Annotated in this window: 56 protein-coding genes (2 of these 56 running past the window's edge); 19 read left to right on the top strand and 37 right to left on the bottom strand. The window is 56.2% G+C overall.

Annotation, left to right across the window (positions count from 1 at the left end; genetic code table 11):
* Together BFG58_RS04870 and BFG58_RS04865 are read right to left on the bottom strand one after the other, a co-directional pair.
* Window positions 1-198, bottom strand: the 5' portion of a protein-coding gene (locus BFG58_RS04870) for an HlyD family secretion protein (protein WP_048030737.1). Its footprint begins 663 nt before the window's first position; 198 of the gene's 861 nt are visible here — the first part of the coding sequence; it begins with the start codon at window positions 196-198; the stop codon falls past the left edge of the window.
* 2 nt (window positions 199-200) lie between these two features.
* The gene (locus BFG58_RS04865) at window positions 201-437 is read right to left on the bottom strand and encodes a DUF1656 domain-containing protein (RefSeq protein WP_024909360.1); all 237 of its coding nucleotides are present in this window, start codon (window positions 435-437) and stop codon (window positions 201-203) included.
* Window positions 438-623: 186 nt separating this feature from the next.
* On the opposite strand from BFG58_RS04865, the gene slyA reads away from it, so the two are divergent.
* Window positions 624-1064, top strand: a complete 441-nt coding sequence (slyA, locus tag BFG58_RS04860) for a transcriptional regulator SlyA (protein ID WP_021241135.1) — start codon at window positions 624-626, stop codon at window positions 1062-1064.
* Between the two features lie 35 nt (window positions 1065-1099).
* Here the strand turns inward: slyA and BFG58_RS04855 are convergent, their stop codons facing one another.
* Window positions 1100-2461 (bottom strand): GGDEF domain-containing protein, encoded by a 1362-nt coding sequence (locus BFG58_RS04855; RefSeq protein WP_063621460.1) that lies wholly within the window; start codon window positions 2459-2461, stop codon window positions 1100-1102.
* Window positions 2462-2657: 196 nt separating this feature from the next.
* On the bottom strand, window positions 2658-3125 hold the full coding sequence (gene slyB, locus BFG58_RS04850; RefSeq protein WP_069719375.1) for an outer membrane lipoprotein SlyB: 468 nt from the start codon (window positions 3123-3125) through the stop codon (window positions 2658-2660).
* A 255-nt stretch (window positions 3126-3380) separates the two neighbouring features.
* Here slyB and anmK point away from each other — a divergent pair, with 255 nt between their 5' ends.
* From anmK to pdxY, 5 genes are all read left to right on the top strand, one after another.
* Complete coding sequence (gene anmK, locus BFG58_RS04845; RefSeq protein ID WP_045910332.1) at window positions 3381-4505, top strand: anhydro-N-acetylmuramic acid kinase; 1125 nt, start codon at window positions 3381-3383, stop codon at window positions 4503-4505.
* A gap of 93 nt (window positions 4506-4598) precedes the next feature.
* Window positions 4599-4922 carry a C-type lysozyme inhibitor gene (gene mliC / locus BFG58_RS04840; protein ID WP_069719374.1) on the top strand — a complete coding sequence of 108 codons (324 nt, stop codon included), beginning with the start codon at window positions 4599-4601 and terminating at the stop codon, window positions 4920-4922.
* A gap of 57 nt (window positions 4923-4979) precedes the next feature.
* Window positions 4980-5636, top strand: a complete 657-nt coding sequence (gene pdxH / locus BFG58_RS04835) for a pyridoxamine 5'-phosphate oxidase (protein ID WP_008500575.1) — start codon at window positions 4980-4982, stop codon at window positions 5634-5636.
* Between the two features lie 125 nt (window positions 5637-5761).
* Complete coding sequence (gene tyrS / locus BFG58_RS04830) at window positions 5762-7036, top strand: tyrosine--tRNA ligase (RefSeq protein ID WP_048030733.1); 1275 nt, start codon at window positions 5762-5764, stop codon at window positions 7034-7036.
* Window positions 7037-7102: 66 nt separating this feature from the next.
* The gene (gene pdxY, locus BFG58_RS04825) at window positions 7103-7963 is read left to right on the top strand and encodes a pyridoxal kinase PdxY (protein ID WP_069719373.1); all 861 of its coding nucleotides are present in this window, start codon (window positions 7103-7105) and stop codon (window positions 7961-7963) included.
* A gap of 90 nt (window positions 7964-8053) precedes the next feature.
* Here the strand turns inward: pdxY and gstA are convergent, their stop codons facing one another.
* The 12 genes from gstA to blr form a co-directional block, all read right to left on the bottom strand.
* Window positions 8054-8659: a glutathione transferase GstA gene (gene gstA / locus BFG58_RS04820; RefSeq protein WP_008500572.1), complete on the bottom strand. Its 606-nt coding sequence runs from the start codon at window positions 8657-8659 to the stop codon at window positions 8054-8056.
* Between the two features lie 105 nt (window positions 8660-8764).
* Entirely contained in the window at window positions 8765-10273 is a 1509-nt protein-coding gene (dtpA, locus tag BFG58_RS04815; protein WP_045910333.1) for a dipeptide/tripeptide permease DtpA, read from the bottom strand.
* A 591-nt stretch (window positions 10274-10864) separates the two neighbouring features.
* On the bottom strand, window positions 10865-11500 hold the full coding sequence (gene nth, locus BFG58_RS04810; RefSeq protein WP_008500570.1) for an endonuclease III: 636 nt from the start codon (window positions 11498-11500) through the stop codon (window positions 10865-10867).
* Window positions 11497-12183, bottom strand: coding sequence for an electron transport complex subunit E (locus BFG58_RS04805; protein WP_069719372.1), 687 nt, complete (start codon window positions 12181-12183; stop codon window positions 11497-11499). The genes nth and BFG58_RS04805 overlap by 4 nt, the downstream gene beginning before the upstream one ends.
* A gap of 2 nt (window positions 12184-12185) precedes the next feature.
* Complete coding sequence (gene rsxG, locus BFG58_RS04800) at window positions 12186-12806, bottom strand: electron transport complex subunit RsxG (RefSeq protein ID WP_045261492.1); 621 nt, start codon at window positions 12804-12806, stop codon at window positions 12186-12188.
* Between the two features lie 10 nt (window positions 12807-12816).
* The gene (gene rsxD / locus BFG58_RS04795) at window positions 12817-13869 is read right to left on the bottom strand and encodes an electron transport complex subunit RsxD (RefSeq protein WP_024909350.1); all 1053 of its coding nucleotides are present in this window, start codon (window positions 13867-13869) and stop codon (window positions 12817-12819) included.
* The gene (gene rsxC, locus BFG58_RS04790; protein ID WP_069719371.1) at window positions 13870-15891 is read right to left on the bottom strand and encodes an electron transport complex subunit RsxC; all 2022 of its coding nucleotides are present in this window, start codon (window positions 15889-15891) and stop codon (window positions 13870-13872) included. It lies immediately after the preceding gene.
* The gene (rsxB, locus tag BFG58_RS04785; RefSeq protein WP_032651615.1) at window positions 15884-16462 is read right to left on the bottom strand and encodes an electron transport complex subunit RsxB; all 579 of its coding nucleotides are present in this window, start codon (window positions 16460-16462) and stop codon (window positions 15884-15886) included. Before rsxB ends, rsxC begins: the two co-directional genes overlap by 8 nt.
* Window positions 16462-17043, bottom strand: a complete 582-nt coding sequence (gene rsxA, locus BFG58_RS04780) for an electron transport complex subunit RsxA (protein WP_008500564.1) — start codon at window positions 17041-17043, stop codon at window positions 16462-16464. Before rsxA ends, rsxB begins: the two co-directional genes overlap by 1 nt.
* 76 nt (window positions 17044-17119) lie before the next feature.
* Entirely contained in the window at window positions 17120-17560 is a 441-nt protein-coding gene (locus tag BFG58_RS04775) for a DUF2569 domain-containing protein (RefSeq protein WP_069719370.1), read from the bottom strand.
* An 86-nt stretch (window positions 17561-17646) separates the two neighbouring features.
* Window positions 17647-17862, bottom strand: a complete 216-nt coding sequence (gene ydgT, locus BFG58_RS04770) for a transcription modulator YdgT (protein ID WP_013096896.1) — start codon at window positions 17860-17862, stop codon at window positions 17647-17649.
* A 231-nt stretch (window positions 17863-18093) separates the two neighbouring features.
* The gene (blr, locus tag BFG58_RS04765; protein ID WP_168112406.1) at window positions 18094-18219 is read right to left on the bottom strand and encodes a division septum protein Blr; all 126 of its coding nucleotides are present in this window, start codon (window positions 18217-18219) and stop codon (window positions 18094-18096) included.
* 243 nt (window positions 18220-18462) lie between these two features.
* Here blr and BFG58_RS04760 point away from each other — a divergent pair, with 243 nt between their 5' ends.
* The gene (locus tag BFG58_RS04760) at window positions 18463-19503 is read left to right on the top strand and encodes an oxidoreductase (protein ID WP_069719369.1); all 1041 of its coding nucleotides are present in this window, start codon (window positions 18463-18465) and stop codon (window positions 19501-19503) included.
* Between the two features lie 54 nt (window positions 19504-19557).
* On the opposite strand, the gene add is transcribed toward BFG58_RS04760, so the two are convergent.
* The 3 genes from add to malX form a co-directional block, all read right to left on the bottom strand.
* Window positions 19558-20559, bottom strand: a complete 1002-nt coding sequence (gene add, locus BFG58_RS04755; RefSeq protein WP_069719368.1) for an adenosine deaminase — start codon at window positions 20557-20559, stop codon at window positions 19558-19560.
* Window positions 20560-20655: 96 nt separating this feature from the next.
* Window positions 20656-21828, bottom strand: coding sequence for a MalY/PatB family protein (locus tag BFG58_RS04750; RefSeq protein ID WP_069719367.1), 1173 nt, complete (start codon window positions 21826-21828; stop codon window positions 20656-20658).
* A 48-nt stretch (window positions 21829-21876) separates the two neighbouring features.
* Window positions 21877-23469 carry a maltose/glucose-specific PTS transporter subunit IIBC gene (malX, locus tag BFG58_RS04745; RefSeq protein WP_024909342.1) on the bottom strand — a complete coding sequence of 531 codons (1593 nt, stop codon included), beginning with the start codon at window positions 23467-23469 and terminating at the stop codon, window positions 21877-21879.
* A 179-nt stretch (window positions 23470-23648) separates the two neighbouring features.
* On the opposite strand from malX, the gene BFG58_RS04740 reads away from it, so the two are divergent.
* Window positions 23649-24677: a Mal regulon transcriptional regulator MalI gene (locus BFG58_RS04740; protein WP_048030725.1), complete on the top strand. Its 1029-nt coding sequence runs from the start codon at window positions 23649-23651 to the stop codon at window positions 24675-24677.
* 97 nt (window positions 24678-24774) lie between these two features.
* Here the strand turns inward: BFG58_RS04740 and BFG58_RS04735 are convergent, their stop codons facing one another.
* Together BFG58_RS04735 and manA are read right to left on the bottom strand one after the other, a co-directional pair.
* Entirely contained in the window at window positions 24775-26307 is a 1533-nt protein-coding gene (locus BFG58_RS04735) for a YdgA family protein (protein ID WP_069719366.1), read from the bottom strand.
* 214 nt (window positions 26308-26521) lie between these two features.
* The gene (manA, locus tag BFG58_RS04730; RefSeq protein ID WP_063621470.1) at window positions 26522-27706 is read right to left on the bottom strand and encodes a mannose-6-phosphate isomerase; all 1185 of its coding nucleotides are present in this window, start codon (window positions 27704-27706) and stop codon (window positions 26522-26524) included.
* Window positions 27707-27905: 199 nt separating this feature from the next.
* Between manA and fumA the strand changes: the two genes are divergently transcribed.
* On the top strand, window positions 27906-29552 hold the full coding sequence (fumA, locus tag BFG58_RS04725; RefSeq protein WP_069719365.1) for a class I fumarate hydratase FumA: 1647 nt from the start codon (window positions 27906-27908) through the stop codon (window positions 29550-29552).
* Between the two features lie 182 nt (window positions 29553-29734).
* Window positions 29735-31129, top strand: a complete 1395-nt coding sequence (gene fumC, locus BFG58_RS04720) for a class II fumarate hydratase (protein ID WP_069719364.1) — start codon at window positions 29735-29737, stop codon at window positions 31127-31129.
* On the opposite strand, the gene tus is transcribed toward fumC, so the two are convergent.
* The 4 genes from tus to rstA form a co-directional block, all read right to left on the bottom strand.
* Window positions 31130-32059: a DNA replication terminus site-binding protein gene (gene tus, locus BFG58_RS04715; RefSeq protein ID WP_069719363.1), complete on the bottom strand. Its 930-nt coding sequence runs from the start codon at window positions 32057-32059 to the stop codon at window positions 31130-31132. It lies immediately after the preceding gene.
* 74 nt (window positions 32060-32133) lie between these two features.
* Complete coding sequence (rstB, locus tag BFG58_RS04710) at window positions 32134-33432, bottom strand: two-component system sensor histidine kinase RstB (RefSeq protein ID WP_045910344.1); 1299 nt, start codon at window positions 33430-33432, stop codon at window positions 32134-32136.
* A gap of 75 nt (window positions 33433-33507) precedes the next feature.
* Window positions 33508-33768, bottom strand: coding sequence for a hypothetical protein (locus tag BFG58_RS04705; protein WP_045415030.1), 261 nt, complete (start codon window positions 33766-33768; stop codon window positions 33508-33510).
* Window positions 33769-34012: 244 nt separating this feature from the next.
* On the bottom strand, window positions 34013-34729 hold the full coding sequence (gene rstA, locus BFG58_RS04700; protein WP_021241154.1) for a two-component system response regulator RstA: 717 nt from the start codon (window positions 34727-34729) through the stop codon (window positions 34013-34015).
* A 128-nt stretch (window positions 34730-34857) separates the two neighbouring features.
* Between rstA and BFG58_RS04695 the strand changes: the two genes are divergently transcribed.
* Window positions 34858-35193 (top strand): GlpM family protein, encoded by a 336-nt coding sequence (locus tag BFG58_RS04695; RefSeq protein ID WP_045910346.1) that lies wholly within the window; start codon window positions 34858-34860, stop codon window positions 35191-35193.
* Here BFG58_RS04695 and folM read toward each other — a convergent pair.
* From folM to ydgH, 3 genes are all read right to left on the bottom strand, one after another.
* Window positions 35190-35912, bottom strand: coding sequence for a dihydromonapterin reductase (gene folM / locus BFG58_RS04690; protein WP_045910347.1), 723 nt, complete (start codon window positions 35910-35912; stop codon window positions 35190-35192). The genes BFG58_RS04695 and folM overlap by 4 nt on opposite strands.
* Window positions 35913-35951: 39 nt before the next feature.
* Window positions 35952-37334: an amino acid permease gene (locus tag BFG58_RS04685; protein WP_045910348.1), complete on the bottom strand. Its 1383-nt coding sequence runs from the start codon at window positions 37332-37334 to the stop codon at window positions 35952-35954.
* A 184-nt stretch (window positions 37335-37518) separates the two neighbouring features.
* Complete coding sequence (gene ydgH / locus BFG58_RS04680; RefSeq protein ID WP_048030717.1) at window positions 37519-38463, bottom strand: DUF1471 family protein YdgH; 945 nt, start codon at window positions 38461-38463, stop codon at window positions 37519-37521.
* Window positions 38464-38998: 535 nt separating this feature from the next.
* Between ydgH and pntA the strand changes: the two genes are divergently transcribed.
* Together pntA and pntB are read left to right on the top strand one after the other, a co-directional pair.
* Window positions 38999-40528, top strand: a complete 1530-nt coding sequence (pntA, locus tag BFG58_RS04675) for a Re/Si-specific NAD(P)(+) transhydrogenase subunit alpha (protein WP_008500544.1) — start codon at window positions 38999-39001, stop codon at window positions 40526-40528.
* A gap of 10 nt (window positions 40529-40538) precedes the next feature.
* Complete coding sequence (pntB, locus tag BFG58_RS04670) at window positions 40539-41927, top strand: Re/Si-specific NAD(P)(+) transhydrogenase subunit beta (protein WP_021241158.1); 1389 nt, start codon at window positions 40539-40541, stop codon at window positions 41925-41927.
* Window positions 41928-42047: 120 nt separating this feature from the next.
* Here the strand turns inward: pntB and uspE are convergent, their stop codons facing one another.
* The 7 genes from uspE to BFG58_RS04635 all read right to left on the bottom strand — a co-directional run bounded on the left by uspE (window position 42048) and on the right by BFG58_RS04635 (window position 49228).
* On the bottom strand, window positions 42048-42998 hold the full coding sequence (gene uspE / locus BFG58_RS04665) for a universal stress protein UspE (protein ID WP_032640084.1): 951 nt from the start codon (window positions 42996-42998) through the stop codon (window positions 42048-42050).
* Window positions 42999-43107: 109 nt separating this feature from the next.
* A complete protein-coding gene (locus BFG58_RS04660) occupies window positions 43108-43290 on the bottom strand; it encodes a hypothetical protein (protein WP_223540366.1) in 183 nt (60 codons plus the stop codon).
* A 147-nt stretch (window positions 43291-43437) separates the two neighbouring features.
* Window positions 43438-44190, bottom strand: a complete 753-nt coding sequence (gene fnr / locus BFG58_RS04655; protein ID WP_006174991.1) for a fumarate/nitrate reduction transcriptional regulator Fnr — start codon at window positions 44188-44190, stop codon at window positions 43438-43440.
* Window positions 44191-44373: 183 nt separating this feature from the next.
* A complete protein-coding gene (gene ogt, locus BFG58_RS04650) occupies window positions 44374-44889 on the bottom strand; it encodes a methylated-DNA--[protein]-cysteine S-methyltransferase (protein WP_048222832.1) in 516 nt (171 codons plus the stop codon).
* A 10-nt stretch (window positions 44890-44899) separates the two neighbouring features.
* Window positions 44900-46426 carry a p-aminobenzoyl-glutamate transporter gene (abgT, locus tag BFG58_RS04645; protein ID WP_045910351.1) on the bottom strand — a complete coding sequence of 509 codons (1527 nt, stop codon included), beginning with the start codon at window positions 46424-46426 and terminating at the stop codon, window positions 44900-44902.
* Window positions 46427-46472: 46 nt separating this feature from the next.
* Window positions 46473-47918 (bottom strand): M20 family metallopeptidase, encoded by a 1446-nt coding sequence (locus tag BFG58_RS04640; RefSeq protein ID WP_069719362.1) that lies wholly within the window; start codon window positions 47916-47918, stop codon window positions 46473-46475.
* Window positions 47918-49228, bottom strand: a complete 1311-nt coding sequence (locus tag BFG58_RS04635) for a M20 family metallo-hydrolase (protein ID WP_069719361.1) — start codon at window positions 49226-49228, stop codon at window positions 47918-47920. The genes BFG58_RS04640 and BFG58_RS04635 overlap by 1 nt, the downstream gene beginning before the upstream one ends.
* 175 nt (window positions 49229-49403) lie before the next feature.
* On the opposite strand from BFG58_RS04635, the gene BFG58_RS04630 reads away from it, so the two are divergent.
* Window positions 49404-50315: a LysR family transcriptional regulator gene (locus tag BFG58_RS04630; protein ID WP_023292606.1), complete on the top strand. Its 912-nt coding sequence runs from the start codon at window positions 49404-49406 to the stop codon at window positions 50313-50315.
* Between the two features lie 356 nt (window positions 50316-50671).
* Window positions 50672-51235, top strand: a complete 564-nt coding sequence (gene smrA, locus BFG58_RS04625) for a DNA endonuclease SmrA (RefSeq protein ID WP_045910355.1) — start codon at window positions 50672-50674, stop codon at window positions 51233-51235.
* Between the two features lie 27 nt (window positions 51236-51262).
* On the opposite strand, the gene BFG58_RS04620 is transcribed toward smrA, so the two are convergent.
* The gene (locus tag BFG58_RS04620) at window positions 51263-52924 is read right to left on the bottom strand and encodes a methyl-accepting chemotaxis protein (RefSeq protein ID WP_069719360.1); all 1662 of its coding nucleotides are present in this window, start codon (window positions 52922-52924) and stop codon (window positions 51263-51265) included.
* A 143-nt stretch (window positions 52925-53067) separates the two neighbouring features.
* Between BFG58_RS04620 and BFG58_RS04615 the strand changes: the two genes are divergently transcribed.
* From BFG58_RS04615 to umuC, 3 genes are all read left to right on the top strand, one after another.
* A complete protein-coding gene (locus tag BFG58_RS04615) occupies window positions 53068-53934 on the top strand; it encodes an aldo/keto reductase family oxidoreductase (RefSeq protein ID WP_069719359.1) in 867 nt (288 codons plus the stop codon).
* 159 nt (window positions 53935-54093) lie between these two features.
* Window positions 54094-54528 (top strand): translesion error-prone DNA polymerase V autoproteolytic subunit, encoded by a 435-nt coding sequence (umuD, locus tag BFG58_RS04610; protein WP_069719358.1) that lies wholly within the window; start codon window positions 54094-54096, stop codon window positions 54526-54528.
* Window positions 54512-55774: a translesion error-prone DNA polymerase V subunit UmuC gene (gene umuC / locus BFG58_RS04605; RefSeq protein ID WP_045910358.1), complete on the top strand. Its 1263-nt coding sequence runs from the start codon at window positions 54512-54514 to the stop codon at window positions 55772-55774. The genes umuD and umuC overlap by 17 nt, the downstream gene beginning before the upstream one ends.
* 7 nt (window positions 55775-55781) lie before the next feature.
* On the opposite strand, the gene BFG58_RS04600 is transcribed toward umuC, so the two are convergent.
* Window positions 55782-56678, bottom strand: coding sequence for a LysR family transcriptional regulator (locus BFG58_RS04600; RefSeq protein WP_069719357.1), 897 nt, complete (start codon window positions 56676-56678; stop codon window positions 55782-55784).
* 97 nt (window positions 56679-56775) lie between these two features.
* On the opposite strand from BFG58_RS04600, the gene BFG58_RS04595 reads away from it, so the two are divergent.
* Window positions 56776-56795 carry the 5' portion of an SDR family oxidoreductase gene (locus BFG58_RS04595; RefSeq protein ID WP_069719356.1) on the top strand. Its footprint extends 1036 nt past the window's final position, so the window shows 20 of its 1056 coding nt (coding positions 1-20); its start codon is at window positions 56776-56778; the stop codon falls past the right edge of the window.

Below are 56795 nucleotides of genomic sequence, written 5' to 3'. Positions count from 1 at the left end.
AACGTACTGGTTATCCTTAACGAGCAGCGTCGTGATGCTTCCCGACACCTGCGGGGTGATGCTGACCTGTTCAGCGCGAATTTTGCCGTCACGGGTCCAGGGGGACTGCATATAAAAATTCCACATCCACCAGCCTGCAACCAGCGCGAGGGCGAGAACAAAGAGGGTGGAAAAGTACTTCAGCGTTTTCAGAGGCATAGTCACCACACCATCAAGACAGCAAGGCCCAGACATACGGAGAGGGCAAACAGGGAAAGATCCATCAGCATGGGATGCCAGATTTCGCCGGAGTACATCCAGTCGCGAAGCAGACGATGCGCGATGAGCCAGAGAATAAAGCCCACCAGCACGGCTTTAAACAGGGGAGGAAAGTAGACTGACGCACCGAAGATCAGATCCTGAAGGGGTAACCCCTCTGAGCGATGAAAAAACGTCACGGGCAGAAATCCTTTGCAGTGAACAGAATGCCGCGTTGGCTTGTCTTAGTATGATGAAGCATCACAATTCAGTGTAAGTCATACTTTTAAGTTCGATGAATGCAGTATTGCATTTGTTTTGGCAATACAAATGCTGCACACTATTCTAAAATCAGTATAATAACTTAGCAAGCTAATTATAAGGAGATGAAATTGGAATCGCCATTAGGTTCTGATCTGGCAAGGTTGGTACGCGTCTGGCGTGCTCTGATTGACCATCGCCTGAAACCTCTGGAATTAACACAGACGCATTGGGTCACGCTGCACAACATTCATCAGCTTCCGCCCGATCAGTCGCAAATTCAGCTGGCAAAAGCGATAGGCATTGAGCAACCGTCGCTGGTGCGCACGCTTGATCAGCTGGAAGAGAAGGGGTTGATCTCCCGACAAACCTGCGCCAGCGATCGTCGTGCTAAGCGGATTAAACTCACTGAGAAAGCGGCGCCTATCATCACCGAAATGGAAGCCGTCATCACCAAAACGCGCGGTGAAATCCTCTCAGGCGTTTCACCGGCGGAGCTGGAAATGCTCATCAGCCTCATTGCTCGCCTTGAGCAAAATATCCATGAGCTGCAGTCTCGCGACTGATAAACACGAAGGCCTTGCACCAGCAAGGCCTTTTTTTACTTAAAGACGACCACACGATTACGACCCGTCTCCTTCGCTTCATACATCGCCTTGTCGGCACTTTCCACGCACGCTTCTGCGGTTATCGTTGATGACGTTGCCGTAAACACCCCCATACTGATGGTGATGGGCTCCGGCAACTGACCGCCGCTGCTGGTTTTATCAAAGCTGCTTAGCTTCAGACGTATGCGTTCGGCCACCTGGTACGCGGAGTCTGACGACGTGTTGGCCAGCATCAGCACAAACTCCTCGCCGCCGATACGGGCCGCGATGTCCTGCGGGCGCACGGAATCCATCAGCAGGTTGGCGACAAACTGCAGGACTTTATCGCCCTGGAGATGCCCGTAGGTGTCGTTAATGCGCTTGAAGCGATCGAGATCGCTGACAATGACGGAAACGGGGCGGTTGGGTCTGGCGATATCCAGCGCCTGGTTTAACGATTCATAAAAATAGCTGCGGTTATAAAGGCGCGTGAGCGGATCGCGAATCGAGTTCTGATAGGACTGCTGATATTTTACGTGCGAGTCGCGATACAGTCTGAAGACATCGTAAAGCAGAACAAAAATAATCAGCAGCGTGGCGACAGTTTCAAATAACCGGGCGCGATACCAGGAGATATCTTCGGCATGTCCACCCGCTAACAGCATTGAAAGCGTGACGATATAGCAAACACACAGAAAATTTCCACCTACCCAGAATAAATTGCGCACGCGCGTGACAAACATCAGCGCTACTAATGTTATCACCCAGAAAACAATTAAAGAGATATTAATGCAATGGCTCCAGAGGACCATAAACTGCCGGGTTTCATTATCAACCAGGTCAATCGATAACAAGGGCGAGTGGCTGGAATATATCCAGGCCAGTCCCACTGCACAGGCGGTAAAAAGAGACGCCCCGCTCACAATTGAGATATGCGCCAGCCGTGAAAGAGGGTATTTGCGCATGGGATAGAGTATTGCCGCCACGATGAACAGCACCGCCATTAAAAAGTGGCGGAACATATAGTAGATCATCGCATCGTTGTAGTTCACGACGTTGAACTGATAGAGATCCAGCCAGGCGGGGAAGCTGGTCAGCGTTCCGACCATCAGCAATGCGGACCCGGCAAAGGCAAAGGCGATTGCGACCAGATACAGTCGTCTTTTGTCACACCCGTATTTCATCGCCATAAAACAGGCAATAAACAGGTGAAACACCAGAAGAAAAATGGTGAGCGTAGGGAATAAAAGCGGTGAAAAGGACGGAACCCATTCAACGAGTTTTAAAAACAGCGCGTGCAATATCCCGATAACAACAAGGCAACCGAGACAGAACGCGATATAACGGCTCGTTAGAGCACGACGATTCGCAAGCATAGAATTTTTACAAATTATAATGAATAAAGAGAAGGTGATTGCGAAGAGTCTAATCAATTAGTGCAATAAATACTTTGCGCAGAAACAATATAAGGAGTGATTAATAATGGATGGGGTGAATGTATTTTGTAATTATATTTGTGAGAGTGATATATTTTGTAAATGGATGTGGCCCGAAGACCACATCCACTTTTAATTAACGTGGAGAAACGGTCACCTGGCTTCCGTTGCTCGCCAGTACAACGCGCTGGCCTGCAGAGAAGCGGGTGCTGCCCTGTTTCTGAACAACCATGATCGAGCTGCCGTCGTCTTTACGAATTTCCAGCTCTACGCCCTGAGTTTTGTTCATCGCACCCTGAACGCCCTGGCCGGCTACGCCACCCGCAACGGCACCTGCGGCTGTCGCCAGAGAGCGTCCCGTACCACCCCCGACAGTATTACCCAGGAAACCACCCAGAACGGCACCGCCGATTGCGCCCATCACGTTGTTTTCATCACCACCCTGAATCTGTACAGGGCGTGCGTTAACAACGGTACCGTAAGTCACGTTCTGAACCTGTTTCGCTTCAGAAGCGCTGTAAACGTCGCCAGAAAGTGAACTGTCATTCACACAGCCAGCCAGAGTTAAACCAATCAGCGAAACGCCCAGTACACGTAAAATCATTTGAATCTCCTGTTCACCAAAAACGCCCGATTGGGGGCATCCGTTATGGCTAAATTATATGGCATAAGGAGCCATAGTTCATATCTTTGCACTAACAATAGGAAAATTGTACTTGAATTTGACTTAACGAGACATAAACAGGATCCGCCCGCGCTACCCGTCTGACATTGTTAAAAAATATTATTGCCGGATGGCAAAGCGGCGCCGTTTATGGTTGAGTGGATATCCTTAGCCCACGCAACGTAAGGAAAGCGCATGAAATCGGGTCGCTACATTGGTGTGATGTCAGGCACCAGTCTGGATGGGGTAGATGTCGTTCTGGCCGCCATTGATGAAAACATGGTGGCACAGCAGGCGAGCCTGACCTGGCCAATCCCCATTTCACTGAAAGAGGATATTCTCAGTATCTGTCAGGGGCAGCAGCTGACACTTTCCCAGCTTGGACAGCTGGATGTCCGCCTCGGGGCGCTGTTTGCGGATGCGGTGCAGGCTTTGATGCAAAAAGAACATCTTCGCCCGCAGGATGTGGTCGCCATCGGGTGTCACGGACAAACGGTCTGGCATGAGCCCATCGGAGAGGCTCCGCATACTCTGCAAATCGGCGATAACAACCAGATTGTGGCGAAGACGGGCGTCACGGTGGTCGGCGATTTCCGTCGTCGCGATATTGCCCTTGGCGGACAGGGCGCACCGCTGGTGCCCGCGTTTCATCAGGCGCTACTGGCGCACCCTTCAGAACGGCGTATGGTGCTCAACATTGGTGGGATCGCCAATCTGTCGATGCTTATCCCTGGGCAGCCGGTCCGCGGCTACGATACCGGCCCGGGCAATATGTTAATGGATGCCTGGATCTGGCGACAGTGCGGTCAACCGTATGATAAAAACGCGGAGTGGGCGAGCGAGGGTAAGGTGATTATCCCGCTGTTGCAGTCCATGCTGAGCGATCCTTATTTTGCTTTACCGGCACCGAAAAGCACGGGGCGTGAATACTTCAACTTTGGCTGGCTTGAGCGCCAGCTGGCGTCATTCCCGGCACTCGCGCCGCAGGATGTTCAGGCGACGCTTGCCGAGCTTACGGCCGTGTCGATTTCCGAACAGGTGCTCCTCAGCGGCGGATGTGAACGCCTGCTGGTGTGCGGCGGGGGAAGCCGTAACCCGCTGGTGATGGCGCGTCTTGCCGGGCTGCTGCCGGGCACCGAAGTGTCGACGACCGATGAGGCTGGCATCAGCGGTGATGATATGGAGGCGCTGGCCTTCGCCTGGCTTGCCTGGCGCACCATTGCCGGGCTGCCGGGCAATTTACCGTCGGTAACCGGCGCGCGCGAGGCGAGCGTCCTTGGGGCGATTTTCCCGGCAAATCCGCGTCATAATCAGAGTTAACTGAAATTCAGCGCGGCGCGTCGTCGTTAAAATGGAACAAAACAGGGGGGCAGCCATGCCCTCCAGGACCAGGAAAGTCTTCGGAATACGCCCATGAAAAAACTTCTTCTTATTGCCGTCCCTTTGTTGCTGTCAGGATGCAGCGTCTACAACCAGCTCCTTGAGCGCATGCAGACCGATACGCTTGAGTATCGCTGCGACGAAAAACCGCTGACCGTGAAGCTGAACAATCCACGCCAGGAAGCCAGTTTTGTTTATGACAATAAACTGCTGACGCTGAAGCAGGGCATTTCAGCCTCGGGCGCGCGTTACACCGACGGTATCTATGTCTTCTGGTCGAAAGGCGACAGCGCCACGGTCTACAAACGTGACCGTATTGTGCTGAACAATTGCCAGCTCGAAAATCCGAAGCGTTGAGATTTTTACAGGGGCGGCGCACAATAGCGCCACCCACTCTCAATGTCAGCTAACGCCATGTCAGATAACGACGAACTGCAGCAAATTGCGCATCTGCGCCGTGAATACACCAAAGGCGGCCTGCGTCGCCAGGATCTTCCCGCTGAACCCCTCGTGCTTTTTGAACGCTGGCTGAAACAGGCCTGCGAAGCGAAACTGGCCGACCCCACGGCCATGGTCGTCGCGACGGTGGATGAAAACGGTCAACCGTATCAGCGCATCGTATTGCTCAAGCATTATGACGAGAAAGGACTGGTGTTCTACACCAACCTCGGCAGCCGCAAAGCACACCATCTGGAAAACAATCCGCGTATCAGCCTGCTGTTCCCCTGGCACATGCTGGAACGTCAGGTCATGGTGACCGGCAAAGCGGAACGTCTCTCGACGCTGGAAGTGGTGAAGTATTTCCACAGCCGCCCGCGTGACAGCCAGATTGGCGCCTGGGTATCAAAACAGTCCAGCCGCATTTCCGCCCGCGGGGTGCTGGAAAGTAAATTCCTCGAGCTGAAGCAGAAGTTCCAGCAGGGTGAAATCCCGCTGCCGAGCTTCTGGGGTGGTTTCCGCATCCCGATTGAGCAAATCGAGTTCTGGCAGGGGGGCGAACATCGCCTGCACGACCGCTTTTTATACCAGCGCGAGAATGGCGGCTGGAAAATCGACAGACTGGCGCCGTAATCCCCGAAATTTGTTGATTTAAGCGCTAGCGCACACCGCGCTTGCGCTTTATTCTATGGTCCTTTCGCATCAGGCGAAAAGTCGTGTACCGGCAAAGGTGCAGTCGTTTATACATGGAGAATTTGATGGCAAGCAGTAACTTGATTAAACAATTGCAAGAGCGGGGCCTCGTGGCCCAGGTGACGGACGAGGAAGCGTTAGCAGAGCGACTGGCGCAAGGCCCGATCGCGCTCTATTGCGGCTTCGATCCCACCGCTGACAGCTTGCATTTGGGGCATCTTGTTCCATTGTTATGCCTGAAACGCTTCCAGATGGCGGGCCATAAGCCTGTTGCCCTGGTGGGCGGCGCGACCGGTCTGATTGGTGACCCAAGCTTTAAAGCCGCTGAGCGTAAACTGAACACCGAAGATACCGTGCAGGAGTGGGTCGATAAGATCCGCAAACAGGTTGCACCGTTCCTCGACTTCAACTGTGGCGATAACGCCGCGATTGCCGCGAACAACTACGACTGGTTTGGCAGCATGAACGTGCTGACCTTCCTGCGTGACATCGGCAAGCACTTCTCTGTTAACCAGATGATTAACAAAGAGGCCGTGAAGCAGCGTCTGAACCGTGACGACCAGGGTATCTCCTTTACCGAGTTCTCCTACAACCTGCTGCAGGGGTATGACTTTGCCTGCCTGAACAAACTGCACGGTGTTTCCCTGCAGATTGGCGGTTCTGACCAGTGGGGTAACATCACCTCCGGTATCGACCTGACCCGTCGCCTGCACCAGAATCAGGTGTTTGGTCTGACCGTTCCGCTGATTACCAAAGCAGACGGCACCAAATTCGGCAAGACGGAAGGCGGTGCGGTATGGCTCGATCCGAAGAAAACCAGCCCGTACAAATTCTACCAGTTCTGGATCAACACGGCGGACGCCGATGTTTACCGCTTCCTGAAGTTCTTCACCTTTATGGACATTGAAGCCATCAACGCGCTGGAAGAAGAAGACAAGAACAGCGGTAAAGCGCCGCGCGCGCAGTACGTGCTGGCGGATGAAGTGACCAAACTGGTTCACGGTGAAGAAGGTCTGGCCGCGGCAAAACGCATTACCGCTAGCCTGTTTAACGGCACCCTGAGCGATCTGAGCGAAGCGGACTTCGAACAGCTGGCGCAGGACGGCGTGCCAATGGTTGAGATGGAGAAAGGGGCTGACCTGATGCAGGCGCTGGTGGACTCTGAACTCCAGCCTTCCCGCGGTCAGGCGCGTAAAACCATCGCGTCCAACGCCATCACCATCAACGGTGAAAAGCAGGCCGACCCGGAATACACTTTTGTTGACGGCGACCGTCTGTATGGCCGCTACACCCTGCTGCGTCGCGGTAAGAAAAACTACTGCCTTGTCTGCTGGAAATAAGTCACAGTCTTCAGGGGCGTGGGAAACCACGCCCCTTTTGTTTTTTAAGGGTTGGGTAAGCATAAAATGAAGAACATCCTCGCCATTCAGTCCCACGTTGTTTTTGGACATGCTGGCAACAGCGCAGCGGAATTCCCGATGCGCCGCCTCGGCGTCAACGTCTGGCCCCTCAATACCGTTCAGTTTTCCAACCACACGCAGTACGGCAAATGGACCGGCTGCGTAATGCCGCCTTCACACCTCACCGAGGTGGTGCAGGGCATTGACGATATCGGCCAGCTCAAGCGCTGTGACGCCGTACTGAGCGGTTATCTTGGTTCAGCGGAGCAGGGGGAACATATCCTCGGCATCGTGCGTCAGGTAAAGGCCGCTAACCCGTCGGCAAAATACTTCTGCGACCCCGTTATGGGCCATCCGGAGAAAGGCTGTATCGTGGCGCCAGGAGTGGCAGAATTCCACGTTCGCCATGCGCTGCCCGCCAGCGATATCATTGCGCCAAACCTGGTTGAACTGGAAATTCTCTGCGAGCATCCGGTTTACAGCGTAGAAGAGGCCGTAAGCGCGTCTCGCGAGCTGATCGCGCAGGGGCCTGAGGTTGTGCTGGTAAAACACCTCGCGCGCGCAGGGCTAAGTCAGGATCGCTTTGAGATGCTGCTGGTGACGAAAGAGGATGCCTGGCACATCAGCCGTCCGCTGGTGGATTTTGGCCTGCGCCAGCCGGTGGGCGTGGGGGATGTGACCAGCGGCCTGCTGCTGGTGAAATTGCTGCAAGGGGCAACGCTGCGCGATGCGCTGGAGCATGTTACTGCGGCAGTATACGAAATTATGATGGCGACGAAAGAGATGCAGGAATATGAGCTGCAAGTGGTCGCAGCACAGGATCGAATCGCGAAGCCGGAGCACTATTTCAGCGCAACCCAGCTTTAAACACCGCCCGGCGGCGCTGCGCTTGCACGGGCCTACGGAATTCGTAGGCCGGGTAAGCGTCAGCGCCACCCGGCAACACAGTCTGCTCGGTTAATTCAACCCTTCCGCTTTCAGCGCCGCAGCCACCGCAGGACGCTCTGCTACACGCTTCATATACGATGCAATGTGGTCTAACCCTTCCAGATTCAGCTTAACCGCGCGCGCCCAGCGCAGCACGGTGAACAGGTACGCATCAGCGATCGTGAAGCGAGAGCCGCCAATCCACTGTTCGTCTTTCAGCGATTCGTTAACGTACTGCAGCTTTTTCTCCAGCAGGGCGCGCAGGGTAGGCTTAAACTCTTCCGGCGTATCCGGGCGGAACAGGGGGGTAAAGCCTTTGTGCAGCTCGGTGGCAATGTAGTTCAGCCACTCCAGCGTTTTATAGCGAGAAATGGTACTGACCGGGGCCAGTAGCTGGCGATCGGGCACGCTATCGGCCAGGAACTGCATAATCGCCACGCCTTCGGTCAGCAGAGTACCGTCATCCAGCAGGAGCGCCGGAACTTGTCCTTTCGGGTTAATGGCAAGAAAATCATCGCCGTTTTCCAGACGTTTTTTCATCAGATCAACGCCATCCAGCGTGAAATCTTTGCCGCTCTCGCGCAGGGTGATATGGGAAGCAAGAGAGCACGCGCCCGGTTTGTAGAACAGTTTCATCGGTAACTCCTTTTCGCTGAGGTTTCAGCTATGTTAGTGCGCAAACGGATAAAAAAAAAGCCGCTAATCAATTAGCGGCTTCTGGTCAGTCGTTTCTCACGGATATCACGCGGTAGCGGTTTTGGTCGCCTTAGCGGTCTTGTCGTCGTCCTGAGTCATTCGATTCAGTTTCGGTGCAGTCAGCAGCATCAGAGCGGCAATAACGGCAGTCGCGATACCAATCTGCATGAACACGGTACCGTAGACGTTCAGAGAAACCAGTGGATCAGTGACGTTTTCCGGTACGGCCATCAGGTTCGCAATCTTGCCTGCGATAATGGCTGCACCCGCAGTCGTCAGGAACCAGCTACCCATAATGAAGCCCATCAGACGCTGTGGCACCAGCTGTGCAACCATCGCCAGACCCAGACCGGAGATCATCAGTTCGCCGATAGACTGCAGCGCGTAGCTCAGGATCAGCCAGTTAACGGATACGATACCGGCGTCGGTAGCAAATTTGGTACCCAGCGGCAGCACCAGGAACGCGCCGGAGCAAAGCACCATACCGATAGCGAACTTGTGCGGCATTGGCAGACGGTCGCCCATCTTGTTATAGATAGCGGCCAGAATTGGGCTACCAATCATGATCCAGAACGGGTTCAGCGCCTGATACTGCTCCGGTTCGAACGCAATACCCAGGATGGAGTGCTCAACGTTACGAATGGCGAAGAAGTTCAGAGAGGTTGGCATCTGGCTGTACAGTACGAAGAAGATAATCGCTTCCAGCATCAGAATGAACGCCACGATCATCTTACGGCGGGCAGCACCCTGCATGGCGAATGCTTCTTTCGCAAAGATGACCACGATACCCAGCGCAACCACGCCCAGAACGGCACGTGCGATGCCCTGGTTGTGCAGCAGCCAGGTAGCGATGGCCGCCAGAGCAACAACGCCCACAATGGTCGCCAGCAGTTTGCCCATATGCACAGGCTCGAAGTCCGGTTTTGAACCGTAGTTTTTAACCCAGCTGCGGCAGAACAGGAAGTTCACCACGGTGATCAGCATACCGACGAAGCTCAGCGCAAACGCCACGCTCCAGCCGAATTTTGCTGCAAGCCATGGGGTGGCCAGCATTGAGAAGAACGAACCGATGTTGATGGACATATAGTACATGGTAAATGCACCGTCCAGACGCGGATCGTCTTTGCTGTAGCAGGTAGAGAGCAGGGAGGACGGGTTCGCTTTGAACAGACCGTTACCGACGGCAATCGTCGCCATACCCATATACACGACAGCGGCATCGTGCCCTGACCATGCAACCAGACCATAGCCAATTGCCAGGACAATGGCGCCCAGCATGATGACACGTTTAGTGCCAAGGACTTTATCGCCCAGCCAGCCGCCAATCGCGACCAGACCGTACACCAGAGCACTGAAGGAGGAGAACAGCGTGATGGAATCGGCTTCGGACATACCCAGCTGTTTCACCAGGTAAACTGCCATGATCCCTTGCAGGCCGTAATAACCAAAACGCTCCCATAACTCGATAGAGAAGATGAGATAGAACGCTTTTGGTTGTTTAAAAGCGTTAAGACTCACGCTTTCATCTGTTGGTTTATTGTTTGCAGTAGACACATATACCTCTTTTTTTACATCCCATATTAACGGGGGTGTTCATAGCGTGATGGCCGTAGTCCATACGCCTTATAGTTATATTGGGAGGAGAAACGGCGGGTAATGTTCACTATCCTGCCCCATCTGGCAATACGTTTGTAATAATCTGTTACATATATCTGGGGTGGTATAATCGTCGGTTCATACAAATGTTATTCAGCGTTAAATTTTATACGATGTGTAAAGGTAGTTTTTTCGACTGGCAGAGACCCGTCAGGACCGGTGTTTGGCGATATGTTCTGCTATTTGCCGTCTCTGGCAGTGATATAGCCCAAATTCTGAAAAATAGCTGGTCTTATCGTCGGTAAAAAAAGAAGAGTGTCTTGTCAGACAAAGGCTTTAGCTCGATTTTGACAACAAAAAAACAACATGAAGTTATCAGGGTGATCGCGATCACAGATGTATAGAAATTTTCGGCTATGAAAAAAGTATTAACCTGTTTGAGCGTTAAAGCACCGAACAAGTGACAGCCTGGGGGAGACGAAAGGCGAACAAATAACGGCCAAAAGAAGCGTGCACCATCACCCTTCTTTTGGTGTGGGGTTTTGTGGTTCAGGGATATACTTTTTCTTTGTATTCGCAGAGATCTTCAATAATGCAGGAGCCGCAGCGAGGCTTACGGGCAATACACGTGTAACGACCGTGCAGAATCAGCCAGTGATGGCAATCAACCTTAAATTCAGCCGGAACCACTTTGAGCAGCTTCTCTTCGACCTGCTCGACATTTTTCCCCGGCGCAAAGTTGGTTCGGTTAGACACGCGAAATATATGCGTATCGACGGCGATAGTAGGCCAGCCAAACGCGGTATTGAGCACCACGTTCGCGGTTTTACGACCTACGCCCGGTAAGGCTTCCAGCGCAGCACGGTCTTCCGGCACTTCGCCTCCGTGCTGTTCCAGCAGGATCCGGCAGGTCTTAATGACGTTCTCGGCTTTGCTGTTAAACAGGCCGATGGTTTTGATATACGACTTCACGCCTTCCACGCCAAGCTCCAGCATGGCCTTCGGCGTATTGGCGACCGGATAGAGCAGGGCGGTGGCTTTATTGACGCTCACGTCGGTCGCCTGTGCAGAGAGCAACACCGCGATCAGCAGCTCAAACGGGGAGGTAAAATTCAGCTCCGTCGTCGGGTGCGGGTTCTCGTCCCGCAGACGGGTCAGGATCGCAATGCGCTTTTCTTTATTCATGAGGCCCTCTCGGGTGTCCCTTCCAGAACGCTGCGCTCAGCCGCGCGGCGCTTACGTTTCTCATCAATCAGGTATTTTATCGCCAGCATCATGCCAAGGCCAATAAACGCACCGGGCGGCAGCATCGCCAGCAGGAATGGCGTATCGGTGTGGAACACTTCAATGCGCAGCGCTTTGGCCCAGCCGCCCAGCAGCGCATCTGCGCCGTCAAACAGCGTACCGTTGCCGAGGATTTCGCGCAGGGATCCCAGCACGAACATGGCGCACGTGGCGCCCATGCCAATGGAAAATCCATCCAGCGCCGACATGGCTGGACTGTTTTTCACCGCGAAGGCTTCCGCACGCCCGACCACGATACAGTTGGTGACGATAAGAGGAATGAAGATCCCGAGCGACTGGTACAGACCGAACGCGTAGGCGTTAATCAGCATCTGAACAATACTGACCACCGACGCAATGATCATGACGTAAATCGGAATACGAATTTCCGACGGCGTCCAGCGGCGCAGGGCAGAGATGGAGAGGTTGGTCAGGGTCAATACCAGCGTGGTTGCCAGACCCAGACCGAGCGCGTTGGTGGCGGTGGATGTCACCGCCAGCAGTGGGCACATGCCCAGAAGCTGAACCAGCGCGGAGTTGTTTTTCCACAACCCCTGGACAATGACCTCTTTAACCTGGCTCATGATTACTCCTCACAGGCCGGAAGATTGTTGATTTGCGCGGGCAGCGTTTCAGCATACAGCCCGGCTCGTTTTACGGCATTCACCACCGCACGTGGGGTGATGGTCGCACCGGTGAACTGGTCAAACTCGCCGCCATCTTTCTTCACCGCAAACGCGGTGTCATCTTCACCATGGATCACTTTACCGGCAAAGTGCAAAATCCAGTCGCTCAGACGGGTTTCAATTTTATCGCCAAGACCCGGCGTTTCATGGTGTTCCGTCACGCGGGTGCCCAGTATGGTGCCGGAGAAATCGCTGCCCACAAGCAGCTGAATGGCACCGGAATAGCCGTCAGGCGCCGTCGCTTCCATCACTGCGCCGACCGGCTTATCCCCTTTGCGGGCAATAAATAGGCGGTGCGGGCCTTTTCCAAGCTGCGGCGCGTCTACCACAAAGCAGCTTTTTTGCAGGTCGTTATCGTAGAAGTCGGACGGGATCACCTGATCGAACAGCGCCTTTTGCTGCTTCGAGGCCTGCTCTTCGATGGTCGTTTTGGTCAGCGCATTAACCAGCGCCGTCAGCCCTGTCAGGACCGCGGCGAAGACAGCCAGCGTGACGCCGTGTTTCTGCATCGTTTTTAACATGGCGAAACCCTTAGCGATGACCGTACACGCGTGGACGCGTGTAATAGTCGATGAGCGGAACGGTAATGTTGGCGAGCAGGACGGCAAAAGCCACGCCGTCCGGGTAGCCGCCAAAGCTGCGAATGAGCCAGACCAGCAGGCCTGCCAGCGCGCCGAAGATCAGGCGTCCGCGGTTAGTCGTTGAGGCCGTCACCGGATCCGTCAGGATAAAGAAGGCACCCAGCATGGTCGCGCCGGAGAGCAGGTGCATCTGCGGGCTGGCCAGTGATTCAGGAGAGAATACCCAGCCCAGCGTGGCGCAGACCGCCAGCGTCACGAGGAAGCTGACCGGAATATGCCAGCGGATGGCTTTCTGCTGCAGCAGGAACAGGCCGCCCAGCAGATACGCCAGGTTGACCCACTGCCAGCCTGCACCCGCCAGCACGCCGCTGTAGATCGCCGATTTCATGATCTGCTCGACGCTGTGCCCGGCATGCAGGGACGTTTTAAAGGTATCAAGCGGCGTCGCCTGGCTGATACCGTCCACGCCCATACGCAGCGCGTTCATATCGGCACCGAGTGCCGTATGGCCGGTAAAGATCACATGCAGAGCATCCATGAAGCCCGGAACCGTGGCCGCAATCTCGTGCGGTGGCAGCCAGCTGGTCATCTGTACCGGGAAGGAGATCAGCAGCACCACGTAGCCAATCATCGCCGGGTTAAACGGGTTATGGCCCAGTCCACCATACAGCTGTTTGGCAATGATCACCGCAAACACGGTGCCGAGGATCACCATCCACCAAGGGGCAAACGGCGGGATACTGATAGCCAACAGCAGGCCGGTCAGCAACGCGGAGTTATCGGCAAGAATGCGGGAGACCGCTGCCTTGCGCAGCTTAAGCACAAGCGCTTCCGCCGCTAAGGCGCTGGCACAGCCCAGGATTATCTGGAACAGGGTTCCCCAGCCGAAAAACCAGCACTGAACGGCAATGCCCGGCAGCGCCGCCAGGCAGACCAGCATCATGATGCGCGATGTCTGGCGCTGATTGTGGGTGTAAGGGGAGCTTGCGATTCTGAAAACCATTTAATCCTCGTTAACTGCTTGCTGTGCGGCTTTCTTCGCCTGAACGCGCGCAATGGCGGCGGCGACGGCGGCTTTGCGCGGGTCATCGTTGGCGGCCTGCGGTTGTTCATCCTGCTGCGCCGCTTTGCGCGCTTTAGCGCGGGCAATCGCCGCTTCGACGGCGGCTTTACGTGGGTCGACCGGCGCTTCGGGTTCTGCGGTTTGCGTCTGCTGTGCCGCCTTGCGCGCTTTGGCACGGGCAATCGCCGCCTCAACGGCCGCTTTGCGAGGGTCGACAGCGTCCTGCTCGACCACCACATTCTGTTCACCGGCTTTGCGTGCTTTGGCGCGGGCTATTGCCGCTTCAACGGCGGCTTTGCGTGGGTCAACCTCAGCATCCGCCTGGGTCGTTTGCGCTTTTTCTGCCTGACGGGCGCGGGCCTGAGCTTTACGCGCTTCACGCGCAGCAATCGCTTCGCTGTTGTCCGGCTTCTCGCCGGCCGGGATCACCACAGGCTGCGCCGCAGTGGCTTTTTTCTCGCGAACGCGCGCCAGTGCGGCGTTAATCGCATCCTGATCTTTCTCGCCAGGCTGAACGGCGGCCTGCTTATGGCGCTCCTGACGGGCAATTTTTTCGCGTTCCAGTCGTGCCTGACGTGCTTCAAAGCGCGCTTTGGCTTCTGCTGCGCGTTTTTCTTCCATGGAGATGGCATAAATTTCCGCCTTCTCCTGGCGGAAATACTGCACCAGAGGAATGTTGCTAGGGCAGACCCAGGCGCAGGCGCCGCATTCGATACAGTCGGCCAGGTTATGGGCTTTCGCCTTGTCGTGCAGTTGGCCTTTGCTGTACCAGTACAGCTGCTGCGGAAGTAGATCCGCCGGGCAGGCGTCGGCACAGGCGCTGCAGCGAATACAGCCTTTTTCTTCCTGCTCTTCACCCATCTCGGTCGGGGAAGGGGCGAGCAGGCAGTTGGTGATTTTGACTACCGGCACATCGAGCCACGGCAGGGTAAAGCCCATCAGCGGACCGCCCATGATCACCATCTGGTCGCTTGACGGGCAAAACTCAGCCTGCTCCAGCAGGTGACGCACCGGCGTACCCAGACGCGCCCAGACGTTGCCCGGACGAGAGACCGCTTCCCCGGTCAGCGTTACCACGCGCTCGGTCAGCGGCTCGCCGTCGATTACCGCGCGCTTCACGGCGTACGCGGTGCCGACGTTCTGCATCAGCACGCCGATATCCGAAGAGCGTCCGCCGTGCGGCACCTGCTTACCGGTGAGAATTTGCGTCAGCTGTTTAGCACCACCAGAGGGGTACTTGGTCGGGATAACGCGCAGGCTAATATCGTGACTGCCCGCCAGCACGGCGCGCAGCATTGAGATGGCCTGCGGTTTATTGTCTTCGATACCGATCAGCACTTCCCGCGGCTGCAGAATGTGCGCGAGGATGCGGATGCCTTCCACCACCTGGGCGGCGCAGTCCTGCATCAGACGATCGTCGGCGGTGATGTACGGTTCGCATTCGGCGGCGTTAATAATCAGCGTCTGAATATTATCGCCACCGCCGCGCAGTTTGACGCCGGTCGGGAAGCCTGCGCCGCCGAGGCCGGCAACGCCGAACTGATGAATGCGCTCGATGAGCGCTTCGCGACTATGGGAGCGGTAGTCGCTCCAGCCGTCACGGTCGATCCAGCGGTCTTCGCCGTCGGCTTCAATTATCACGCTCAGCTCTGAGAGCGCTGATGGATGGGCCACCGTATGGGGCGCGATGGCGACCACCTTACCGGAGGTGGGGGCGTGCACCGGCAGCATACGTCCGCGACCAAAGGTCAGCGGCTGACCGCGAAGGACGGTATCGCCTTCTTTCACGCACAGCTCACCCTCCGCGCCGATATGCTGCTTGAGCGGCATAACGAAACGGGTCGCCAGCGGAATTTGACGCAGCGGCGTGCCGTTAGACTGGGTTTTCATCTCCGGTGGGTGAATCCCCCCGTCAAAGTCCCAAATCTTCTCTTTTCTGAAAGCAGAAAATAACTTAAGCATGTTGTTCCACAGGAATATTGCGAACCGGAATGGTTTGAAGATCCCACTTCCAGCTTTCGGTAGTCGTTTCAACCGGGCGCAGCTCGATACATTGCGTCGGGCAGGGTGCTACGCAGAGATTACAGCCGGTGCACAGGTCCGCCACCACGGTGTGCATGGCGCGCGTTGCGCCAACAATGGCATCGACCGGGCAGGCCTGAATACATTTGGTGCAGCCGATGCAGTTCGCTTCGTCGATCACGGCCAGCGCGCGGACTGGCTCCTGCACATCCGCATCGCCGTCAACTGGCTGCGGATCAACGTTTAGCAGGGCCGCAATTTTCAACATCACCGCTTCGCCACCGGGCGCACAGCGGTTAATTTTCTCACCCTGAACCCCTACCGCTTCGGCATAGGGGCGGCAGCCCGGGTAGCCACACTGCCCGCACTGGCTTTGTGGCAGAAGCTCATCAATTTTCTCTACAACGGGATCGTCCTCTACCGCGAAACGGCGGGAGGCGTAACCCAGGATAAGGCCAAACACCAACCCCAGGACGCTGATAGAGGCGATGGCAATCCAGATAGCATTCATTACAACTTCACCAGACCACTAAAGCCCATAAAGGCCAGAGACATTAAACCTGCGGTCACCAGCGCAATCGCGTTACCGCGGAAGGGCGCAGGGATATCCGCTGCTGCCAGGCGCTCGCGAATAGAGGCAAACAGCACCATGACCAGCGAGAAACCGACGGCCGCAGAAAAACCATACAGCGCCGACTGCATAAAGTTATGGCCAAGGTTGATGTTTAGCAGCGCCACGCCGAGAACGGCGCAGTTGGTGGTGATCAGCGGCAGGAAGATACCCAGCAGGCGATAGAGCGCCGGGCTGGTTTTGCGCACCACCATTTCGGTAAATTGCACCACCACCGCGATAACCAGAATAAAGGCCAGCGTACGGAGATAGGTTAACCCCAGCGGAATGAGGATCCAGGTATCAATCCACCACGCGCAGATGGATGCCAGCGTCATGACGAAGGTCGTCGCCAGCCCCATGCCCATTGCCGTTTCCAGCTTTTTGGAAACGCCCATAAATGGACACAGGCCAAGGAACTTCACCAGAACGAAGTTGTTAACCAGCACGGTGCCGACAAAGAGCAGTAAGTAATCGGTCATTATTTAGCCTGAAATAAAAAAGCCGCCTATTATCGGACAAACACACGCAGGCGACAACAGGTTATCTGTAGGGTTATTACGGGTTCACGAAGGTGTTTTTCACCCGTGTCGAACGCTTGAAGTAGGGCACCATCAGCGCCGCGGCCAGCAACGGGAAAAGCAGTTGACGAACGGCCAGCGCGTCTGAAACGGGCGAAAAAGCAAATGCCTTCACCGCCAGCAGGACCGAAACCAGCAGCCAGATAATGTAGTGCTTAGGCACATTCTTACGGCGCTTAAAGAAGGCAATGGTCAGCCACAGCGTGTAGTACCACATCCCGATCGCGAAAACGAACGACACAAACCACAAAGCAATATTAAGCACGCTTTGCGACATCAGGGTCTGGATGGCGTGGGGGGTAATCAGTGCGGTGGTATAAAGCAGCAGCGCAAGTGATGCGCTTAATAAGGCAACCAGCAGCCATGCCAGTGGGGCGATTAACCAGCCTCCAATGCGTTCTCCAGGCGTTGCGGTCATGAACTCTCCCATAATCTGCGCGAAATGTTGTACAGCCAGTTGGCAGGGCGGAGAGTATATAACATTTCGCGCGGATGGCTACTTTCTTATAAAACGTAACGCCATACGGACTTAGGCACTTCGCCGACGTTGAACAAACGACCACCGGAGACCAGCTCCGCACGGCGATGGTCAGCGGCGCGATACATATTAATGATGTCCTGATTATCCGACAGGGTGTAGTTCAGATGGTCAAACAGTTTTTCCAGGCTCTCAAGCGAATTGATCTTGCGAAATTTTAATAAATAGTCCTGAACTGTCATATTAATAAGTTTCCATATAAAAGTGAGTAATACCAGTTAAGGTAATTCGTTCGAATAATAAACGGATTAATAAAGACGTAAACAGCCCACTCAGGTAACGCGACGAAATTAGGAGTTTTCTTTGCTGAAATTCAGGCATCAGACGATGCCTGGAAGAGAAGGTTAACCGTGTTCACCAGGGCTGGCAATAAGTAACTGACATATTATGTCACTCTTTATTGCAGTAACCGGTTACTTAGGTTGAGCGACGGTGACAGGCTCCGGCGGCTGGTAGTTATCGATATGGCTGGCAACGCCCAGCAAAATGACCGAAACCCCAAGGACAATCCATCCCGCTAATTCAATGATTCGATTAATAATTGACGTCATGATACGTAATTGTACTTTATCCATAAAGACAGGGCGCAAATGTTACAGCGACGTTTCCCTGACGGCAAGGGCTTTGGGAACGGTTCCCTTAAACAAAATCAGTAGGTTAATACTATGTAACAAAAACAATCCGTATAACCTGCTATTTTACGTCATAGGGCACATTATTAATCCGTGGTAATGCCAGGCTAGCCAGTGTGAAATAAGAACGTCATAACAGAGGATGGCACTATGAGTGATAATATCCGCGTTGGGCTTATCGGTTACGGGTACGCGAGCAAAACGTTTCATGCGCCTCTGATAGCCGGGACGCCGGGCATGGCGCTGGCGGCGGTATCCAGCAGCGACGCTACAAAAGTCCATGCCGACTGGCCTTCCGTGCCGGTTGTCTCAGAGCCGAAACATCTTTTCAACGATCCCAATATTGATTTAATCGTTATCCCCACGCCGAACGATACCCACTTCCCGCTGGCAAAGGCCGCGCTGGAAGCCGGGAAACATGTGGTTGTCGATAAACCCTTCACCGTGACACTGTCACAGGCGCGCGAGCTGGATGCGCTGGCAAAGAGTCTGGGCAGGCTGCTGTCGGTGTTTCATAACCGCCGCTGGGACAGCGATTTTCTGACGGTAAAACGGCTTCTCAGTGAAGGCGCGTTAGGGGAGATCCTCTTTTTTGAATCCCACTTTGACCGTTTTCGCCCGCAGGTACGAAACCGCTGGCGCGAGCAGGCCGGCCCTGGCAGCGGCATCTGGTATGATTTAGCCCCGCATCTGCTGGATCAGGCCGTCAATCTTTTTGGCCTGCCGGTGAGCATGACGGTCGATCTGGCCCAGCTCAGACCCGGGGCACAGACAACCGATTACTTCCACGCGGTGCTCAGTTACCCGCAGCGGCGGATTGTGCTGCACGGTACGATGGTCGCGGCTGCAGAATCTGCCCGCTATATTATTCACGGCACGCGCGGGAGCTACGTGAAGTTTGGTCTCGACCCGCAGGAAGACAGGCTGAAAAACGGTGAGCGTCTGCCGCAGGAAGACTGGGGCTATGATATGCGCGACGGCGTCGTCACGCGGGTGGAAGGCGAGGAGCTGGTCGAAGAGACCTTGCTGACGATACCGGGTAACTATCCGGCGTATTATGCCGCTATCCGCGATGCGCTAAACGGCACGGGGGAGAACCCGGTTCCGGCCAGCCAGGCGATACAGATTATGGAGCTGATTGAGCTGGGCATCGAATCTGCCAAACATCGCGCCACGCTCTGTCTGGCATAAGTTTTGACGTTGTTGTAGGCCGGGTAAGGCGTAGCCGCCACCCGGCAAAAGGGTTTACGCGGTTGCCACCTTATCCCGCAGAGCCTGCTTCTCCGCAGGCGTCAGGAAGGCGATCTCCAGCCCGTTAATCTGCGCCTGACGGATCTGCTCGCGGCTCAACCCCGCCTGCGGAGCTGCGATGTTGTACTCGTGGATGATATCCACGCCCTGAACCGCCGGATCGTCCGTATTCAGAGAGGCCAGCACGCCGTGTTCAAGGAACGTTTTCAGCGGGTGCTGCGACAGCGATGCTACGGTGCTGGTCTGAATGTTAGACGTCAGGCATGACTCAATACCGATACTCTGCTCCGCCAGGAAATCCATCAGCGCGCGATCTTCGACTGCCTTCACGCCGTGACCAATACGCTCTGCGCCCAGCTCGCGGATGGCCTGCCAGATGCTTTCCGGGCCAGCCGCTTCACCCGCATGTACGGTAATGTGCCAGCCGGCATCGCGCGCGCGGTTGAAGTGGGAGAGGAACAGGCTACCCGGGAAGCCCAGTTCGTCACCGGCGAGGTCGACGGCGGTGATGGCATCACGATGGGCCAGCAGCGCCTCCAGCTCCTGCAGGCAGGCGGCTTCACCGAACGTACGGCTCATGATGCCGATCAGGCGGGCCTGAACGTCGAAGGTTTTACACCCTTCGCGGACGCCTTCAATGACGGCTTCCACCACGCCTGCAACGGGCAGGTTGTGGGTCATCGCCATATAGCCCGGCGAGAAGCGCAGCTCGACGTAGTGCAGGCCGTTGCGGGCGGCATCTTCGATGTTCTCAAACGCCACGCGGCGGCAGGCATCCAGCGACGCCAGCATCTTCACGCCCCAGTCGAGTTTGCTCAGGAAGCTCACCAGGTCCGGTTCATTAGAGGTCACCTGTACGTGAGGGATCAAGGACTCAAGGGTCTGAGCAGGAAGCGTTAAATTGAACTGGCGGCCAAGATCGAGGATGGTTTGGGCACGAATGTTACCGTCAAGGTGACGATGAATATCAGTTAAAGGCAGGCGTGTATCAATCATGGTCGCACTCTTTTCTGGTTAAAGTGCGCCATATTATAAAAACAAAACGGGGTAAAAAGCTATTTGCGCAAGGGAATATTCCGTTGCGCAAGTTAATTACAGGAGCGTGTTAATCCCGGCGATGAGGCGTTGAACCCCTTGCTCCAGCTTGCTGCGGGGGCAGCCCGCATTTAAGCGCACGAAGCCATTTCCCTCTTTCCCGTAGGTATATCCCGGCATGATGGCAACTTTTTGCTGCTCGATCAGCACTTTTTGCAGCGCCCGATCGTCAATGTTCAGCGGGCGCAGATCGATCCAGGCCAGATAGGTCGCGTCCGGTGCCTGCCAGTTCAGTTTCGGAAAAGCGCGGTTTACTTCCTGCGCAATATACGACAAATTCCCTTCGAGATAACCTCGCAGTGCATCCAGCCACGGCTCCCCCTGCTGGTAGGCGGCGATATGCGCCGTCAGCGCCAGCACGGAAGGGGAAGAGAGCCCGTCCCGTCCTTTTAGCGCGCTGAGATAGCCGTTACGACTCTCTTCATCGCCGATCAGGCCGTAAGCCCCGGTCAGCGCCGGAATGTTAAAGCTTTTCGAGCCGGAGGTCAGAAGCGCCCATTTGCCCCGCGCTACGGCGTTCCACGGCGTGTGACGATGTTCTCCCCAAACCATGTCCATATGGATTTCATCGCTGATAACCGCCACGTCATAGCGTGCGCACAGTTCCGCCATGTGCGTCAGCTCATCCCGCGTCCAGACCTTGCCGGTCGGGTTCTGCGGGCTGCACAGCAGTAAAATTTTGTTTTCCGGTTTCGCCAGCGCCGCTTCGAGGGCTGCCATATTGCCCTGCCAGCCTGTAGCCTGCTTTTCCATCTCAACCGCCACAACACGACGCGCGTTACCCTCAATGGCTTTATAAAACGCATCGTATGCCGGGGTGTGCACCACCACGCCGTCGCCGGGGGTTGACCAGAGGCGTATCAGTTCAGAGACCATATAGATGACGGATGGACCATAAACCACGTTTTCAGTATCAATCCGGCTGTTAAAACGCTGCTGGAACCAGTGCGCAACGGCGGCGAGAAACTCGTCGTTTTTCCAGCGGCTATAGCCAAATACGCCGTGATGAATGCGCTGCTGCAGCGCGTCGATTATGCAGGGGGCGGTGGCGAAATCCATATCCGAGATGGTGAAGGGCAGCAGATCGTCCGCGCCAAAACGGTCGGCGACGTAGTCCCACTGCGTACACCAGGTGCCGTGTCGATCCACGACGGTGGAGAAATCAAACATGCTTAAATCCTTAACGTAAAACCCCCTCATGGTGAGGGGGCGGAGGCATCAGGCTTCTACTGTTCGCATCAGGGTTGCCAGTTCATCTTTCACTGACTGTACCTGCGGGCCGATAACCACCTGCAAATTGTGCTGATTTAACTGTACCACGCCGATAGCCCGGTTGGCTTTCAGGGCGTTGGTATCTACTTTTGACATATCCGCCACCGACAAACGCAGGCGGGTAATGCAGTTATCCAGTGAGGTAATGTTCTCCGCACCGCCCAGCGCCGCCAGAATGGCAGGGGTGTTGTAGCCGGATTTACCCACGGTACCGGCAACCGCCTGTTCCACGCTGGTGGCCGTATCGGTATCGCGGCCTGGCGTTTTCAGGTTAAAGCGGGTGATGGCGAAGCGGAAGATCCCGTAGTACACCACGAACCAGATTGCCGCCACGACCGGGACCAGATACCACTTGGTGGAGAGGCCGTGCAGGATCCCGAAGACCACGAAGTCAATCACGTTGCCGTCGGTGTTGCCGATGGTGACGCCCAGCACCGCCATCACGGTAAAGCCCAGACCGGTCAGCACAGCGTGAATCAGATACAGCACCGGCGCAACGAACAGGAACAGGAACTCGATAGGCTCGGTGGTCCCACCCACGACGCAGGCGATCACGCCGGAAATCAGCAGGCCTTTAATTTTATGACGGTTTTCCGGACGCGCGCAGTGGTACATCGCCAGTGCGGCACCCGGCAGGCCGCCGAGGAAGGCAGGCATTTTACCCTGAGACAGGAAGCGGGTGGCGCTTTCGGAGAAGCCGTGTGTCGTCGGGCAGCTCAGCTGCGCCTGGAAGATGGTCAGCGCACCGCTCACGTCGTGACCGCACACCTCCATCGTCCCGCCCGCTTCGGTGAAGCGAATCAGGGCCACCAGGATATGCTGCAGGCCAAACGGCAGCAGCAGACGCTCGCCGGTACCGAAGATCATCGGACCGAAATCTCCCGCGCCATTGATGATGCGGCCAATGCCGTTGATGCCCATCGCGAAGACCGGCCAGATCAGCGGAATGATCAGACCAAACAGGCCCATCACCACCAGGGTGATAATCGGCACAAAGCGGGTACCGCCGAAGAAGGCCAGGGCATCCGGCAGACGGATATTGTGGAAGCGCTCGTGCAGCATCCAGATAATCACCCCGGCGATCACCGCCCCGAGGATCCCGGTATCAATAGACTGGATACCAATCACGCTCTGAATGTTGTTAGCTTTCAGCACGGCAGCGTCGGTGGTCGGCAGAATGCCTTTCGCGGTCAGCCAGAAGTTAACCGCCAGGTTCATCACCGCGTAACCCACAAAACCGGCAAACGCCGCGACGCCTTTGTTCTCGCGGGCCAGGCCCAGCGGGATAGCAATACAGAACATCACGGGCAGGAAACTAAACGCGAAGGAGCCGACTTTACTCATCCAGATAAAGATCGCCTGCAGCACGGGGGTGCCGAGGAACGGGATCAGCGTGATGACGTCTTTACTGCTGAGGGAGCTGCCGATACCCAGCATGATCCCGCAGAACGAGAGGAGTGCCACGGGCAGCATAAAGGTTTTACCCAGTTGCTGGAAAAATTCCCACAGCGATATTTTTTGTGCTGCTTTCGCCGTCATAAAACGACTCCTTTATTGTTAAAATCAGTTTGTCTGCTTCAATGCTGCGAGAAGATAAAACGTTTTATCAAAGTTTAGTGCGCGCTAAATCACATTCTCAGGCTTTGACTGGTAGTATAAAGATAACGTATTGATAAAACGTTTTACCGATCTCATTTTTCAGGGAGTCACTCCAGGACATGGCTGTAGCGAAGAAAGTCACCATCAACGATGTCGCGCTGGCGGCGGGGGTTTCCGTCAGCACCGTTTCTCTGGTACTGAGCGGAAAAGGGCGCATCTCTCCCGCGACCGGTCAGCGGGTGAACGAGGCGGTTGAACAGTTGGGCTTTGTGCGTAACCGCCAGGCGTCGGCGCTGCGCGGTGGGCAAAGCGGGGTGATTGGCCTGATTGTTCGTGACCTGACGTCACCGTTCTATGCGGAGTTAACTGCCGGGTTAACCGAAGCGCTTGAAGCGCAGGGGCGGATGGTCTTTCTGCTGCACGGCGGGCGCGAGGCCGATCAGCTGCTTTCCCGGCTCGATATGCTGCTGAACCAGGGGGTGGACGGGGTGATCGTCGCCGGAGCATCGGGCGTGGGCAGTGAACTGTGCGAGCGCGCCGCCGAAAAAGGCGTGCCGCTGGTGTTTGCATCGCGCGCCAGCTACCTCGACGAAGCCGATACGTTGCGCCCGGATAACATGCAGGCCGCGCAAATGCTGACCGAGCATCTTATTCGTCGTGGGCATCAGCGCATTGCCTGGCTGGGCGGTAAAAGCTCGTCCCTTACCCGCGCCGAGCGGGTCGGCGGCTATTGTGCGACGCTGATTAAATACGGACTGCCGTTCCACAGCGAGTGGGTCGTGGAGTGTGAATCCAGCCAGAAGATGGCGGCGGAAGCGATAGGCGCGCTGCTGCGAAGCAGCCCGACCATCAGCGCCGTGATTTGCTATAACGATATGATTGCTATGGGCGCCTGGTTTGGCCTGATCCGCGCCGGGCGTCAGAGCGGCGAGGGCGGGGTGGAAACCTTCTTCGGCCACCAGGTGGCGCTGGGGGCGTTCGCCGACGTCGGGGAAAACGCCCTCGACGACCTGCCGATCGTCTGGGCCACCACCCCAGCGCGGGAGATGGGTTACACCCTGGCGGACAGAATCATGCAGCGTATCGACAATGCGGATGTGCAGGCCGGGCACCAGATTGTGGCGGCGCGGTTAGTGACGGTGAAATAATATCGCCCGTCGGCGCTGCGCTGGCCCGGAATCGTAGGCCGGGTAAGCGTCAGCGCCACCCGGCAATAAAAAACCCCTCATGCGAGGGGTTTGACGTTTACTGTTGCGGTGCCGCCGGTTCGGCTGGCGCAGCCGGTTCAGCCGGTTCCGGCATCCCCAGAGCAGGCATACCAAACATGCCTACGAAGTCTTCCAGCGGCATTTTGTCGCCGTTGAGCGTGACCTGGCCGTTGGCGTACTGCAGGCTGGTGGAAATCGTGTTGTTGTCCACCTTCGTGATGCGGAACATCTGGCCCATTGCCGCCAGACCTTTCACCTGCTGGTTCGCCAGCTTGCCGGCATCTTCATCGCCGTAGCCTTCCAGTTTCGCAATCTGGGTCATAAACTCGGTCGCCATATCCATCGGGATGGTCAGCTTGCTGTCGAGCGACTTCACGCTGCGATCCACTTCCTGCGCCAGCGTCTGCGGTTCACCCGTTGCAGTGGCCGGATCTTTCAGGAACAGAGACAGGTTGAAGCTGGTTTCGCCTTTGCTGTTTTTCCAGCTCAGCGGCGCAACGGTGATCACCGGCTCGCCTTTCAGCAGGATCGGCAGGTTGTTGAACAGTACCGCCATCGCCTGCTGCTGGTACACTTCCGGATTCTGCTGCAGTGCGGTATCGGTCAGCAGCGCCTGGCTCTCTTTGCTGTATTTCTGGCTGAATTCGTGCCACGCCTGGCCGTCGATATTGCCGATCTTCAGCGACAGTTTGCCGGTGCCCAGATCCTGATTCTGTACTTTCAGGCTCTTCAGCGTGTAATCCAGCTGGGTATTGATGCTCTTGGCGTCTTTGGACACGTCGGATTTTCCGTTTACGTCCATGCCTTCCAGCACGGCCATCTCTTTCCCTTCAACCGCAATGGCAACTTTATCGAGAGACAGTTTCTGATCGCCGATACGCTCTTTGAAATCGGTCATGCGGCTGTTGCCGTCGGCTTTCAGGTTGTTGAAGGTGAGCTGAACTTTTTGATTGTATTCGTTCACGGCATTGACCAGGCCGCTTTCCGCTTCACCCGTCAGGGAGAACACGTTTCCGTCGCGGTCCGCGTCAAGTTTGAAGTGACCGCCGCTAAAAGCAACTTTCTCATTCTCTTTCTCGTAGTTCAGCGCTTTCAGGGCAATATCAGAACTCGTGTCACCGGCATAGCTGATGCGGGTGTCGATCTCGAAAGGTGAGGTATTTTTGGCCAGATCGAACAGCGGTTTGGTGACGTCGTTATTCACCAGGACCGTGTGAACGGACGCCATCGACGGGATCAGATTAAAGGACTTCAGCTGCGCCAGCGGGAATGGACCGTGGCTTACCACTTCATCCAGCACCACGCTCTGGCCCGGTTTCAGCCAGCCGTTTTCCGTACCGGCAACCGGCTTCACCACAACCTGCATACGGCTGGTAAACACACCGCGTTCATAGTTCTGGTAGCTCAGCTCAAGGCCCGCTTCCGGCGCGCTGCGCTTAATCTCTCCGTTAGCCTGCGCCACCATCTCAGCCAGACGGCCTTCCAGCTGTTTCCCGGTAAACCAGGAGGCACCCGTCCAGACCACGCCTAACGCTACAATCACTCCTACCGCTACGACCGATTTTTTCATTGCGACTATCCCTAAAATGAAACCAGGCGGTAAAAACCGCCTGGAGATATTAAGCCTGCAACTAGCTTAGCAAGAGTTGTTAAAAAAATCAGTAAGTCCCTAATACCCGTCATACTTCAAGTTGCCTGTGCGTTGGCTTTCCTCGCTCACCCCAGTCACGTACTTATGTACGCTCCTGGGGATTCGCTGCGTCGCCGCCTTCATGCAACTCGAATTATTTAGGGTATAGCTTATTGAAAACGCGCGCCAGACGACCGGTGCCGCTTACGCTAACCGGAGACTCATTGGCAGCAACGAATGCTGACTCACCGGGCTTAAGCACCAGACGCTGTTCGCCTTTGCGCAGCGTCGCTTCGCCCTCGACGCAGAACAGGATCGCCGCACTCTCCTGAGCCACAGACGTTTCGGCGCTGCTCAGGTCGTGCAGGGAGAAGGCAAAATCGTCCACCGGAATCGGGAAATCCAGCTCTGCGCCGTTTTTCACCGGCTGAGTCAGCAGCTCTGCGGCAGGTTTCGCCACAAACTTCACGTTGGCAACCAGCTCGGGGATGTCTATGTATTTTGGCGTCAGGCCCGCGCGCAGCACGTTATCGGAGTTGGCCATCACCTCCAGCGCCACGCCCTGAAGGTAGGCGTGCGGGGTTTCAGCGAACAGGAACATTGCTTCACCCGGATTCAGCTTCACCACGTTCAGCAGCAGAGGGGAGAACAGGCCGCTGTCGTCCGGATAGAATTCGGAAATCAGACGGATGGTCTCCCACGGTTCACCTTGCTGGCTGTCCAGGGCGGCTTTCAATACCGCCAGCGCGTGGGACTTCTCTTCACCCTGCATATTCAGCAGGCTGGCAAACAGCTGGCTCAGCGCGTCGGCGTTCGGGTTTTCAAGGAAATGCGCGATAGCGTTATGGGCACCCGCGACCGGCTGCAGCAGGGAGATAATTTCTGAAAACTCGCGGAACGCATTCATCGCCAGGAAAGGCGTCAGCGCGAACACCAGTTCCGGCTTGTGGTTAGGATCTTTGTAGTTACGCTCGGCGGCGTCTAACGGAATACCCGCCGCGTTCTCTTTCGCAAAGCCGATTTCAGACGCTTGCTTGTTCGGGTGAACCTGGATGGAGAGCGGCTGGTCTGCGCACAGCACTTTAAACAGGAACGGCAGTTCGCCAAAGCGCTGAGCCACCTTGTCGCCCAGCAGCGCGGCTTTATCGGCCTCTATTACGTCACGCAGGCTGCGTACCTGACCGCTGGCGTCTTCAATTTTTGAGCTGCTCTTCGGGTGCGCCCCCATCCACAGTTCTGCCATCGGCAGGTTGTTCGGGTTCGCGATACCGTAGAGATCCGTTAACGCAGTTTTACTTCCCCAGGCGTAGTTCTGCACTGAGTTAATGAGTTTTTGCATTATCAAGCCCTGATTCAATGATGGAATTAACTCCGGGTATTAAAGCAATAAACCACATGGAAGTAACCTGTGGATGTAAAAAGTCGTACTAGTCTCAGTTTTTGTTAAAAAATTGTGTAGGATAAGCTGACTCGCTTTTAAGCCGGGCAGCGGAACATCTGCCCTGAATAAACAGACCGAAGCAGTAAGTGAGAGAACAATGTCGAATAAACCCTTCCATTATCAGGATCCTTTTCCCCTCAGTAAGGATCAGACCGAGTATTACCTGTTAACCCGCGATCACGTCTCCGTCTCTGAGTTTGAAGGACAAGAGATCCTCAAGGTGGATCCGCAGGCGCTGACGCTGCTGGCGCAGCACGCTTTCCACGACGCCTCGTTTATGCTCCGTCCTGCCCATCAGCAGCAGGTGGCCGATATTCTGAGTGACCCGGAAGCCAGCGAAAACGATAAGTACGTTGCCCTGCAGTTCCTGCGTAACTCCGATATCGCGGCGAAAGGCATTCTGCCAACCTGTCAGGATACCGGTACGGCGATCATCGTCGGTAAAAAAGGCCAGCGCGTCTGGACCGGCGGCGGTGATGAAGCGGCGCTGGCGCACGGTGTTTATAACACCTACACCGAAGACAACCTGCGCTATTCGCAAAACGCCGCGCTGGACATGTACAAAGAGGTCAACACCGGCACCAACCTGCCAGCACAGATTGACCTCTACAGCGTCGACGGTGATGAGTACAAATTCCTCTGTATCGCTAAAGGCGGCGGTTCGGCCAACAAAACCTATCTCTATCAGGAAACCAAAGCGCTGCTTACCCCGGGCAAGCTGAAGAATTACCTGGTTGAGAAGATGCGCACCCTCGGCACCGCGGCGTGCCCGCCGTACCATATCGCGTTTGTGATTGGCGGTACCTCGGCGGAAAGCACGCTGAAAACTGTGAAGCTGGCCTCAACCAAATACTACGACGGCCTGCCTACCGAAGGTAACGAACATGGTCAGGCGTTCCGCGACGTGCAGCTTGAGCAGGAGCTGCTGGAAGAAGCGCGTAACCTGGGCCTCGGCGCGCAGTTTGGCGGCAAATACTTCGCTCACGACGTGCGCGTGATCCGTCTTCCGCGTCACGGCGCTTCCTGCCCGGTCGGGATGGGCGTCTCCTGCTCTGCGGATCGCAACATCAAAGCGAAGATCAACCGCGAAGGCGTGTGGATCGAAAAACTGGAAAACAACCCGGGTAAATACATTCCGGAAGCGCTGCGTAAAGCGGGCGAGGGGGAAGCGGTTCGCGTTGACCTGAACCGTCCGATGAAAGAGATTCTGGCGCAGCTGTCTCAGTATCCGGTTTCGACCCGTCTCTCCCTCAACGGCACGATTATCGTGGGCCGCGACATCGCGCACGCGAAGCTGAAAGAGCGCCTGGACAACGGCGAAGGGCTGCCGCAGTACATTAAAGATCACCCGATCTACTACGCGGGCCCGGCGAAAACGCCTGAAGGCTACGCCTCTGGCTCGTTAGGCCCGACCACGGCAGGCCGTATGGACTCGTACGTCGACCAGTTGCAGGCCAACGGTGGCAGCATGATCATGCTCGCGAAAGGCAACCGCAGCCAGCAGGTGACGGACGCCTGCCACAAGCACGGTGGCTTCTACCTCGGCAGCATCGGCGGCCCGGCTGCGGTTCTGGCGCAGGGCAGCATCAAGAGCCTGGAGTGCTTGGAATACCCGGAACTGGGTATGGAAGCGATCTGGAAAATTGAAGTGGAAGATTTCCCGGCGTTTATCCTCGTGGATGACAAAGGCAACGACTTCTTCAAGCAGATCCAGTCCTCTCAGTGTTCGGCGTGTGTGAAGTAATTCTGTAAATTGCCGGGTGGCGCTGACGCTTACCCGGCCTGGATTCTCGTAGGTCGGGTAAGGCGCAGCCGCCACCCGACACCAAAAAGAGCGCACAAAGCGCCATAACGTTTCTCAGAAGTCATCAATACTTATCCCTTAAGCATGTGAGCAATCCCGACAGTGTTATCAAGGAGAAAGTAATGACAACGGTACGCCATGAGAAAGACTCGATGGGCGCCATCGACGTCCCGGCCGACAAGCTATGGGGCGCGCAAACCCAGCGTTCGCTGGAGCATTTCCGTATCTCGACTGAAAAAATGCCCGTCTCGCTGATTCAGGCGCTGGCCCTCACCAAACGTGCGGCCGCAAAAGTGAACCAGGATTTAGGCCTGCTGGCGGCAGACAAGGCCACCGCCATCATAAATGCCGCCGACGAAGTGCTGGCGGGCAAGCATCCCGACGAATTCCCTCTCGCCATCTGGCAGACCGGTTCCGGCACCCAAAGCAACATGAACATGAACGAAGTGCTGGCGAACCGGGCAAGCGAACTGCTGGGCGGCGTGCGCGGCATGGAGCGTAAGGTTCATCCGAACGATGACGTCAACAAGAGCCAGAGTTCTAACGACGTCTTCCCCACGGCCATGCACGTGGCGGCGGTGATTGCGATTCGCGAACAGCTTATCCCACAGCTTAACGTCCTGAAATCTACGCTCAACGAGAAGGCGCAGGCCTTCCGCGACATCGTCAAAATCGGCCGTACACACCTGCAGGATGCCACGCCGCTGACGCTCGGCCAGGAGATTTCCGGCTGGGTGGCGATGCTGGAACACAACCTGAAGCACATTGAGAACAGCCTGCCGCACCTGGCGGAGCTGGCGCTCGGCGGCACGGCGGTGGGCACCGGGTTAAACACCCATCCGGAGTATCCGGTGCGCGTGGCGGAGGAGCTTGCAAATATCACCGGGCAGCCGTTCGTCACGGCGCCCAACAAGTTCGAAGCGCTGGCGACCTGCGATGCGCTGGTCCACACCCACGGCGCGCTGAAAGGGCTGGCGGCCTCGCTGATGAAAATCGCCAACGACGTGCGCTGGCTGGCCTCGGGCCCGCGCTGCGGCATCGGTGAAATCAGCATTCCGGAAAACGAGCCGGGCAGCTCCATCATGCCGGGTAAAGTCAACCCGACCCAGTGCGAAGCCATGACCATGCTCTGCTGTCAGGTACTGGGCAACGACGTGGCCGTTAACCTGGGCGGTGCATCCGGCAACTTCGAGCTGAACGTCTATCGTCCGATGGTGATCCACAACGTTCTGCAATCGATTCGTCTACTGGCAGACGGCATGGAGAGCTTTAACGAACACTGCGCGGTGGGGATCGAGCCAAACCGCGAGCGCATCAGCCAGCTGTTAAATGAGTCGCTGATGCTGGTGACCGCGCTCAATACCCACATTGGCTACGACAAAGCCGCCGAGATCGCCAAAAAAGCGCATAAGGAGGGGCTGACGCTGAAAGCCTCCGCCCTGGCGCTGGGCTATCTGACGGAGGCGGAGTTCGATGCCTGGGTGCGCCCTGAAGCGATGGTCGGCAGCCTGAAATAATCAACGCGCCACGTACAGGTGCAGCCGCGGAATAATCAGCTGCAGCGGCTGCGCCTGAGGTCGGTAACGGTGCTGGACATTTTCTGCATCGTAATTCAGCAACTCACCAATATCCGGCACGATAGCCCCCTGATCGGCATCATAGAGCGCAATCAGCGGCGTTGGACAGGCATACTGCACCTGTTTTTGCTGGCCGGAATACCAGACGCGGGCGATAGGCTGAACCTTCACCGGGCGCTTAATTTTGAGGCGCGTATCCGCCGGTAGCGAGGCGATGCTGTGGTACTCCTGCTCCAGGCGCTCAATCCACTGCTCACGTGACCACGGTGCGACGGTGCGTGGCGCCTTCAGACTTTTTTCCAGCTGCGCCAGGATCTCATCCCGGGTGAAGTTTTTAATGATGTGCTTATTCGCCCAGCCGAAGCGCAGCGTGGCGGGATGGCGCAGTACCGTCAGCGTACGATAGGCATTCAGCGTAATTAACCCCGGAAGCTGACGGTGTACCCATTCAAACCGGGCGGCAGGGGCCAGGCCCGACTCCTCGGTAACGATCTTCTCAAATGCCGCTTTCAGGCTGTTGATATGGGCAATCTGGCTTTCCAGCGCCTCGCGCGCGGCGGCATCGGTTTGCAGGCAGATCACGCCCGGAAGCCGCACGGCCGCCTTGCTGCTGCGCTGTTCAGACTGCTGCTGGATAAAAAGATGGCGATAGTGTTTCATCGCCAGTTCCAGCGCGGCCTTGCCGATGTGCTGCTTCACGTCGATGGTGTCCAGCGGATCGTGCTCGGCCCCTTTGGCCACCTCGGGCAGGGTAAAGACGCGCGCGGCCAGCAGGCGGCAGGTCTGCAAACGTTCTGTCAGGGTCAGCAGCTCGTGTTCTATTTCCCGAAACGTGCTGTTCAGCCGTTCAATAAGATCGTAGGTCGCCATAAGCCCCTCTCATTAGTTACAACATACTTATCATATAGCACAGCACGCCGGGTCAGGCCAGCGTGCGGTTGAGGTCAGGCAGGAACGGGAAGGGCGATGTTATGGTACACCGGCCAGCTAAAGCAGAAGCGCGCGCCGCCAAGCTCGCTCTCCTCGCAATGCACCGTGCCGCCCATGGCCTGCGCGATAGAGTAGACAATGGCCAGCCCCAGACCACAGCCTCCGGTGGCGCGATCGCGGCTGGGATCGAGGCGGACAAACGGTTCAAACACGGTTTCGCGCGCCTCCGGCGCAATCCCCGGCCCGTCATCCTCTACCGTCAGGCTGGCCTGATTACCCTGCAAATCCAGCCCAATCTGTAGCGTACTTTCGCTGTAGCGCATGGCGTTGTTCATCAGATTGTCCAGCACGCGTTCCATCAGGCGCATATCGAGTGCGCCGTAGTCACCCGGCGTAACGCGTGTCAACAGCGTACGCTGCGGGTTCACGCTCTGAACGTCGTCAATGTGGGTTTGCAGCCACGCGGGCAGATCCGGCGTGCTGAGGTTCAGTTCGTTTTGCGGGCGATCGAGGCGCGCGTAGGTCAGCAGCTCCTCAATCAGCGCCTCAAGCTGGCCAATGTCGCGGTTAAGCGCCTGAGACTCTGCTTCCGTCAGATTCTCACTCATCTCCAGACGATAGCGCAGGCGCACCAGCGGCGTGCGCAGCTCGTGCGCAATCCCGTCGATGAGCTGTTTCTTACTGGCGATAAGGGCATTGATGTTATCGGCCATCTGGTTAAAGGCCACGCCCAAACGTTCAAAGCTGGAACCGCTGTCGAAGTGAATGCGCTCGGTAAAGTGTCCCTCACCAAAACGCTGCGCGGCGGACTCCAGCTTCAGCATGTCCTGCCAGTGCGGGCGCATCCAGATAAAAACCGGAAACGCCAGCGAAATGGCGATAAAGGCCATCAGCGCCATGTCCAGCAGGCGCATCTGATGCAGATAATAGAGATAGGGCACCGGCCCGACGGCCAGCACGTAATGGCTGCGTGGAATACGCTGGATAAAGGTGTATTTCTCATCCAGCGCGACGATATCCCCGTCGCGCAGACGCTGCATGGCGGGCGGGTCCAGATCGAAATCTTTCAACGGCTCGATGCGTAAATCGAATGACAGATTGAGATCCAGCTCTTTCAGGGTTTTCGCCCAGTCGTGTGGCGGGATCTCTCTCAGCTCGCTGCGCATCAAATACAGCGAGCTTTTCATCAGGTCGTCCAGAGACTGCCTGCCCGCACGTTCGGCAGTAAATTTATAGACCAGGCCGACCAGCATGGTCATCACCAGGAAGCAGACAAACAGTAAAAGATAAAACTGCACAAACAGCTTTTTCATTGGATCTCACCGAAAAAACGCTATATGCAGAATATACATGAAAACCCTTCGGGTTTTTCACGTCAGTCGAGCGTGTTACATGGCTTTCGCGCTGTTTTTTACCTTGGCGATGAGTTTTTCCGTCACGGCCAGGCCTTCTGCAATATGCGTATCAATCACATCCGTTCCGTATTCGCTGATGAGGTCCAGCAGTATTTCGTAAGACTGAATGAGTTCCAGCAGGTCAAAGAGCGCTTTTTGATCGGTGCGTGAGGGGGAGGCGTGGTTCAGGGTTGCCTGATTAACAATCCACTCAAGATTGGTTTTTATCGCTTCTACCTGACCGTAGCTATACATAATTCATAAGCTTAAATCCTCATTTCAAGATTTATGGGAGAGATGTCGTGAAAGCTTCACGGCGAAAATGAGTAAAACAATCGCAAGAGCGGGGCGAGCTGAAGAAAGGAGAGTCGAGAAGGTAATTATGGAATAGTTCGCGTGCTTAGCAAGTTAATTGTTGCGCAAACGTAAAAATAAACGTCCGAAAAGAAGGCATCGTCGCGCAATGCCTTCATTTCGCGCAGGTTATCTTATCCGGCGCTCAGGTTTCCCACGCATGTGGGGCAAACAGATAGCCCTTGTTACGCACGGTTTTAATGCGGTAGGGCTCGGTGGCGTTATCCTGCAGTTTTTTGCGCAGACGCGAAATCGCCACGTCAACGCTGCGGTCCATTCCGTCGTAGCTTACGCCACGCAGGTTTTTCAGCAGCGCGTCACGGTCCATGATCTGCCCGGCATGCGTTGCCAGCTCCCACAGCAGGTCAAAATCTGCGGTGGAAAGGGCGATAAGCTCGCCAGAGAGCAGCACCTGACGGTTAATCGGATCAATAGACAGCGTACCGAAGCGCATCGCTTTGTGCGGCGTCAGAGACGGCGCCGGTGCTTCGCGTTCGATGCTGGCGTGCTGGCGTAAATGGAGGCGCAGGCGAGCGAGCAGGACGGCAGGCGGTGTGGTTTTCAGAATATAATCATTGGCACCCATCTCCAGCGATAAAATATGGTTCATATCGCTGTCCAGTGAGGTGAGCAGGACGATAGGGCCCTCCCAACGGGCGCGCAGGTCCCGGCAGAGCGTCATGCCGTCTTTGCCTGGCAACATAATATCCAGCAATACCAGATCCGGGTTTTCACGGACGACCACCTCTTCGGCACGATCGCCGCGAGGTTCAACAATGACGTCCATATCATGTTTACCCAGATAGGCGGCGATCAGCTGCCCGACTTCGGGTTCGTCTTCAACATAAACAATCTTATTCATACAGCGTCTGTTTTCGTGAAAAAAGCCAACATACACCGCGAAACCTTAACCTTCCATTAATCTTTCAAAATTAACGCCGGTTCCGTTATTCTGGCTGATATTGTGAGTTGATTATTATAGGGAAAACGATGGGGCTGGTGATCAAAGCCGGGCTGGGCGCGCTGGTGGTGTTGCTGATTGGCATGCTGGCGAAAACGAAAAACTACTATATTGCCGGGCTGATCCCTCTCTTCCCGACCTTTGCACTCATTGCCCACTATATCGTGGCGTCTGAACGCGGTACGGAAGCGTTACGCACGACCATCGTGTTTGGCATGTGGTCAATCATTCCGTATTTTCTCTACCTGCTTTCGCTGTGGTATTTCACCGGTTTTCTGCGTCTCCCACTGGCGCTGAGCGGGGCGGTGGTCTGCTGGGGGCTCAGCGCCTGGCTGTTAATTTTCTTCTGGAGCCGCTTTCACTAACGCAGCGGTCGGCCGCCGTCCACGGCAAAGGTTCTGCCGGTGACGTAGCAACTGGTGAGCAGGTAATCCACGAGGTCGATGACCTCTTTCTCGCCCGGGGCAATTTTCATGAGCGACTTATTCAGCGCCTGCTGGCGATACTCCGCATCATCGTTTTCGTTGAATAAAATCATCGCCGGGGCGATGGCGTTCACCTTCACCTCGGGGGCGAGCTTGCGGGCAAACGAGCGGGTCATGTTATCCAGCGCGGCTTTACTGGCCGCGTAGGCGATGTGCTTGTCGCTGCCGCGCTCCACCACATAATCAGTGAAGTGAATGATGTCGCCCGCAGCATGCCCGTGGCCGCGAAGCAGATCCTGCAGAGCATGGTTCAGCAGATAAGGCGTATTAACATGGATCTGCAACATGGCGGCAAGCGTTTCGCTGAGCGAGGTACCGGATTTCTCGGCCTGCCATGCGCTGGCGTTATGGATCACGGCGCGCAGCCCCGCAGTGGTGGATTTCACCTTTTCCGCAAAGGCCAGAATGCCTTCATCGGTTGAAAAATCAGCCTGAATGCAGACCGCCCCGGCTTTGCGTAACCCTTCAATCGACGGGTATTCCGTACGGTAGCTCACAATGACCGGATGGCGAAGGTTGAGAAAGTGATGGGCGAGAGCGAGGCCGATACGGCGGCCTCCACCGGTGATCAGTATGGGGCGAAGCGGTGCATTTCCCATCGTATTCTCCTTTACAGTTCAACAATGGGAAAGGCGATGCTATCCCACTAACATCCAGGTTGCCGGCACGGCAGCAACCAGTAAGAGTCCAATTAATGCCATTTCGCGGCGTTTCAGCGCGTTCTCCAGCTGATGCGTGCGGCGGGCGTAGATGAACACCAGCAGACCCGGTGCGTACAGCACCACCGACAGCAGCAGATGCATAGGTCCGGAAGCATACAACAACCACAGGCCGTAAATACAGGCTCCGACACCCACGACATAATGCGCGGGGCGAGTGGCAATTTTTAACAAATACGCACCCACTAAGAAATAGGGTACCAGAATCATCTCCGAGGCGATGGTCAGCAGCGTGTTATAGTCTGAACCTGTGAGCCAGATCAGCACCAGGCAGATCTGAACGCTGATGTTGGTCAGCCAGAGTGAGGCAGACGGCGCGCTATTTTTGTTTTGACGCGCAAACAGCCGTGGGAACGCCTTGTGCGTAGAGGCCAGGAAGGGCACTTCAGCCGCCATGATGGTCCAGCTCAGGTAGGCTCCGCAGACGGAGATAATAAGACCCGCCGCAATCACCACGTCACCCCAGGGGCCGAGCATTTTCACCATCAGGCCTGCCATTGACGGGTTACGCATTTCAGCCAGTTCAGGACGCGCTACCACGCCCAGCGACAGCAGCGTTACCAGCAGATAGACCCCGAGCGCAGCCAGTACGGCCAGCAGCGTGGCGCGGCCTACATCGCGTTTATTTCGGGCCCGGGCAGAAACCACAACCGCGCCTTCAACGCCGATGAATACCCACAGGGTAATCAGCATCGTGTTTTTCACCTGCTCCCAGACGGGGACGCCCAGCGCAACGCCGCTGAAATCGAGTTTAAACACGTCGAGACGGAACGCAATAAAGGCCAGAACGATAAACAGGCCGAGCGGAACCAGCTTCGCGAGCGTCGCCACCAGGTTAATGCTGGCGGCCGTTTGTACGCCACGCAGCACCAGCCAGTGGACGAACCACAGCAGCACCGAGGCACCCACGATAGACTGCCAGGTATTCCCGTCGCCAAAGAGGCGCAATTCAGGCGTATCGGTAAAGAAACTGAGCGCCGAGAAGACAATCACCAGATAGGAGACGTTGGCGATAACCGCACACAGCCAGTATCCCCATGCGGAACAGAAGCCAATCAGCTCGCCGAAGCCTTCACGGGCATAGGTGAAAATGCCGCCGTCCAGGTCCGGGCGAATGCGGGTCAGCAGCAGCATGGCGAAGGCCAGCAGCAATATTCCGACTCCCGTAATGCCCCAGCCAATGATGAGCGCAGACGGGCTGGCGACGGCCGCCATATTTTGCGGCAAACTGAATACGCCCGCACCCAGCATTGAGCTTAAAACGAGTGCAGTCAGAGCACTCAGGCCAAGTTTCTTTTCCATTGGCTTCCTGTTATGAAAGGTCAAAATCCAGAATAATTATTTCGCTCAGGCGCATAAAAATGGTGGATCACACTAAGGCGCGGGATTTTACGGAGTGTAACGAAAGCATGCAATGACGTGTGGCAGAAATTCAAAAAAAGTAACAAAAAAGGCGGCATTGCGCCGCCTTTCTTAAACGATTTTGTTACTTGTACAGATCGGCGCTGATGGTCACGTTGTTACCACGTTCCTGCCACTGGCGGGTGATGTGGTAGAACTTCGCCCCTTTCTTCGCCGCACGCTTCGCGACCTGGTAAGAGACTTCCGTCATGTTGCCGTAGTTGCCGGTAAATTTGATGCTGTCGAACGGCACCATCTGCGCGGCAGTGGCGTTGTTCAGCTCTTCAACTTTGGTACCGTCTGGCAGCGTAACCGAATAACGGCCACCTTTCGTGGACTGCGTTTCAAAGAAACGGCCCACTTCAGCGCTTGGCGCAGCCGTCGTTGCGACGCCTGGGATTTCCACTTTCTTCGCTTCTTCGCCGCCTTTCGCTATCGCCGCGCGACCGGCTTCTGAGTTCGCCGGAATCGCATCCGGGCTCTGCAGAACACGTTTCTTCGCATCTTCTTTATAGATGAACGCGGTAATACGCTGGTTGCCGCCCTGGTTAGCATCGACCTGACGCACGATGTAGAACGAGTAGGCCCCTTTCTCTTTCGCGGCTTTGGTGATGGCATCGTTCACTTCAGGCTGGCTGCGGTAGAAGCCCTGAACGGTGACGGTGTCGTACGGTTCCAGCGCAATTGCCTGATCTTTCGGCAGTTCAACAACACCGTTGATCACGCGGTTTTTCGGTGCGTCAGCTTTTGGCGCGTTGTCTTTATACAGCGCAATAGTCACGCGCTGGTTACCGCTGTTGCCGTTATCAGACTGGTCAACAACATAAAACGATGCTGCCCCGTTTTTATCAGCGGCCTTTGATGCAGCGGCGACGGCGTCGCCAATAGAATTATAACGACCCACAATGACCTTATGGTCAAAAGGTTTTAACGCTGCCGCTTGCTCCGGCGTTAACTCTGTTGCGGCATTCGCAGACAGGGCGGTCGCGGAGAGAAGTGCGGACGCCAGGAGTGTGTTCTTAAGCTTCATAAAAATGATCCTTCGCCTTGCGCAAACCATGTACTGGTATTGTTGTTAATTTGAGACGGTCCCGATTATGGCATTTAAAACCCGTCGCTGTCTGCGCCATTTTTCACAGCCAGTGCTCACTGAATCACCTTATTCGATAACATTTAGTGATATGTTGAAAAAACACGCGTTTGACAAGTAAAACTGATAAAGCTTATGACTTTTACAAGTTAATTTAATGTTAATAAGTTGTTCTCTTATGGCGCTATATCATGTTTTTACCGCTTCGCTTGCGCGAATTATCGGTTCTGGCGATGAATTTAAGGTAAATATCACTGTCAGTGACGCCGATCGCTTATTTTTCACAGATAAAGTAAGAAATAGTGTTTTCTGGCGGTAGATCACGGCCGGTATTTTCAGTAGGTTATAGACAGTTTGTTACTGTTTTATTTTCCGGGGTGAATTGTGTCTCATTGCTTGTGTGATGGCGAAAAATGATACAAACCGCGGGCATTTATCGATAAACCATCATCAAAAACCGATGGAAGGGAAAACTATGCGTATTGGGGTACCAAAAGAACGGTTAGCCAATGAAACCCGCGTAGCGGCAACACCGAAAACGGTGGAGCAACTGCTTAAGCTGGGTTTTACCGTCGCGGTTGAAAGCGGCGCAGGCAAACTGGCGAGTTTCGATGACGAGGCCTTTATCCAGGCTGGCGCGGAAGTGGTGGACGGTGCCGACGTATGGCAGTCGCCTGTAATTCTGAAGGTCAACGCACCGGAAGAGAGTGAGATAGCGCTGCTGAATCCGGGCACCACGCTGGTGAGCTTTATCTGGCCTGCGCAAAATCCTGAGCTGATGGAAAAACTGGCCGCGCGCGGCGTCACCGTCATGGCGATGGACTCCGTGCCGCGTATTTCGCGCGCCCAGTCGCTGGACGCCTTAAGTTCGATGGCAAACATTGCGGGCTACCGCGCCATCGTTGAAGCGGCCCACGAATTTGGACGCTTCTTTACCGGTCAGATCACCGCGGCGGGTAAAGTCCCTCCGGCGAAGGTGATGGTGATTGGCGCGGGCGTGGCGGGACTTGCCGCCATCGGTGCGGCAAACAGCCTGGGCGCTATCGTGCGCGCTTTCGATACCCGTCCTGAAGTGAAGGAGCAGGTCCAGAGTATGGGCGCCGAATTCCTTGAGCTGGACTTCAAGGAAGAAGCGGGCAGCGGTGATGGTTACGCGAAGGTGATGTCGGAAGCCTTTATCAAAGCCGAAATGGAACTTTTCGCCGCCCAGGCGAAAGATGTCGACATCATTGTCACCACCGCGCTTATCCCGGGTAAACCGGCGCCGAAGCTGATTACCCGTGAGATGGTTGACTCCATGAAGCCGGGCAGCGTGATTGTCGACCTGGCCGCGCAAAACGGCGGCAACTGTGAATATACCGTAGCGAATCAGGTGACCACGACCGCGAACGGCGTGAAGGTGATCGGCTATACCGATCTGCCGGGTCGCCTGCCGACGCAATCGTCTCAGCTGTACGGCACCAACCTCGTCAACCTGCTGAAGCTGCTTTGCAAAGAGAAAGACGGCAACATCACCGTCGATTTTGACGACGTGGTGGTGCGCGGTGTGACCGTGGTGCGTGAAGGTGAAATTACCTGGCCTGCGCCGCCAATTCAGGTTTCGGCCCAGCCTCAGGCAGCGCCTAAAGCGGCGCCTGAGCCAAAAGAACCTGCCAAACCGGCTTCCCCGTGGCGCAAATACGCGATCATGGCGCTGGTGATTATTCTCTTCGGCTGGCTGGCTGACGTCGCGCCGAAAGAGTTCCTCGGCCACTTTACCGTCTTCGCGCTCTCCTGCGTTGTGGGCTACTACGTGGTGTGGAACGTCTCCCATGCGCTGCATACGCCGCTGATGTCGGTAACCAACGCCATCTCCGGGATCATCGTGGTGGGGGCGTTACTGCAGATTGGCCACGGCGGCTGGATCAGCTTCCTGAGCTTTATCGCGGTGCTGATCGCCAGTATCAATATTTTCGGTGGTTTCACCGTGACTCAGCGCATGCTGAAAATGTTTCGTAAAGGCTAAGGGGTAGCATATGTCTGGAGGATTAGTGACAGCCGCATACATTGTTGCTGCAATCCTGTTTATTTTCAGTCTGGCGGGGCTTTCCAAACACGAAACGTCTCAGCAGGGGAATAACTTTGGTATCGCCGGGATGGCGATTGCGCTGATTGCCACCATCTTCGGGCCGGATACTGGCAACGTAGCGTGGATCCTGGTGGCGATGATCATCGGCGGTGCGATTGGTATTCGCCTGGCGAAACGCGTTGAAATGACCGAGATGCCGGAGCTGGTGGCGATTCTGCACAGCTTTGTGGGTCTGGCCGCGGTGCTGGTGGGCTTCAACAGCTACCTGTACCACACGCCGGGTCTGGAACCGATTCTGGTGAATATTCACCTGACGGAAGTGTTCCTCGGTATCTTCATCGGTGCGGTCACCTTCACCGGTTCCATTGTCGCGTTTGGCAAGCTGCGCGGGAAGATTTCCTCTAAGCCGCTGATGCTGCCAAACCGCCATAAGCTGAACCTGGCGGCGCTGGTGGTGTCGTTTGTGCTGCTGGTGGTCTTCGTGCGTACCGAAAGCGTCGGTCTGCAGGTGCTGGCGTTGCTGGTGATGACTATCATCGCGCTGGCCTTCGGCTGGCATCTGGTGGCGTCCATCGGTGGTGCGGATATGCCAGTGGTGGTCTCCATGCTGAACTCCTACTCCGGTTGGGCGGCGGCGGCGGCGGGCTTTATGCTGAGCAACGACCTGCTGATCGTTACCGGTGCGCTGGTGGGTTCTTCGGGTGCGATCCTGTCTTACATCATGTGTAAGGCGATGAACCGCTCGTTCATCAGCGTCATTGCCGGTGGCTTTGGTTCTGACGGCTCGTCTACCGGTTCCGATGAGGAAGTGGGTGAGCACCGTGAGATCAGCGCGGAAGATACCGCCGAGATGCTGAAGAACTCGCACTCGGTCATTATCACCCCGGGCTACGGCATGGCGGTGGCGCAGGCGCAGTATCCGGTGGCGGAAATCACCGAGAAGCTGCGAGCGCGCGGCATCAAGGTGCGCTTTGGTATTCACCCGGTGGCGGGGCGTCTGCCAGGCCACATGAACGTGCTGCTGGCGGAGGCGAAAGTGCCTTACGACATCGTGCTGGAGATGGACGAGATCAACGATGATTTCGCCGACACCGACACCGTGCTGGTCATTGGCGCTAACGACACCGTTAACCCGGCGGCGCAGGACGATCCGCGTAGCCCAATCGCCGGGATGCCGGTTCTGGAAGTGTGGAAGGCGCAGAACGTGATCGTGTTTAAACGTTCAATGAATACCGGCTATGCCGGGGTGCAGAACCCGCTGTTCTTTAAAGAGAACACTCACATGCTGTTTGGCGATGCCAAAGCCAGCGTGGATGCGATTCTGAAAGCGCTGTAAGTTGCGTTGAAACGAAAAAACCGCCGAATCCGGCGGTTTTTTTATTGCCGGGTGGCGCTCACGCTTACCCGGCCTACGGTTTTGTAGGCCCGGCAAGCTTGCGCCGCAGGGCGTTAGGGGTCAATCGTCTTCCGGATCGTCGAGCTCAACCGGCGTCTGGTACTCATCCGGCTTGATAACCAGCAGGTCGCAGCGCAGATGGTCGATCACCTGCTCGGCGGTATTGCCGAGGAAGGCGGCAGAAATACCGGTACGGCCAATGGTACCCAGCACCACAATCCCCGCCTGCAGGTGTTCAGCCAGGTCTGGGATCACCTCTTCAGGCAGCCCTTTTTCCACGTGGGTCATTTTCTCATCGATGCTGAATTTCTGGCGCAGCGCTTTCATGGCCAGCAGATGCTGACCGCGGATCGCGTCGTTGTACACGCTCGGGTCAAATTCCGGCAGTTCAATGGCGATGTTAATCGGGGTGACCGGATAGGCGCCAACCAGATGCACTTCGGTATGATTGACCTGGTCGGCAAGCTGGATAGTCTCCTTCACCAGCTTCTCGTTCAGTGAATTGTGGTAATCCTCTTCGCTGGCGAGGTTTACCGCCACAACGGCTTTCCCGCCTTCAGGCCACGGCTGGTCTTTCACCATCCAGACCGGGCAAGGGCATTTACGCAGCAAATGCCAGTCTGTCGGGGTGAAGATCACGGATTCCAGCTTGTCGTGCTGGTGCGCCATCTTCAGCAGCAGATCGTGCCCACCGGCAACGACTTCCTGAATGATGGCTTCGAAAGGTCGGTTGTGCCAGACCACTTTAATATCAATGGGCACACCCGCTTCCAGGTAATACTTCGCCTGTTCGCGGATCCACGCGGTACGCTGGCTGATGACGCCCTGACGCATAGCGGTGCGCTCGTCAGGCGACAGAAGGGTGGTCATCTCATACGAGAAGTCATAGATCGGCAAAAACGCTTTGATTTTGCCACCAATCCGTTGATGTAAATACACAGCACGTCGTAATGCCGGCTGATCGTCCTGATTCGGATCGATTGCTACCAGCATGTTTTGATACTTGGCCATACAGGTCTCCTTACTACTGTCACCACAGTCTGTAATTAAAAGAGTAACCTATATATCCTGAATGAAACAGAGGGGAGGTTTTGCCAGATCAATAATTCATGAAAATTTATCAGAGGAAAAGCACCGTGGTCGTTACCGCAACAAACGCAATAAACAGCAGCACCATCACCGCTATCGCAAAGGTCGTGGAATCCTGAACGTAGGTTTTTTCCTCCCCCTTCATTGGGCCGACAAGCATGATCCAGATGAAGATAAAGGTCACGGAGGCAATCACGACTGAAACGAAAAACAAACTTTCTCTCAATTCATAACCTCAACGAGAACCTTTTGGGTGCTGTGTGGGGACGTGCTACGGTGAAAAGGTCAGATAAAGGACGGGGTGACAGGCCAGACCGCTAAATCAGGAAAATTTATCGGTCTGGCTGTATACGTATGGCGTTTACGCCACGTTGCGGGCGTGCCCGGCAAGAACGGCCAGCGCTTCACCGTTTTCGATAGTGATGTATTTACCCTTAACGGCCAGCATCCCGCTTTTCTGGAAACGACCCAGCAGACGGCTGATGGTTTCCACGGTCAGACCCAGGTAGTTACCGATATCGCCACGCGTCATGGTCAGACGGAATTCACGCGGCGAGAAGCCACGCTCGGCGAAGCGGCGGGAGAGGTTGTAGATAAACGCGGCCAGGCGCTCTTCTGCGTTCTTTTTAGAAAGCAGCAGAATCATGTCCTGATCGCCTTTGATCTCACCACTCATCAGACGCATCATCTGCTGACGCAGGTTAGGCATCTTGCCGGACAGATCGTCCAGGGTTTCAAACGGAATTTCGCAAACCATCGAGGTTTCGAGTGCCTGAGCAAAGCTCGGGTGATGGCCCGTACCGATGGCATCAAAGCCTACCAGGTCACCCGCCAGATGGAAGCCGGTGATCTGCTCATCGCCCTGTTCGGTGATGGTGTAGCTCTTGATGGTGCCAGAACGGATAGCATAGAGCGATTTCAGTTCGTCTCCCGCTTTAAACAGCGTCTGCCCTTTCTGAATAGGCTTTTTACGCTCGATGATATTATCAAGCTGATCGAGTTCATGCTCATTCAGGGTAAACGGGATACAGAGCTGGCTGATGCTGCAATCCTGGCAATGGATAGCACAACCGCCAGACTGAATGCGTCGTATAATTCGCTTTTCCGGGATCATAGGTTTGCTCAAGCCTTAATTGATATTGGTCAATTTTAACATCTTTTTGGTAAGTACGTAAGCCTGACAAACCCTCAATAAGGACAAGAGACGACAATGCGTCGCCATCTTCTTGAAATTCCACAGCTTGATTATGGATTTTTAGCCTAACCGGTAGAAAATTAAGCACAAAAAGCCTGGGAACTAGAGCAAAAGATACCCTTCGTGACGCAGTAACCACTCTTTTCGCTGCACGCCACCGGCATAGCCGGTCAGGGTACCGTTGCGGCCAATGACGCGATGGCAGGGCACCACGATGCTGACCGGATTAGAGCCGTTCGCGGCGCCTACGGCACGTGCGGCTCCTGCGCGACCTAACTGCTCCGCGAGCTGGCCGTAATGCATCACCTGTCCGCAGGGAATGGCCCGCAGCGCCTGCCACACTTCGCGCTGAAAAGGGGTGCCTGCCGTGGCGGTGGGCAGTGTGTCGATGATGCTGAGATCGCCTTCGAAGTACGCCGCAAGCTTGTCGCTCAGTCCACCCGGATTGGTGGCGCGGATACGTTCATACCCCTGTGAGCGGTAGTGAATCGCAAGCAGTTCTTCCATGCGGTCGCTGTGCTCTTCCCACTCAACGGCGCGCAGACAAAACTGCTCGTCCGCGATCACCCACAGCGGCCCAAGCGGCGTCGCAATCTTGTCTTCGAGTAATCTCAGCATCCTCATTCCTTTAGTTCAGCCTCGGGTAAATCCCCGGTCCAATCGGCAGGCCGACAAGATACCACGCCACCAGCATCACCAGCCATACCCCTAAAAAGATAAGCGGGTAGGGTAAAACCAGCGAATAGTAGGTACCCAGTTTGGCCTCGGGTTTATAGCGCTGGAGGAAGCCTAAAAACAGCGGAACAAACGGCGAAACCGGCGCCAGCGGAATGACCGAAGAGTCCGCGATACGGAACAGGATCTGCGCGAAAGCCGGGTGGAACCCTAGCATCATAAACATCGGCACGAAGATCGGGGCCAGAATCGACCAGATGGCGGAACCGCTGGCGATAAACATGCACAGCAGGGAGGAGAGCAGCGCCAGGCCGACAAACGCCGGTACGCCGCTTAACCCGGCCGCCTCCAGCGCGTCGGTCAGGCCCACGGCCATAAACTTGCCCATGTTGCTCCAGTTAAACATCGCCACAAACTGGGCCAGCGGGAATACCATCACGATAAAGCCCGCCATCTCCTTCATCGGCTCGATCATCAGCTGCGGCAGATCGCCCTGGCGACGGATTTTACCGGTGGCGATACCGTAGGCGAGCGAGACGACAAAGAAAAACAGAATAATCAGCGGCACGATGCCCTGGATAAACGGCGAGGGCAGGACGGTATGTTTAACCGGATCGCGCAATATGCCGTTTTCCGGTACCACCATCAGCGCCACCGCGGCAATAAACGCCAGCGAGACAATCCCCGCCACGCGCAGGCCGAAGCGCTGCTCTTTGCTCAGCGTTTCCAGCTTTTCATCACTGCGGCCTTCCCATTTACCCAGCCGCGGCTCGACGATCTTATCGGTAATCAGCCCGCCGACAATCGTCAGGACAATGACCGAGCTTGCCATAAAGTACCAGTTGTCGATCACGCTGACGTGCATGGCCGCATCAATGGTTTTCGCCGCCTCCGTACTGATGCCCGAGAGCAACACGTCGGTGGTGACGATCAGCAGGTTAGCGGTAAAACCGCAGCCCACCCCCGCAATCGCGGACAGCAGACCCGCCACGGGATGGCGCCCGACGGCGAGGAAGATCAGCGCCCCCATCGGCGGCATGATCACCAGTGCGGCGTCGGAGGAGATATGGCTGAAGAAGGCGATAAACAGCACCATGTAGCTCGCGTAGCGCGCGCTGACGTGAGAAGCCATCTTCACCATCAATGCGGGCAACAGGCCGACGCGTTCAGCCAGCCCGGCGCCCAGCACCAGCGCCAGAATGGCGCCGAGCGGGGCAAATCCGCTGAAGTTTTTAATCACGTTGGGTAAAAACCAGTGCAGCCCTTCAATGCTCAGCAGGTTTTTCACCGCCACCAGGCTGCCGTCGGCCGGGCTGCGCACGCTGACGTCAAAGGCGGAGAGCACGGCGGTGGCGACCATCAAAATCACAATCAGATAGATAAAAAGCAGGAAAGGGTGCGGCACTTTATTGCCGATCCTTTCAACCCAGCCATAGAGCTTACCGGATGGGGAATGCGAAGGTATGGATGACATACTCATGGGCGTTCCTCGGGACTGTTGTGTTGTTGTGTTGTGTTGTGTTTTTTTATTTTAAAGGTGACGGTGTCACGCCTTGTGGGATCGGACACACGTACGGTTTTTCTTGTATTTGTTGTTCGAACTCTTCACGGCATTTTTTCAGCAGCGCGGCGTCCTGCAGCAGATTGAGCGCGGTCGCGCCCATCACTTTCCCGGCCAGCAGCATGCCTTTATGGGCAATAGAGGTTCGCCCCTGAGATACCAGTTGCCAGGTATGCAGCGGCGTGCCGACGGTAAAGCAGGGGCTGAAGCACTGGGCGACCGGCATTTTCCAACTGACGTCACCCACGTCGGTTGAACCCGCCAGTACGTTGTCGGTGACGGCATAAGGCGCGACTTCATCCACCAGCAGCGTCGCCTGATGACGACGGGCAAAGGCTTTACCCGCTTCGCCACCCGTGGCGGCAATATTTTTCAGGCTGTTTTGCAAATCGTTGGGCGTCAGCGTAGCGCGGATCTCGCGGGCAAACTCTCGCTCCACGTCGGTCCACTCCGGCGTGCCGTAGTGCTGCAGGGCGCGATACATCGCCGCCTCAAGCGTGCGGTTCGGCAGGTAGCTGGAGCAGGCTTTATCAAAACGGCATTCGACGGTGGTTTCGGTCATCATCGCCGCGCCCTGGGCAATTTTCTCGATGCGCTCGTAGATCTGCTGCGCATCCGCCATCTCCGGGGCGCGGATCAGGTACAGCACCTCGGCCTGCGCCTGCACCACGTTGGGTGAAATCCCGCCGGTATCGGTAATGGCGTAATGGACGCGCGCTTTCTCGATAATGTGTTCGTTAAGGAAGTTGGTGCCGGTGGTCATCAGCGTCACGGCGTCCAGCGCGCTGCGTCCCAGGTGAGGGGAGTTGGCCGCGTGCGCCGCCACGCCGTGAAAACGCCAGGTGGCCTGAATATTCGCCAGCGTGCTGACGTTAAACATCCCGGCAAAGGCTTCCGGGTGCCAGGTGACGGCGGCATCGACGTCATCAAACAGCCCTTCGCGCACCATAAAGGTTTTCCCGGAGCCGCCTTCTTCACCGGGACAGCCGTAAAAACGCACCGTTCCGCTGCCGCCGTGCTGCTCCAGCCAGCTTTTCACCGCCACCGCGCCCGCAAGCGCCGCGGTGCCTAAGAGGTTATGTCCGCAGCCGTGGCCGTTAGCCCCCGGCGTGGCGGTTTGCGCGGTCGCGCAGTGTGCCTGCTGGCTTAACCCGGCCAGCGCGTCGTACTCGCCCAGCAGGGCGATAACCGGTTTTCCGCTGCCGAAGCTGGCGATAAAGGCATTTGGAATACCGCCTGCCTCGCGGGTCAGCGTGAAGCCTTCGGCTTCCAGCTCGCTGGCCAGCCGTTCGGCGGACCAGAACTCTTCAAAGCGGGTTTCGGGGCGATCCCAGATCGCGTCGGCAATATCGGTTAACGTCCGACATCGCGTATCGATCGCATCGGCAATAAAAGCGTAGTTCTCCTGCATTACACACCTCGCGTCCACGGGAAATTCAGCGCAGTTCGCGCCAGCGTTTCGATGGCGACAGGCATCACCTGCTCATCGAAGTCGAATTTTTCGTTGTGATGTCCGGCGCTCAAATCCGTGCCAAACACCATATAGGACGCCATGCCGCCGTTCTGCTGCACGCGGGCCATCATCAGCGTGGCGTCTTCGGATCCGGCCGGGGCTTTTACCTTATCGATGGCGTGAACAACCCCGGAAACCTGGCTCGCCTGTTCGCGCAGATAATCAACCCAGGCCGGCGTCGGCGCGCTGGAGGTGGCGGCCCCCATCAGGCGCATCTCCGCGCTCACGCCGTAGAGCGCCGCCGCGCCGGTAATCACCGCCTGCGCGCGTTCAAAGACATACTGATTAATCGCTTCGCTTTCACCGCGGGTTTCAACCTTAATTAGCGCATTCGCGGGCACCACGTTGCGTCCGCTGCCCGCTTGCATCACGCCGACGTTTACCCGGGATGCGCCGTCGCTGTGCGGGGCGATGCTGTGCAGGGCGAGGGCGGCCTGCGCGGCGGCGAGCAGAGCGTTACGACCGTCCTCCGGCTTACCGCCCGCGTGTGCGGCCACGCCGGTGAAGCTCACGTCGAACTTGGTGGTGGCCATAAAGTTATCGCTGCCGCAGATTACCGTCCCGGCAGGTACGCCGGTGCCAATATGAATGGCCGTGAAATAGTCCACGTCATCCAGCGCCCCGGCGGCAACCATGGCGCGCGCGCCGCGCGTTCCTTCTTCGGCAGGCTGGAAGATCAGCTTGATGGTGCCGTTCAGCCGGGCTTCATTCTGCTTAAGCACCTGTGCCAGCCCCAGACCAATGGTGGTGTGGCCGTCGTGTGCGCAGGCGTGCATCATTCCCGGATTGCAGGAGGCAAACCCGTCGCGGAACGGGCGATGGCTGTCGTCGAGCGCTTCGCTTAAATCAAGGGCGTCCATGTCAACGCGAAACGCCAGGGTTGGGCCAGGGCGTCCGGTATTCAGGGTGGCAACAATGCCGGTAAAGCCGCCTTCAAACGGTGCCAGCCATTTCTCAGGCGCGCCTTGCTTGCGCGCGCGGGCAAATTCTCGCGCCAGAGTCGCGTCATCGGGCAGCCCCATCCGGCTTTCGGCATCGACGACGTCGCGCCCCATCGCCAGCGCGTAACCCAGCGAGTCCAGGGTCTCCGCGACTTTCGCGGCGGTACGAAACTCTACCCAGCCGGATTCCGCAAAATGGTGAAAATCGCGACGCCACGCGCTCAGCTGCGGGGTTAACGTCTGGATGTAGTGCGCCAGTGTGTCCATATCTGTTCCTGTCATCATTAAAATATGTGAACTGCTTCACGCTGTGATAGTTTTTACTTATCACTAACCGATTTTTCACAGTTTTAACCGTTCAGGAATTACCCTCGCACATCCCTTTCCAGTAAAGTAGATGACAGTTTCTTTACTCTGATAAACAACGGTTATCGGTCGGGCTATGTCATTTCAGGTTAAATTCCATCATCTCCGGGCGTTTGTTGAAGTTGCTCGTCAGGGCAGCATTCGCGGTGCCAGCAGGACGCTGAATCTTTCCCAGCCGGCATTGACCAAATCCATCAAAGAGCTGGAGGAGGGCATGGCGGCGCAGCTTTTCGTGCGCAGGAGTAAGGGCGTCGCGTTGACCGAATGCGGCGAGGGCTTTTACCAGCGCGCCCGGCTAATTCTGGAAGAGCTGCGCGCGGCGCAGGATGATATTCGTCAGCGGCAGGGGGAACAGGCCGGGCAGATCAACATCGGGATGGGGGCCAGCGTTTCGCGCAGCCTGATGCCCGCCGTCATCACCCGCTTTCATGCCCAACATCCGCAGGTCAAAGTGCGGATAATGGAAGGACAGCTGGTGTCGATGATTAACGAATTACGGCAGGGCGAACTGGATTTCACCATCAACACCTATTATCAGGGACCTTACGACCAGGAATTTACGTTTGAAAAACTCTTCGAGAAGCCGTTTGCGGTATTTTGTCGCGAAGGGCATCCGGCAACAGGGGCAACGTCGATTAATGAACTTCTGCATTATAACTGGACAATGCCGACGCCGCGGGGAAGTTATTATAAGCAGTTAGAAGAGGTATTTAGCCATCGCTCGCAAATACCGCGAATTGGTGTGGTCTGCGAAACCTTTTCCTCCTGTATTAGCCTGGTCGCGCAAAGTGATTTTCTAAGCATATTGCCGCAGGAGCTAGGGTGTGACCCGCTGCTGGCGCACCGCCTGGTCATGCTGCCGGTTGTCGAATCGCTTCCAAAAGCAGCATATTATTTAATTCAGCGCCGCGATTCACGTCAGACGCCCCTGGCTGAATCATTAATTACACAGTTCAGGCGGGAAGCGAGGAAAATAATCGTGGCGTGAAAGTGAGATAATAAAAAAACAGGATCTGCCCGACATCAGACAGATCCTCCAGTACACACAGCAGTGCGTCCTTTCGCCAATCCTGAGTATTATATCCATGAAGCAGGTATATTTAGGTATAACACCTTTCCCGCAAAATGAAAGGATATTGAGTGTTTGATTTTACGAAAATTTAACACAAATCACTTACTTCATCTTTGCTGAAATTTTACTTAAGTCATATTTAACTTTATTTTATAAATACTATATATATTCATCAGGTTAATATTTGTTGCGCATGACGGCCTGTAACGGTGATTGAGGCCTGTCTCGGGCGCAGGTATAGTACCGTCCTCAGTTGTAGCCGGAGGATATCCATGAACCCTGACGACAAATCCTTTTTTCTTGACGCCATGGAAGATGTCCAGCCGCTGAAGCGTGGCCCGGATATTCACTGGCAGCCCAGCCGCAATACGCGGACGCGCCAGGAGGTGGATAGTGAACAGCTGGATAACTTCCTGACGCTGGATTTTCTTGACCTTCTTCCCCTGGAAGAACCGCTGGCGTTCCAGCGCGAAGGGGTGCAGCAGGGCGTTATCGATAAGCTGCGCTCGGGTAAATATGCCCGCCAGGCCAGCTTAAACCTCCTGCGTCAGCCCGCCGAACGCTGCCGTCAGATGCTCTATTCTTTTATCTGCCAGGCCAGACGTGACGGGTTACGTAACCTGATTATCATTCACGGGAAAGGGCGGGAGCAGAACTCACATCCTAATGTGGTGCGCAGCTATCTGGCGCGCTGGTTAACCGAGTTCGAGGATGTACAGGCCTTCTGCGTGGCGCTGCCGCATCACGGCGGCAGCGGGGCATGCTACGTTTCACTGCGCAAATCTGATGAAGCAAAACAGGAGAACTGGGAGCGGCACGCCAAGCGCAGCCGCTAGCGGGCGATATTCTCGCCCGCCTGAAACTCAGAAGGTTTCCCAGTTGCTGTCGGTGGCGGCGTTTGCGGTCGCCGGGCGCAACAGCTGGGGCGTCTTCACGCTGGCCGGGCGCGGGGTGGCCGCTTTTTCTTTTCCGTTCAGACGAAACGCGGCCACCGCCTGGCGCAGCTGTTCGGACTGATCTTCCAGCGCCGCTGCCGCCGTGGCGGACTCCTGCACCAGCGCGGCGTTTTGCTGCGTCACGCTGTCCATCTGCGAAACGGCCAGGCTCACCTGCTCAATGCCGCGGCTCTGCTCGTCAGAGGCAGAGGAAATCTCGCCCATGATATCGGTCACGCGGGTAACGGCGGCGACGATTTCCTTCATGGTGGTGCCTGCCTCGCTAACCTGTTCAGAACCGGTATTCACCCGGCTGACGGAGTTCTCGATAAGCCCTTTGATCTCTTTCGCCGCCTGCGCGCTGCGGCTCGCCAGCGTACGGACCTCGCCCGCGACAACCGCAAAGCCACGCCCCTGTTCCCCGGCGCGTGCCGCTTCCACCGCGGCGTTAAGCGCCAGAATGTTCGTCTGGAACGCGATGCTGTCGATCACGCTGGTAATATGCGCAATTTGCTGCGAACTGTCGGCGATTTCGTTCATGGTGCGAACCACGTTATCCACGACGTGACCGCCGCGCGCGGCCGTTTCAGAGGCGTTTTTCGCCAGCAGCGTGGCCTGACGGGCGTTATCGGAGTTCTGTTTAACCGTCGCGGTCAGCTCTTCCATGCTGGCGGCGGTCTCTTCGAGCGAGGCGGCCTGCTGCTCGGTGCGGGCGGAAAGATCGTTACTTCCTGCGGCAATTTCGCCTGCGCCGGTGTAGATGGAATCGGTGCTTCCGCGCACGGCGCTGACGGTGGTTACCAGCGACTGCTGCATCTCATGCAGACCCGCGGCCAGTTGACCCATCTCATTGCGGCCCGAGATAGCGATATCCTGCGTCAGGTCGCCCCCTGCAATGGCGCGAATATGGTTCATAATGGAGTGGAGTGGTTTTAACAGCAGGTGCTGTAAACCCTGCCAGATGACCACCAGAACCGCGATAACGGCCAGCAGAATTGCCGCCAGCGTCCACTGCATCTGCGTAAAGCTGCTCTGGTTCTCTTCGGTTGCGGCCTTCAGCAGGGTGTTGTTTTCGGCGCGCCAGCGGTTATAGACCGCTTCCATATCGTCCTGCGCCTGCTGCGCGTCCAGATCGCCATAGGCCTGATAGTTATCGGCGCGCAGATACTCAATCGATAAACGCATGACTTCGTGCATCTGGTTCCAGGATTTCTGCATCTCGTCGGTCAATGCCGCCTCCTGGCCCTTAACCTGCGGCAGTTTCTGCCACTCTTTGTTATAGGCTTCGGCTTTTGCCAGCGAGTCGCTTGCGGTGCCCAGCAGTTTATTGATCGCCGCAAGGGAAGCCGGGTCACGCTGGTTTTTTAGGTAGCGGATCGCCACGCGGGTGACGGTGACGCGCGTTTTCACCAGCGTGTTCACGCTGTCGCTCAGGCTTTCCTGCTGGGCGTTGAGCACGCCGGAGTTCTGGAAGTTATGGCGATCGTTGCTGACGGCAGAGTAGAACAACCCTCCCGTGACAACTTGCAGCAGACAGAATATGGTGAGGGCAAAGATAATACCGGTAATCACGTGCAGATTTTTCAGCATAGCGGTCGTCCGTTAGAGAAGATGCAGGGTTACTTCATTACTATCGTCGTAGAGAATGTAAACTTTAATTAACTCGCGCTTAACTAAAGGCTCCCAGAGGGAACCTGTTGTAAATCCGGATCATTTTTATGAGGAAGGTCAACATGAGCAGCATTGATAAAAGCGGGACATACGCGCTCGGGACGCGGACGGTGAAACGACTGGGCTACGGCGCGATGCAGCTGGCCGGGCCGGGCGTCTTTGGGCCGCCGAAGGATAAGCAGGCCGCGCTGGAGGTGTTACGCGAGGCCGTGGCGGCGGGGGTGAACCACATTGATACCAGTGATTTTTATGGCCCTCATGTCACCAACCAGCTGATCCGCGAGGCGCTTCATCCTTATCGGGACGATCTGACGATCGTCACCAAGATTGGTGCCCGTCGCAACGACAAAGGCGCCTGGCTGCCGGCCTTTTCCGCGCAGGAGCTGACGCAGGCGGTGCATGACAACCTGCATAATCTGCAGCTGGACGTGCTGGACGTGGTGAACCTACGGATCATGTTTAGCGCGCACGGGCCAGCGGAAGGGTCGATTGCTGAACCGCTCTCCACCCTGGCAGAATTACAGCAGCAGGGGCTGGTGCGGCATATTGGCCTGAGCAACGTCACGGCCACCCAGGTCGCGGAAGCGCAGAAGATGGTGCCGGTGGTGTGCGTGCAGAACATGTACAACATTGTGAACCGGGGTGATGATGCGCTGGTGAATCTGCTTGCGCAGCAGGGGATCGCGTATGTGCCGTTCTTCCCACTGGGCGGCTTTACGCCGCTGCAATCGTCCGGGCTGAAGGCTGTGGCGGATTCACTGGGCGTCACGGCAATGCAGGTTGCGCTGGCATGGCTGCTGCAGCGTTCCCCGAATATCCTGCTGATCCCGGGCACCTCTTCCGTGGCGCATCTGCGGCAAAACCTCGCGGCGGGGGAACTGCAGCTACCGCCTGACGCACTGGAAACATTGAATACGCTGATGGACTGATCGTCACAGGCGCAAAGCCCGACATGCGCTTCCGGGCTTTGCGCGTTTTAAATCTTCTGACACTTCAACGCGTTTGGGTTCGCTTCCGGAAATGACCTTGATCCCTGGCCATAATCCGTAATACTGTATTTATATACAGTATCTGGCGAGAAAGGCATTATGGACACTCTCTTTTCTTATCATCCAAACCAATCTATTGAATTACCGTTGTTTGCAGAGCGTGTAGCCTGTGGTTTCCCCAGTCCGGCTCAGGATTATGTGGAGGATCGTCTCGATCTTAACCGGCTGGCAGTAAGACATCCCAGTGCGACCTATTTTATCAAGGTGAGTGGAGACTCCATGATTGGGGCGGGGATCGGCGACGGCGATCTGCTGGTGGTCGATCGCTCGTTAAATGCCGAACATGGGGACATCGTTGTGGCGTCGGTCGCCGGTGAGTTTACGGTGAAAGAGCTACAGACTCGCCCGGCTCTGAGACTTCTTCCGCATAATGCCCGCTATCAGCCGATTACCTTTCATTCCGAAGAGGAACTGCAGATCTTCGGCGTCGTCACCCACACGCTTAAAACGCATAAACATGTTCGCACTGGTTGATGTGAACAGCTTCTATGCCTCCTGCGAGAAGGTATTCCGCCCCGATCTGGAGGGGAAGCCCATCGTGGTGGTGTCCAACAACGACGGCTGCATTATTTCACTGTCGCGGGAGGCAAAGCAGTTCGGCATAAAAATGGGTGAGCCCTATTTTAAATTCAAAGAAAAACGGTTTCCGGAACGGGTTTACGTCTTCAGTTCAAACTATGCGCTGTATGCCGACCTCAGCAGTCGGGTGATGCAGACGCTGACCGATCTCGCTCCGGCCATAGAAATTTACTCGATCGACGAGGCGTTCGTGAACGTTTCAGGGATCGGTAACTGCCTTGCACTGGAAGCGTTCGGACACCAGATGCGCACGCAGGTCTTTAAAAATACGGGCTTAACCGTTGGCGTCGGCATTGCCCCGACAAAAACGCTGGCGAAGCTGGCCAACTATGCGGCGAAACGGTGGGCCAGTACCGGCGGCGTGGTCGATCTGTCGGGCCGCGAGCGGCAGCGTAAACTGCTGGCAAAGGTTCCGGTAGAGGAGGTATGGGGCGTAGGGCGGCGCATCACGAAAAAACTGAACGCGATGGGGATTACCACGGCGCTGGAGCTGGCGGAGGCCTCCTCGTGGGTCATTCGCAAACATTTTAACGTGGTGCTGGAGCGTACGGCGCGCGAGCTTCGCGGCGAGCCCTGTCTTGACCTGGAAGAGTACACCCCCACGAAGCAGCAAATCATCTGTAGCCGTTCGTTTGGTCATCGCATTACGCAATATGAAGAGATGCACCAGGCGATTTGCGCCTACGCGGAACGCGCCGCAGAGAAACTGCGCGGCGAGCATCAATACTGTCGTTTTATCAGCGTGTTTGTGCGCACCAGCCCGCATGCGGACAACGAAATTTATTACGGCAATCAGGCTTCGGTCACCCTGATGACGCCCACCAATGACTCGCGGGATATCATCCGTGCCGCCACGGAGGCGCTGGGGCGGATATGGCTCGACGGGTATCGCTATATGAAGGCCGGGGTCATGCTGGCGGACTTTTTCAGCAGCGGTGTCGCTCAGCTTAATCTGTTTGACGACAATCGCCTGCGCGCCAACAGCGCGGCGCTGATGGAGATGATCGACAGCGTCAATCACTCCGGCAAAGGGAAGATATGGTTCGCCGGGCAGGGGATTGAGAAACCGTGGGCGATGAAGCGAGAGATGTTGTCACCGGCCTATACGACGCGGTACGCGGATTTACCGGTGGCGAGGTAAAAGGCGGTTATTTTGTGGCGTTGTGGGTCGCGATCTCAGGCAGTAATTGCTCAATCACGCTGACGACCTTTCTGACGCGCTGCGGAATAAAGCGGGCATCAGGATAAACGGCATAGAGGAAGCGATCGGGCAACCGCCAGTCGGGCAGCACCGGTACCAGCGTGCCCGCCTGCAGAGCCCTGGCCACGAGCGGTCGCTGCATGCCGCCGATACCGATGCCTGACTCCAGCGCCTGCAGCAGCGCCTCACTGGTGTTGGCACGGAAAACGGTATTCACGTTGACCTCGACCATTTCCTCGTCAGACATCAGGCGCAGGGGAGCATCCGGCGGAATGCCGCTGAACCGTACGTGTGGCAGCGTCGCCAGTTCGCTGACCGCGTGTACCGCCTGAAAACCGGGAGCGGCAAACAGTGCAGCTTCAATCCGTCCCAGCACGCGAGCCGCGTGCGCCTGCGGAGGCTCGCTGCTCAGCCGTATCGCGACATCCACGCCCTCCGTCACCAGATCGGCAAGGCGGTCATCCAGGGAAAGCATCAGCTGCAGTTCGGGATGCAGGCGCTGTAGCGCCAGCAGATGCGGCAAAATGATCTGCCCCAGGCCGCTCGGCAACTGGACATGGACGCGTCCCTGAACGCTATGATCGACAGGATGTAAACGCCTCTCCGCTTCCCCCATGGCGTCCAGCACGAGCTGCATATCACGCCGGTAGCGTTCCCCTTGTTCGGTCAGCTTCATCGTACGCGTCGTACGGTGCAGGAGTACCACACCCAGCGATTCCTCAAGCGCCGCGATCTGTTGACTGACGGCGGACTGCTTAATACCGGTCTGACGGGCAGCCGCTGAAAACGAGCCCGCTTCAGCGACGCGTAGAAAGGTAGAAATGGCATTGAGCTTATTATTCATTTAATGATTTTGCTTATAAGTGCCATCGGTTTCATGGGATATCTCCAGAAAAAATAATATATCACACTGCGTCTGTCACCCTGTCCGGAGAAATACCATGAATAATAGGCAGCAACA

Source organism: Enterobacter sp. ku-bf2, assembly GCF_001742765.1.
Classification (GTDB): Bacteria; Pseudomonadota; Gammaproteobacteria; order Enterobacterales; family Enterobacteriaceae; genus Enterobacter; species Enterobacter quasiroggenkampii.
This window is presented reverse-complemented; position numbering and strand designations above follow the sequence as displayed.

Bases quoted from the DNA above. Each gene is read 5' to 3' on its own strand.
- slyA (WP_021241135.1), top strand. From the start codon at position 624: ATGAAATTGGAATCGCCATTAGGTTCTGATCTGGCAAGGTTGGTACGC.
- BFG58_RS04855 (WP_063621460.1), bottom strand. From the start codon at position 2,461: ATGCTTGCGAATCGTCGTGCTCTAACGAGCCGTTATATCGCGTTCTGT.
- slyB (WP_069719375.1), bottom strand. From the start codon at position 3,125: ATGATTTTACGTGTACTGGGCGTTTCGCTGATTGGTTTAACTCTGGCT.
- anmK (WP_045910332.1), top strand. From the start codon at position 3,381: ATGAAATCGGGTCGCTACATTGGTGTGATGTCAGGCACCAGTCTGGAT.
- mliC (WP_069719374.1), top strand. From the start codon at position 4,599: ATGAAAAAACTTCTTCTTATTGCCGTCCCTTTGTTGCTGTCAGGATGC.
- pdxH (WP_008500575.1), top strand. From the start codon at position 4,980: ATGTCAGATAACGACGAACTGCAGCAAATTGCGCATCTGCGCCGTGAA.
- tyrS (WP_048030733.1), top strand. From the start codon at position 5,762: ATGGCAAGCAGTAACTTGATTAAACAATTGCAAGAGCGGGGCCTCGTG.
- pdxY (WP_069719373.1), top strand. From the start codon at position 7,103: ATGAAGAACATCCTCGCCATTCAGTCCCACGTTGTTTTTGGACATGCT.
- gstA (WP_008500572.1), bottom strand. From the start codon at position 8,659: ATGAAACTGTTCTACAAACCGGGCGCGTGCTCTCTTGCTTCCCATATC.
- nth (WP_008500570.1), bottom strand. From the start codon at position 11,500: ATGAATAAAGAAAAGCGCATTGCGATCCTGACCCGTCTGCGGGACGAG.
- BFG58_RS04805 (WP_069719372.1), bottom strand. From the start codon at position 12,183: ATGAGCCAGGTTAAAGAGGTCATTGTCCAGGGGTTGTGGAAAAACAAC.
- rsxG (WP_045261492.1), bottom strand. From the start codon at position 12,806: ATGTTAAAAACGATGCAGAAACACGGCGTCACGCTGGCTGTCTTCGCC.
- rsxD (WP_024909350.1), bottom strand. From the start codon at position 13,869: ATGGTTTTCAGAATCGCAAGCTCCCCTTACACCCACAATCAGCGCCAG.
- rsxC (WP_069719371.1), bottom strand. From the start codon at position 15,891: ATGCTTAAGTTATTTTCTGCTTTCAGAAAAGAGAAGATTTGGGACTTT.
- rsxB (WP_032651615.1), bottom strand. From the start codon at position 16,462: ATGAATGCTATCTGGATTGCCATCGCCTCTATCAGCGTCCTGGGGTTG.
- rsxA (WP_008500564.1), bottom strand. From the start codon at position 17,043: ATGACCGATTACTTACTGCTCTTTGTCGGCACCGTGCTGGTTAACAAC.
- BFG58_RS04775 (WP_069719370.1), bottom strand. From the start codon at position 17,560: ATGACCGCAACGCCTGGAGAACGCATTGGAGGCTGGTTAATCGCCCCA.
- ydgT (WP_013096896.1), bottom strand. From the start codon at position 17,862: ATGACAGTTCAGGACTATTTATTAAAATTTCGCAAGATCAATTCGCTT.
- BFG58_RS04760 (WP_069719369.1), top strand. From the start codon at position 18,463: ATGAGTGATAATATCCGCGTTGGGCTTATCGGTTACGGGTACGCGAGC.
- add (WP_069719368.1), bottom strand. From the start codon at position 20,559: ATGATTGATACACGCCTGCCTTTAACTGATATTCATCGTCACCTTGAC.
- BFG58_RS04750 (WP_069719367.1), bottom strand. From the start codon at position 21,828: ATGTTTGATTTCTCCACCGTCGTGGATCGACACGGCACCTGGTGTACG.
- malX (WP_024909342.1), bottom strand. From the start codon at position 23,469: ATGACGGCGAAAGCAGCACAAAAAATATCGCTGTGGGAATTTTTCCAG.
- BFG58_RS04740 (WP_048030725.1), top strand. From the start codon at position 23,649: ATGGCTGTAGCGAAGAAAGTCACCATCAACGATGTCGCGCTGGCGGCG.
- BFG58_RS04735 (WP_069719366.1), bottom strand. From the start codon at position 26,307: ATGAAAAAATCGGTCGTAGCGGTAGGAGTGATTGTAGCGTTAGGCGTG.
- manA (WP_063621470.1), bottom strand. From the start codon at position 27,706: ATGCAAAAACTCATTAACTCAGTGCAGAACTACGCCTGGGGAAGTAAA.
- fumA (WP_069719365.1), top strand. From the start codon at position 27,906: ATGTCGAATAAACCCTTCCATTATCAGGATCCTTTTCCCCTCAGTAAG.
- fumC (WP_069719364.1), top strand. From the start codon at position 29,735: ATGACAACGGTACGCCATGAGAAAGACTCGATGGGCGCCATCGACGTC.
- tus (WP_069719363.1), bottom strand. From the start codon at position 32,059: ATGGCGACCTACGATCTTATTGAACGGCTGAACAGCACGTTTCGGGAA.
- rstB (WP_045910344.1), bottom strand. From the start codon at position 33,432: ATGAAAAAGCTGTTTGTGCAGTTTTATCTTTTACTGTTTGTCTGCTTC.
- BFG58_RS04705 (WP_045415030.1), bottom strand. From the start codon at position 33,768: ATGTATAGCTACGGTCAGGTAGAAGCGATAAAAACCAATCTTGAGTGG.
- rstA (WP_021241154.1), bottom strand. From the start codon at position 34,729: ATGAATAAGATTGTTTATGTTGAAGACGAACCCGAAGTCGGGCAGCTG.
- BFG58_RS04695 (WP_045910346.1), top strand. From the start codon at position 34,858: ATGGGGCTGGTGATCAAAGCCGGGCTGGGCGCGCTGGTGGTGTTGCTG.
- folM (WP_045910347.1), bottom strand. From the start codon at position 35,912: ATGGGAAATGCACCGCTTCGCCCCATACTGATCACCGGTGGAGGCCGC.
- BFG58_RS04685 (WP_045910348.1), bottom strand. From the start codon at position 37,334: ATGGAAAAGAAACTTGGCCTGAGTGCTCTGACTGCACTCGTTTTAAGC.
- ydgH (WP_048030717.1), bottom strand. From the start codon at position 38,463: ATGAAGCTTAAGAACACACTCCTGGCGTCCGCACTTCTCTCCGCGACC.
- pntA (WP_008500544.1), top strand. From the start codon at position 38,999: ATGCGTATTGGGGTACCAAAAGAACGGTTAGCCAATGAAACCCGCGTA.
- pntB (WP_021241158.1), top strand. From the start codon at position 40,539: ATGTCTGGAGGATTAGTGACAGCCGCATACATTGTTGCTGCAATCCTG.
- uspE (WP_032640084.1), bottom strand. From the start codon at position 42,998: ATGGCCAAGTATCAAAACATGCTGGTAGCAATCGATCCGAATCAGGAC.
- fnr (WP_006174991.1), bottom strand. From the start codon at position 44,190: ATGATCCCGGAAAAGCGAATTATACGACGCATTCAGTCTGGCGGTTGT.
- ogt (WP_048222832.1), bottom strand. From the start codon at position 44,889: ATGCTGAGATTACTCGAAGACAAGATTGCGACGCCGCTTGGGCCGCTG.
- abgT (WP_045910351.1), bottom strand. From the start codon at position 46,426: ATGAGTATGTCATCCATACCTTCGCATTCCCCATCCGGTAAGCTCTAT.
- BFG58_RS04640 (WP_069719362.1), bottom strand. From the start codon at position 47,918: ATGCAGGAGAACTACGCTTTTATTGCCGATGCGATCGATACGCGATGT.
- BFG58_RS04635 (WP_069719361.1), bottom strand. From the start codon at position 49,228: ATGGACACACTGGCGCACTACATCCAGACGTTAACCCCGCAGCTGAGC.
- BFG58_RS04630 (WP_023292606.1), top strand. From the start codon at position 49,404: ATGTCATTTCAGGTTAAATTCCATCATCTCCGGGCGTTTGTTGAAGTT.
- smrA (WP_045910355.1), top strand. From the start codon at position 50,672: ATGAACCCTGACGACAAATCCTTTTTTCTTGACGCCATGGAAGATGTC.
- BFG58_RS04620 (WP_069719360.1), bottom strand. From the start codon at position 52,924: ATGCTGAAAAATCTGCACGTGATTACCGGTATTATCTTTGCCCTCACC.
- BFG58_RS04615 (WP_069719359.1), top strand. From the start codon at position 53,068: ATGAGCAGCATTGATAAAAGCGGGACATACGCGCTCGGGACGCGGACG.
- umuD (WP_069719358.1), top strand. From the start codon at position 54,094: ATGGACACTCTCTTTTCTTATCATCCAAACCAATCTATTGAATTACCG.
- umuC (WP_045910358.1), top strand. From the start codon at position 54,512: ATGTTCGCACTGGTTGATGTGAACAGCTTCTATGCCTCCTGCGAGAAG.
- BFG58_RS04600 (WP_069719357.1), bottom strand. From the start codon at position 56,678: ATGAATAATAAGCTCAATGCCATTTCTACCTTTCTACGCGTCGCTGAA.